49 protein-coding genes (2 of these 49 running past the window's edge) are annotated in these 55522 nt (G+C 72.5%); 27 read left to right on the forward strand and 22 right to left on the reverse strand.

The features are described from left to right. Positions 1-423 carry the beginning of a LysR substrate-binding domain-containing protein gene (locus tag JMJ55_RS14545; protein WP_202826282.1) on the reverse strand. 498 nt of this gene lie to the left of the window's left edge, so 423 of the gene's 921 nt are visible here — the first part of the coding sequence; it begins with the start codon at positions 421-423; its stop codon lies beyond the left edge, outside the window. A gap of 41 nt (positions 424-464) precedes the next feature. On the opposite strand from JMJ55_RS14545, the gene JMJ55_RS14550 reads away from it, so the two are divergent. The 6 genes from JMJ55_RS14550 to argH are packed head-to-tail and all read left to right on the forward strand — an operon-like array spanning position 465 to position 6750. Beyond that, on the forward strand, positions 465-1697 hold the full coding sequence (locus JMJ55_RS14550) for a threonine synthase (RefSeq protein WP_202826283.1): 1233 nt from the start codon (positions 465-467) through the stop codon (positions 1695-1697). Next, on the forward strand, positions 1694-3040 hold the full coding sequence (locus tag JMJ55_RS14555; RefSeq protein ID WP_202826284.1) for an NAD(P)/FAD-dependent oxidoreductase: 1347 nt from the start codon (positions 1694-1696) through the stop codon (positions 3038-3040). The genes JMJ55_RS14550 and JMJ55_RS14555 overlap by 4 nt, the downstream gene beginning before the upstream one ends. Before the next feature lie 12 nt (positions 3041-3052). Continuing rightward, positions 3053-3868: a transporter substrate-binding domain-containing protein gene (locus JMJ55_RS14560; RefSeq protein ID WP_202826285.1), complete on the forward strand. Its 816-nt coding sequence runs from the start codon at positions 3053-3055 to the stop codon at positions 3866-3868. 3 nt (positions 3869-3871) lie between these two features. Beyond that, positions 3872-4534 (forward strand): amino acid ABC transporter permease, encoded by a 663-nt coding sequence (locus JMJ55_RS14565; RefSeq protein ID WP_202826286.1) that lies wholly within the window; start codon positions 3872-3874, stop codon positions 4532-4534. Next, the gene (locus tag JMJ55_RS14570) at positions 4531-5229 is read left to right on the forward strand and encodes an amino acid ABC transporter permease (protein WP_202826287.1); all 699 of its coding nucleotides are present in this window, start codon (positions 4531-4533) and stop codon (positions 5227-5229) included. The genes JMJ55_RS14565 and JMJ55_RS14570 overlap by 4 nt, the downstream gene beginning before the upstream one ends. A gap of 12 nt (positions 5230-5241) precedes the next feature. After that, positions 5242-6750, forward strand: a complete 1509-nt coding sequence (argH, locus tag JMJ55_RS14575) for an argininosuccinate lyase (RefSeq protein ID WP_202826288.1) — start codon at positions 5242-5244, stop codon at positions 6748-6750. 9 nt (positions 6751-6759) lie between these two features. Here the strand turns inward: argH and glmS are convergent, their stop codons facing one another. Beyond that, positions 6760-8583 carry a glutamine--fructose-6-phosphate transaminase (isomerizing) gene (glmS, locus tag JMJ55_RS14580; protein ID WP_202826289.1) on the reverse strand — a complete coding sequence of 608 codons (1824 nt, stop codon included), beginning with the start codon at positions 8581-8583 and terminating at the stop codon, positions 6760-6762. A 2-nt stretch (positions 8584-8585) separates the two neighbouring features. Then, positions 8586-9890, reverse strand: coding sequence for a bifunctional UDP-N-acetylglucosamine diphosphorylase/glucosamine-1-phosphate N-acetyltransferase GlmU (gene glmU, locus JMJ55_RS14585; protein WP_202826290.1), 1305 nt, complete (start codon positions 9888-9890; stop codon positions 8586-8588). Positions 9891-9981: 91 nt separating this feature from the next. Between glmU and gph the strand changes: the two genes are divergently transcribed. Further along, complete coding sequence (gene gph, locus JMJ55_RS14590) at positions 9982-10650, forward strand: phosphoglycolate phosphatase (protein WP_202826291.1); 669 nt, start codon at positions 9982-9984, stop codon at positions 10648-10650. Here the strand turns inward: gph and JMJ55_RS14595 are convergent. Both JMJ55_RS14595 and JMJ55_RS14600 read right to left on the reverse strand, forming a co-directional pair. Continuing rightward, positions 10618-11418, reverse strand: coding sequence for a DUF3108 domain-containing protein (locus JMJ55_RS14595; RefSeq protein WP_202826292.1), 801 nt, complete (start codon positions 11416-11418; stop codon positions 10618-10620). The genes gph and JMJ55_RS14595 overlap by 33 nt on opposite strands. 46 nt (positions 11419-11464) lie before the next feature. Further along, entirely contained in the window at positions 11465-12793 is a 1329-nt protein-coding gene (locus JMJ55_RS14600) for an LLM class flavin-dependent oxidoreductase (protein ID WP_202826293.1), read from the reverse strand. 77 nt (positions 12794-12870) lie between these two features. On the opposite strand from JMJ55_RS14600, the gene JMJ55_RS14605 reads away from it, so the two are divergent. After that, a complete protein-coding gene (locus JMJ55_RS14605; protein ID WP_202826294.1) occupies positions 12871-13497 on the forward strand; it encodes a glutathione S-transferase family protein in 627 nt (208 codons plus the stop codon). A 39-nt stretch (positions 13498-13536) separates the two neighbouring features. Here the strand turns inward: JMJ55_RS14605 and JMJ55_RS14610 are convergent, their stop codons facing one another. Then, positions 13537-14664 carry a patatin-like phospholipase family protein gene (locus tag JMJ55_RS14610; protein WP_202826295.1) on the reverse strand — a complete coding sequence of 376 codons (1128 nt, stop codon included), beginning with the start codon at positions 14662-14664 and terminating at the stop codon, positions 13537-13539. 113 nt (positions 14665-14777) lie between these two features. On the opposite strand from JMJ55_RS14610, the gene gtdA reads away from it, so the two are divergent. From gtdA to JMJ55_RS14635, 5 genes are all read left to right on the forward strand, one after another. Next, on the forward strand, positions 14778-15839 hold the full coding sequence (gtdA, locus tag JMJ55_RS14615) for a gentisate 1,2-dioxygenase (protein WP_202826296.1): 1062 nt from the start codon (positions 14778-14780) through the stop codon (positions 15837-15839). A gap of 52 nt (positions 15840-15891) precedes the next feature. Continuing rightward, positions 15892-16272: a hypothetical protein gene (locus JMJ55_RS14620; RefSeq protein ID WP_202826297.1), complete on the forward strand. Its 381-nt coding sequence runs from the start codon at positions 15892-15894 to the stop codon at positions 16270-16272. A gap of 75 nt (positions 16273-16347) precedes the next feature. Then, positions 16348-17505: a hypothetical protein gene (locus JMJ55_RS14625; RefSeq protein WP_202826298.1), complete on the forward strand. Its 1158-nt coding sequence runs from the start codon at positions 16348-16350 to the stop codon at positions 17503-17505. Beyond that, on the forward strand, positions 17502-18062 hold the full coding sequence (locus tag JMJ55_RS14630; protein WP_202826299.1) for a hypothetical protein: 561 nt from the start codon (positions 17502-17504) through the stop codon (positions 18060-18062). Before JMJ55_RS14625 ends, JMJ55_RS14630 begins: the two co-directional genes overlap by 4 nt. Then, a complete protein-coding gene (locus tag JMJ55_RS14635; protein ID WP_202826300.1) occupies positions 18059-18976 on the forward strand; it encodes a peptidoglycan-binding protein in 918 nt (305 codons plus the stop codon). The genes JMJ55_RS14630 and JMJ55_RS14635 overlap by 4 nt, the downstream gene beginning before the upstream one ends. Before the next feature lie 122 nt (positions 18977-19098). Here the strand turns inward: JMJ55_RS14635 and JMJ55_RS14640 are convergent, their stop codons facing one another. Next, positions 19099-20112, reverse strand: a complete 1014-nt coding sequence (locus JMJ55_RS14640) for an NAD(P)/FAD-dependent oxidoreductase (protein WP_202826301.1) — start codon at positions 20110-20112, stop codon at positions 19099-19101. Between the two features lie 54 nt (positions 20113-20166). On the opposite strand from JMJ55_RS14640, the gene tsaE reads away from it, so the two are divergent. The 7 genes from tsaE (at position 20167) to JMJ55_RS14675 (ending at position 30450) form a co-directional block, all read left to right on the forward strand. Further along, entirely contained in the window at positions 20167-20622 is a 456-nt protein-coding gene (gene tsaE / locus JMJ55_RS14645) for a tRNA (adenosine(37)-N6)-threonylcarbamoyltransferase complex ATPase subunit type 1 TsaE (RefSeq protein WP_202826302.1), read from the forward strand. Then, positions 20619-21599 carry an aminoglycoside phosphotransferase family protein gene (locus tag JMJ55_RS14650; protein ID WP_202826303.1) on the forward strand — a complete coding sequence of 327 codons (981 nt, stop codon included), beginning with the start codon at positions 20619-20621 and terminating at the stop codon, positions 21597-21599. The genes tsaE and JMJ55_RS14650 overlap by 4 nt, the downstream gene beginning before the upstream one ends. Continuing rightward, the gene (locus tag JMJ55_RS14655; protein WP_236033713.1) at positions 21596-22324 is read left to right on the forward strand and encodes a nucleotidyltransferase family protein; all 729 of its coding nucleotides are present in this window, start codon (positions 21596-21598) and stop codon (positions 22322-22324) included. The genes JMJ55_RS14650 and JMJ55_RS14655 overlap by 4 nt, the downstream gene beginning before the upstream one ends. Positions 22325-22327: 3 nt before the next feature. Beyond that, positions 22328-25411 carry a double-strand break repair protein AddB gene (gene addB, locus JMJ55_RS14660; protein WP_202826304.1) on the forward strand — a complete coding sequence of 1028 codons (3084 nt, stop codon included), beginning with the start codon at positions 22328-22330 and terminating at the stop codon, positions 25409-25411. Next, complete coding sequence (gene addA, locus JMJ55_RS14665; protein ID WP_202826305.1) at positions 25408-28926, forward strand: double-strand break repair helicase AddA; 3519 nt, start codon at positions 25408-25410, stop codon at positions 28924-28926. The genes addB and addA overlap by 4 nt, the downstream gene beginning before the upstream one ends. A 100-nt stretch (positions 28927-29026) precedes the next feature. Continuing rightward, positions 29027-29356 (forward strand): thioredoxin TrxA, encoded by a 330-nt coding sequence (trxA, locus tag JMJ55_RS14670; RefSeq protein WP_202826306.1) that lies wholly within the window; start codon positions 29027-29029, stop codon positions 29354-29356. A 71-nt stretch (positions 29357-29427) separates the two neighbouring features. Next, positions 29428-30450 carry a PQQ-dependent sugar dehydrogenase gene (locus tag JMJ55_RS14675; protein WP_328702652.1) on the forward strand — a complete coding sequence of 341 codons (1023 nt, stop codon included), beginning with the start codon at positions 29428-29430 and terminating at the stop codon, positions 30448-30450. 54 nt (positions 30451-30504) lie between these two features. On the opposite strand, the gene JMJ55_RS14680 is transcribed toward JMJ55_RS14675, so the two are convergent. Both JMJ55_RS14680 and JMJ55_RS14685 read right to left on the reverse strand, forming a co-directional pair. Beyond that, entirely contained in the window at positions 30505-31296 is a 792-nt protein-coding gene (locus JMJ55_RS14680) for a Bax inhibitor-1/YccA family protein (protein WP_202826307.1), read from the reverse strand. 199 nt (positions 31297-31495) lie between these two features. Beyond that, a complete protein-coding gene (locus tag JMJ55_RS14685; protein WP_202826308.1) occupies positions 31496-33997 on the reverse strand; it encodes an ABC transporter permease in 2502 nt (833 codons plus the stop codon). Between the two features lie 89 nt (positions 33998-34086). Between JMJ55_RS14685 and JMJ55_RS14690 the strand changes: the two genes are divergently transcribed. Beyond that, the gene (locus JMJ55_RS14690; protein ID WP_202826309.1) at positions 34087-34827 is read left to right on the forward strand and encodes a TerC family protein; all 741 of its coding nucleotides are present in this window, start codon (positions 34087-34089) and stop codon (positions 34825-34827) included. Here JMJ55_RS14690 and JMJ55_RS14695 read toward each other — a convergent pair. Then, entirely contained in the window at positions 34796-35581 is a 786-nt protein-coding gene (locus JMJ55_RS14695; protein WP_202826310.1) for an SDR family NAD(P)-dependent oxidoreductase, read from the reverse strand. The genes JMJ55_RS14690 and JMJ55_RS14695 overlap by 32 nt on opposite strands. Positions 35582-35612: 31 nt before the next feature. On the opposite strand from JMJ55_RS14695, the gene JMJ55_RS14700 reads away from it, so the two are divergent. From JMJ55_RS14700 to JMJ55_RS14710, 3 genes are read left to right on the forward strand one after another with little or no spacing between them, the layout of a single operon-like run. Beyond that, positions 35613-36512, forward strand: a complete 900-nt coding sequence (locus JMJ55_RS14700; RefSeq protein ID WP_236033714.1) for a YicC/YloC family endoribonuclease — start codon at positions 35613-35615, stop codon at positions 36510-36512. Beyond that, positions 36509-37129, forward strand: a complete 621-nt coding sequence (gene gmk, locus JMJ55_RS14705) for a guanylate kinase (protein ID WP_202826311.1) — start codon at positions 36509-36511, stop codon at positions 37127-37129. The genes JMJ55_RS14700 and gmk overlap by 4 nt, the downstream gene beginning before the upstream one ends. 1 nt (position 37130) lies before the next feature. Next, positions 37131-38054 (forward strand): AEC family transporter, encoded by a 924-nt coding sequence (locus JMJ55_RS14710; RefSeq protein WP_202826312.1) that lies wholly within the window; start codon positions 37131-37133, stop codon positions 38052-38054. A 10-nt stretch (positions 38055-38064) separates the two neighbouring features. Here JMJ55_RS14710 and JMJ55_RS14715 read toward each other — a convergent pair whose 3' ends face one another. The 9 genes from JMJ55_RS14715 to JMJ55_RS14755 form a co-directional block, all read right to left on the reverse strand. Beyond that, complete coding sequence (locus tag JMJ55_RS14715; RefSeq protein ID WP_202826313.1) at positions 38065-39276, reverse strand: alpha/beta hydrolase family protein; 1212 nt, start codon at positions 39274-39276, stop codon at positions 38065-38067. Positions 39277-39340: 64 nt separating this feature from the next. Next, complete coding sequence (gene rsmA, locus JMJ55_RS14720) at positions 39341-40165, reverse strand: 16S rRNA (adenine(1518)-N(6)/adenine(1519)-N(6))-dimethyltransferase RsmA (protein WP_202826448.1); 825 nt, start codon at positions 40163-40165, stop codon at positions 39341-39343. Continuing rightward, positions 40162-41457: a peptidylprolyl isomerase gene (locus JMJ55_RS14725; protein WP_202826314.1), complete on the reverse strand. Its 1296-nt coding sequence runs from the start codon at positions 41455-41457 to the stop codon at positions 40162-40164. Before JMJ55_RS14725 ends, rsmA begins: the two co-directional genes overlap by 4 nt. Before the next feature lie 32 nt (positions 41458-41489). Then, complete coding sequence (locus tag JMJ55_RS14730) at positions 41490-42065, reverse strand: biliverdin-producing heme oxygenase (RefSeq protein WP_202826315.1); 576 nt, start codon at positions 42063-42065, stop codon at positions 41490-41492. A gap of 10 nt (positions 42066-42075) precedes the next feature. Further along, a complete protein-coding gene (locus JMJ55_RS14735; protein WP_202826316.1) occupies positions 42076-42891 on the reverse strand; it encodes a phosphate/phosphite/phosphonate ABC transporter substrate-binding protein in 816 nt (271 codons plus the stop codon). A 31-nt stretch (positions 42892-42922) separates the two neighbouring features. Then, complete coding sequence (locus tag JMJ55_RS14740; protein ID WP_202826317.1) at positions 42923-43879, reverse strand: Bug family tripartite tricarboxylate transporter substrate binding protein; 957 nt, start codon at positions 43877-43879, stop codon at positions 42923-42925. Then, positions 43879-44376: a DUF934 domain-containing protein gene (locus tag JMJ55_RS14745; protein ID WP_202826318.1), complete on the reverse strand. Its 498-nt coding sequence runs from the start codon at positions 44374-44376 to the stop codon at positions 43879-43881. Before JMJ55_RS14745 ends, JMJ55_RS14740 begins: the two co-directional genes overlap by 1 nt. Next, positions 44363-46030 carry a nitrite/sulfite reductase gene (locus JMJ55_RS14750; protein ID WP_202826319.1) on the reverse strand — a complete coding sequence of 556 codons (1668 nt, stop codon included), beginning with the start codon at positions 46028-46030 and terminating at the stop codon, positions 44363-44365. The genes JMJ55_RS14745 and JMJ55_RS14750 overlap by 14 nt, the downstream gene beginning before the upstream one ends. Positions 46031-46032: 2 nt before the next feature. Continuing rightward, positions 46033-46332 carry a DUF2849 domain-containing protein gene (locus tag JMJ55_RS14755; protein ID WP_202826320.1) on the reverse strand — a complete coding sequence of 100 codons (300 nt, stop codon included), beginning with the start codon at positions 46330-46332 and terminating at the stop codon, positions 46033-46035. Between the two features lie 164 nt (positions 46333-46496). Between JMJ55_RS14755 and JMJ55_RS14760 the strand changes: the two genes are divergently transcribed. From JMJ55_RS14760 to JMJ55_RS14770, 3 genes are all read left to right on the forward strand, one after another. Beyond that, positions 46497-47621: a YbfB/YjiJ family MFS transporter gene (locus tag JMJ55_RS14760; RefSeq protein WP_202826321.1), complete on the forward strand. Its 1125-nt coding sequence runs from the start codon at positions 46497-46499 to the stop codon at positions 47619-47621. Positions 47622-47656: 35 nt separating this feature from the next. Beyond that, positions 47657-49642 (forward strand): DUF4139 domain-containing protein, encoded by a 1986-nt coding sequence (locus JMJ55_RS14765; protein ID WP_202826322.1) that lies wholly within the window; start codon positions 47657-47659, stop codon positions 49640-49642. A 319-nt stretch (positions 49643-49961) separates the two neighbouring features. Next, entirely contained in the window at positions 49962-50909 is a 948-nt protein-coding gene (locus tag JMJ55_RS14770) for a crotonase/enoyl-CoA hydratase family protein (RefSeq protein ID WP_328702654.1), read from the forward strand. 6 nt (positions 50910-50915) lie between these two features. Here the strand turns inward: JMJ55_RS14770 and JMJ55_RS14775 are convergent, their stop codons facing one another. The 3 genes in view from JMJ55_RS14775 to JMJ55_RS14785 are tightly spaced (each overlapping or abutting the next) and all read right to left on the reverse strand, a layout consistent with a single transcriptional unit that may run on beyond the window. Then, positions 50916-53366, reverse strand: coding sequence for a hybrid sensor histidine kinase/response regulator (locus JMJ55_RS14775; RefSeq protein WP_202826323.1), 2451 nt, complete (start codon positions 53364-53366; stop codon positions 50916-50918). Beyond that, the gene (locus JMJ55_RS14780; RefSeq protein WP_202826324.1) at positions 53363-54157 is read right to left on the reverse strand and encodes a response regulator; all 795 of its coding nucleotides are present in this window, start codon (positions 54155-54157) and stop codon (positions 53363-53365) included. Before JMJ55_RS14780 ends, JMJ55_RS14775 begins: the two co-directional genes overlap by 4 nt. Next, a protein-coding gene (locus JMJ55_RS14785; protein WP_202826325.1) for an HWE histidine kinase domain-containing protein crosses the window boundary here: on the reverse strand, positions 54145-55522 show its 3' portion. Its footprint extends 17 nt past the window's final position; the window shows 1378 of its 1395 coding nt (coding positions 18-1395); its start codon lies beyond the right edge, outside the window; it ends in the stop codon at positions 54145-54147. The genes JMJ55_RS14780 and JMJ55_RS14785 overlap by 13 nt, the downstream gene beginning before the upstream one ends.

Raw genomic sequence — 55522 nt, forward strand, 5'->3', positions numbered from 1 at the left:
GCAGCGCTGCGTCGCCACCCATTCATAGATCGTGCTGGAGGGCCGGACCTGGAGCGAGACGGTGGCCTCGGGGAATTCCCGCAGGAAGCGCCGCAGGGTGCGCGGGAGCAGCCCGCTCGACAGCGCGGTGAGGCAGGCGACGCGCAGCCGGCCGCTGCCGAAATTGCGGATATCCTCGGCGGCGATGCGCAGCCGGTCGAGGCCGATGAAGGCGCGGTCCACCTCCCGCAGGAAGGCGGCGCCCTCGGGCGTCAGCCGCGCCGCGCCCTGGCCGCGCAGGAACAGGGCGAAGCCGAGCGAGGCTTCCAGCCGGGCGATGCTGCGCGTCAGCGAGGGCTGGCCGATGCCGAGCGCCCGGGCAGCGCGGGAAAAGCCGCCATGCCGCGCGATGGCGCGGAAGACCTCGATCTGCTTCAGCTCCATGCCCCATGCCTCCCAGGCATCGATATCGCTCGGGGAGGCATTTGACGGCATCGGTTGCCGCAGCCGTCAATACGGGGATGGTGCAAGCTCCCGCCCCCTCGCCGCTGCGGAACCCGAGGCTGATCGGCTTCCGGTCGCTGGCGGGCGGCGTGGTGCTGCCGGTGGGCGACTATCCGGAAGGCTGCCCCGAGGCCCGCGCTGCCGGCCGACCGACCAGCCTGGCCGCGGTCTATGCGGACCTGCCGCGCGCGCTGCCCCCCGCCGGCAGCCGCATGGCCGGCGCCGCGGACTGGCTGCCCTATTGCCGCTGGGCCGGACTCGGTGAGGGCGGCACGCCGCTGATCGCCCTGCCCCCGCCGCATGGCGTCGGCGCCTATGCGGTGAAGGCGGAATGGCTGAACCCGACCGGCAGCCACAAGGACCGGATGTCGCCGCTGGTGGTGGCCCGCGCGGTCGAAACCGGCGCGGCGGGCATCGCCTGCGCCTCCTCCGGCAATGCCGGGATCTCGCTGGCGGCCTATGCGGCGCGGGCCGGGCTGCCCTGCCGCGTCATTGTCACCCGGGCCGTGCCGGAGGCGGTGCGGCGAGCCCTGCTGGCGCATGGCGCCGAGGTATCGGGCACCGCCGACAGCCCCGCCCGCTGGCGGCTTCTCGCCCGGCTGGCGCGCGAGGGTTGGTATCCGGCGACCAATTACGCCCTGCCCGCCGCCGGCAGCAGCCCCTGGGGCGTGGAGGGCTTCCGCAGCCTCGCCCTGGAACTGGCGGCCGAGGCGCCGGAGGGCGGCTGGGACGCGCTGCTGGTGCCGACCGCCCGCGGCGACCTGATCTCGGGCCTCCGTCTCGGCTTCGAGGGGCTGCGGGAGGCCGGTCTCTGGCCGCATGCCGGGCCGCGGCTGGTGGTGGTGGAGCCCTTCCCGCGCCTCTCCGCCGTGCTGACGGGCCGGGCGCGGATCAGCGACGACTTCCCCGGCCGCACCGCCCAGGCCTCCACCGCCGGGAATACCGCGACCGACCAGGCGCTGCGGGCGGTGCGCGAGAGCGGCGGCACCGCCATCGCCGTGCCGGATGAGGCGGCGACGGCGGCCCAGGCGGCGCTGGCCCGGCAGGGCATCTTCCTCGAACTCTGCGCCGCCGCCGCCCATGCGGCCATGGCGTCGCTGCGGGAGGCCGGGCTGCTGCGGCCGGGCGAGCGTGTCGCCATGATCGGCACCGCCGCCGGCACGCGCGACCCCGCCCCGCCCCCCGTGCCGCCGCTGGAGATCATCGAGGCATGAACCCCTTCCACCCCGATTTCCGCGCCGATCCCTATTGGTGGGACGCCGCCCCGCCCGAGACGACGGAGGCCGAGCCGCTCCCGGCCGAGGTGGAATTCCTGATCGTCGGCAGCGGCTTCGCCGGGCTCTCGGCGGCGCTGGAGGCGGCGCGGGCCGGCGTGGCGGTGGCGGTGCTGGATGGCGGGCCGCTCGGCGGCGGCGCCTCCTCCCGCTCCGGCGGCATGGTCAGCTCCGGCCAGAAGCTGGTGCTGACCGAGGCGCTGCGCGGCCTGCCCGCCGAGAAGACCCAGGCGGCGCTGGAGGACAGCAAGGCCACCTTCGAATTCCTGAAGGACCTGGTGCGGCGCGAGGGGTTGGATGCCGACCTCCAGCTCACCGGCCGCTTCTTCGGCGCCTTCACCCCGGCGCATCTGGCGACGCTCCATCGCAATGCCGAGACGCTGCGGGCGAAGACCGGCGTCACCATCCGCATCCTCTCGCGTGCGGAGCAGCGGGCGGAGGTCGGCAGCGACTATTTCCATGGCGGCTTCGTCGTCGAGGATTATGGCGGCGTCCATCCGGCCAAGCTGAACCAGGCGCTGCGCGGGGCGGCACGCGCGGCGGGTGCGGCGCTGCACAGCCATGCCCGCGTGCTCGGCACCACGCGCCGCGGCGATGGCCGGCACGAGGTCCGCACCAGCCGCGGCACGGTGCTGGCCGGGCATGTGCTGTTCGCCACCAATGGCTATACCGATGCCGCCAGCCCCTGGCTGCACCGCCGCATCATCCCGGTGATGAGCTACCAGATCGCCACCGAGCCGCTGCCGCGCGCGCTGATGGACCAACTCATCCCGCATCGCCGCATGGTCACCGACAGCCGCAAGGAGCTGACCTATACGCGGCCCTCGCCGGATGGCACCCGCATCCTGTTTGGCTGCCGGCCGCGCGCCTTGCAGGCAGAACCGGAAACCCTGGCGCTGCGCCTGCGCGACCGCATGCTGCGCATCTGGCCGGAACTGGCCGACTATCGCATCACCCATGCCTGGGGCGGCTTCGTCGGCATGACGGCCGATCGCCTGCCCCATATCGCCGAGCATGAGGGCGTGATGCATGCGGTCGGCTGCAACGGCAATGGCGTGGCGCTGATGACCTTCCTCGGCTGGCATGCGACGCAGCTCGTGCTCGGGCGGACCAACCGCCGGGCATTCTTCGCCGACATCCCCTTCCCGGCCCTGCCGCTGCCGCCGGCGGCCAATCCGGTGATCGTGCCGGTGATGAGCGCGGCCTACCATCTCCGCGATTTTGCCGCGAACCCGGCGGAGGTCGCGGCCGAGCGGCTCGGCCGGCCGCGCCCCCGGTCCTGAAGGAGAATGCCGATGACCCTGCTTCGCCGATGCCTCCTCGCCCTTGCGGTGACGGTGGCCCTGCCCGCCGCGGCGCAACCCCTGCCGGAGGCGATCCGCGCCGCCGGCGTGCTGCGCGCCGGGGTGCGCTGCGACCAGCCGCCCTATGGCTTCCGCGGCCCGGATGGCGGCTATGCCGGGGTCGAGGTGGAGATGGCCCGCCAGATGGCCGCCTGGGCCTTCGGCAGCGCCGACAAGATCGAGCTGAGCTGCGTCACCGCCGAGAACCGCATCCCGCAGCTCCAGGCCAAGCGGGTCGACCTGCTGATCGCAACCCTCGGCGTCACGCCGGAACGGGCGCGGGTGGTGGATTTCTCGGAACCCTATCGCTGGGGCGGGTCCGACCTGCTGGTGCGGAAGGACAGCCCGATCCGCGCGCTGGACGATGTCCGCAGCCGCACCGTCATCATGCTGCGCGGCACGACCCAGGCGGCCTGGTTCGACGCCAATATGCCGGGGCTGAACAGCCTCCGCCTCAACACCGCGGCGGATGCGCTGACCGCGCTGCTGCAGGGCCGTGGCGAGGCCTATGCGCATGATGCGGCGACGCTGGTCGTGATCGCGGCGCGCGACCCCTCGCTGCGACTGGTGGGCGAGCCTTTCGCCGTCTCCGACGCCGCCGTCGGAATCCGTAAGAACGAGGCCGAGTGGCTGGCCTGGGTGAACGCGGCGCTGGCCCGGATGAAGGCCGAGAACCTCTATGCCGGCTGGCTGGAGAAATGGGTCCCGGCGGAGACCCGGCCCTTCTACGCCTCGGCCTTCAACGACCCGCGTCCGGCCGCGCGCTGACCGATGGAATTCGACCTCGGCTATCTCCTGCAGCAGCTTCCGGCGCTCCGCGCAGGGCTGCTGCTGACGGTCGAGGCGAGCGGGATCGCGATCCTGCTCTCGCTGGCACTCGGCCTGCTCGGCGCCAGCCTCCGCGTGCTGCGGGTGCCGGTGCTGTCGCAGGCCGTCGCCTTCTATGTCGAGTTCATCCGCAACACGCCGCTGCTGGTGCAGCTTTTCTTCGTCTTCTTCGGCCTGCCGGTGATCGGCGTGACGCTCTCGCTCTTCTGGTCCGGCGTGCTGGCGCTGGTGCTCTGGGCCGGGGCCTTCCAGGTGGAGAATATCCGCGGCGGGCTGCTGGCCGTCTCGCCCGGTCTGCGTGAGGCAGCGCGGGCGCTCGGCCTCGGCCGGGCGCAATACCTGCTGCTGGTCGGCCTGCCGCTCGCGGTGCGGATCGGCCTGCCGGCGATGCTGAACACCGGGGTCTCGCTCATCAAGAACAGCGCCTATCTCTCGGCGATCGGGGTGCAGGAATTCTCCGGCGTCGCCTTCGACCGCATCGCTTCCGATTTCCGCGCCTTCGAGATGCTGGCGGTGCTGCTGGTCGGCTACCTGGCGGTCGTGCTGAGCCTCTCGGCCGGGGTGCGGCTGCTCGAACACCGGTTGCAGGCGCCCTTCCGCCGATGAGCCTCATCCTCGAAAACCTGCCGCTCTTCTTCATCGGCCTCAAATCGACGCTGCTGCTGGCCGCAGTGACGCTCGCCGCCGCGACCCTGATCGGCGTGTTCTTCGGCACGCTCGGCAGCCTGAAGCCGCGCTGGCTGCGGGCGCTGGTCGCGCTCTATGTCGAGACCTTCCGCGACATCCCGCTGATCGTCACCATCTTCGCCATCTTCTTCGGCGCGCCCTTCCTCGGGATGCCGCTGGAACCCTTCCCGGCCGTCGCCCTCGGCCTCTCGCTCTGGGGCGGGGCCAATGCGGCGGAGATCGTGCGCGGCGGCATCGCCTCCGTCGCCTCGGGCCAGGCGGAGGCAGCGACGGCGCTCGGCCTCCGGCTCTGGCAGATCTATCTGCTGGTGCTCTGGCCGCAGGCGCTGCGGGCGGTGCTGCCGGCCTATACGGGGCTGCTCGCGCTCATCATCCAGTCCACCTCGCTCGGCGCGCTGGTGGGCGTCACGGAATTCCTCAAGGCCGGCGGCCTCGTCATCGAACGCAGCACGGTGATGCTCGGCATCAACCCGGCCTTCGAGATCTACAGCTTCGTGCTGCTCGTCTACTTCCTGCTCTGCTCCATCCTCACCACGCTCTCCCGTCGGCTGGAACGCCGGCTGGCCTCGTCCGGGCAGCGCCCGGTCGCCGCCCGGGATGCGCTGCAACTCTAGAGGCTTCTCGACATGTCGCAGTCCAAGGTCAGCCGCCGCCTCACCCAGGGCATGGCGCCCGAATTGCTGGAACATATCTACCGCCCGCGCCTGGCCGGAGAACTGGTGGCGGCCTTCCCCTATTTCGCGGCGCTGAACGGCGCGCATCTGGTGATGCTGGCCAAGCAGGGAATTTTGACTCCGGCCACCGCCAGCCGCATTGCGGCGGCGCTGCGCCGGATGGAAGCCGAAGGCCCCGGCGCGATCGAGCCCGATCCGGCGCTGGAGGATGCCTATTTCAACATCGAGGCCCGGCTGATCGCGCTGACCGATGCCGATACCGGTGGGCGGCTGCATATCGGGCGCAGCCGCAATGACCTTTCGGCTTCGCTCGACCGGCTGCGGGCGCGCGACACGCTGCTCGACCTGCTGGAGGCGGCGAACTCGCTCCGCCGCATCCTGCTGGAACGCGGCGCCGGCTTCGCCGAGGTGGTGATGCCCGGCTACACGCATCTCCAGCCGGCGCAGCCCATCACCTTCGGCTTCTACCTGGCCGGCCTCGCCTCGGCGCTCGCGCGCGATGCCGGGCGGCTGCTGGATGGCTGGAAGCGCCTCAACCTCTCGCCCATGGGCGCGGCGGCGCTGGCCACCACCGGCTTCCCGATCGACCGTGCGCTGACCGCCCGGCTGCTCGGCTTCGACGGCGTGCTGGAACACGGGCTCGACTGCGTCGCTAGCCGCGACTTCGCGGTGGAGCTGACGGCGGCGGCGGCACAGCTGGCGCTGACCCTCAGCCGCTTCGCCCAGGACATGTTCGTCTCGGTCACCCATGAATTCGCCGCCGTGGAATTCCCCGACAGCGTCTGCGGCACCTCCTCCATCATGCCGCAGAAGAAGAACCCGGTGGTGCTGGAGCATCTGAAGGCGAAGGCGGCGCATGTGGTGGCGGCCTTCGCCTCGGCCGGCGGCTGCATCCGCGGCAGCCATTTCACCAACACGCTGGATGCGCATCGGGAAGGCCTGGCGATGGTCTGGCCGGGGCTGCTGGAGGCGCGGCGGGCGCTGGCCCTGGCCGGCATCGCCGCCGCCACGGTGGAGCCGAACGCGCCGCTGCTGCTGGCGCGCGCCCGGGCCAACCACTCCACCGCGACCGACCTCGCCGACCTCCTGGTGCGGCGTGGGGGCATGGATTTCCGTACCGCGCACCATGTCGCCGGCGCGGTGGTGCGGGCGCTGATGGATCGCGGCCTCGGCGCGCATGAGGCAAGTCTCGAGATCGTCGATGCCGCCTCGCAGCAGGAGGCTGGCCGCGCCTCCGGCCTCAGCGCGGAGGAGGTGGCGGAGGCGATGGATCCCGTCCGCTCGGTCGCCTCGCGCAGCATCCCCGGCGGGCCCGCCCCGGCCGAGGTCCGGCGCATGGTTGCGGCCATGACCACAGCGCTGGAGGGGGACGAGGCGCAGGCCCGCGCCTGGCGCGCCGCCCTGCAGGCAGCGACCGAGGAGCGGAGCCGGGCGCTGGCGGAGCTGGCCGGCGGGGGCTGAGCCCCCGCCCTACTCGACAGTCACGCTCTTCGCCAGGTTGCGCGGCTGGTCCACATCGGTGCCCTTCAGCACCGCGACATGATAGGCCAGCAGCTGCACCGGGATGGCGTAGAGGATCGGCGCGGCGAAGTCGCCCGCATGCGGCATCTCGATCACCCGCTCGGCGAAGCGGGAGAGCGGGCCGGCGCCTTCCGCATCGGTGAAGGCCATGATGCGGCCGCCGCGCGCCGCCGCCTCCTGCAGGTTGCTCGCCGTCTTTTCGAAGAGCGGCCCGCTGGGGCAGAGGGCGATGACCGGCACCTCGCGGTCGATCAGCGCGATCGGCCCATGCTTCATCTCGCCGGCGGCATAGCCCTCGGCATGGATGTAGCTGATCTCCTTCAGCTTCAGCGCGCCTTCGAGGGCGATGGGGTAGAGGCTGCCGCGGCCGAGGAAGAGCACGTCGCGCGCCTTCGCCACCTCGGCGGCGAGGGTCTTGATCTGCTCGTCCCGCTCCAGGATGGCGGCGGCATGGCCGGGCACTTCCAGCAGCGCCTGGGTCAGCCGCCCCTCATCGAGCGTCGAGAGCTCCCGCCGCGCCCGGCCGAAGCCGATGGCGAGGCAGGCGAGCACTGCGAGCTGGGCGGTGAAGGCCTTGGTTGAGGCGACGCCGATCTCCGGCCCCGCCACGGTCAGCAGCGCCCCGTCGCTCTCCCGCGCCATGGAGCTTTCGGGCACGTTCACCACCGAGAGCACCTTCTGCCCCGCCTCCCGCAGCAGGCGCAGCGCGGCCATGTTGTCCGCCGTCTCGCCCGACTGGCTGACCAGGATGGCAGCGCCGCCTTCCGGCAGCGGCGGATCGCGGTAGCGGAACTCGCTGGCGACATCGGCATCCACCGGCAGCCGCGCCAGCTGCTCGATCCAGTAGCGGCCGACCATGCCGGCGAGGAAGGCGCTGCCGCAGGCGGAGATGGTCAGGCGCGGCACGCGGACCGGGTCGAAGGGCAGGCGCGGCAGCCGCACCTCCAGCGTCTTCGGATCGAGGTATTGGCGCAGCGTGTCGCCGAGCACCGCCGGATGCTCGTGCAGCTCCTTCTCCATGAAGTGGCGGTAATTGCCCTTGCCGACCACGGCGCCGGAGACGGCGGTCTGCACGATGGCGCGCTCCACCGGCTGGTGGCGGGCATCGAAGAAGCGGGCACCCTCGCCATCCACCACCGCCCAGTCGCCTTCCTCGAGATAGGCGATGCGGCGGGTCAGCGGCGCGAGGGCCAGCGCGTCGGAGCCGACGAACATCTCGCCCTCGCCGAAGCCGATGGCCAGCGGCGCGCCCTGCCGGGCGCAGAGCAGCAGCCGCGGATGGCCGGCGAAGATGGCGGCGAGCGCGAAGGCGCCATGGACGCGCTTCAAGGCCGCGGCGAAGGCGGCCTCGGGCGCGCGGCCCTGATGCAGGAAGTCGTCCACCAGGCGGACGAAGGTCTCGGTATCCGTCTCGGTCTCGAAGACGGCGCCCTTGGCCTCCAGCTCGGCGCGCAGCTCGGCATGGTTCTCGATGATGCCGTTATGGACGACGCTGACGCGGGCGGTGCTGTGCGGATGGGCATTGCGCTCGGTCGGCGCGCCATGCGTCGCCCAGCGGGTATGGCCGATGCCGGTGGTGCCGGGCAGCGGGTCGCGCTCCAGCACGCCGGCGAGATTGCCGAGCTTCCCCTCGGCGCGGCGGCGCTCGATATGGCCATTCACCAGCGTGGCGATGCCGGCGCTGTCATAGCCGCGATATTCGAGGCGGCGCAGGGCTTCCAGCAACAGCGGTGCCGCAGAGGCCTTGCCGATGACGCCGACGATTCCGCACATGGCTAGCGCCCCTTCTTGCCTTTGAACCCACGCCCCGGCTTCACCGCCTGCCGGCCGCGGGCGATGCCCATGGCGTCGTCCGGCACGTCCTCGGTGATGACGCTGCCGGCGGCGACCAGCGCACGGTCGCCGATGCGGACGGGCGCGACGAGCGCGGTGTCGCTGCCGATGAAAGCGCCGGCACCGATCTCGGTGCGGTGCTTGTTCACGCCATCATAATTGCAGGTGATGGTACCGGCACCGATATTGCTGCCGGAGCCTACCGTCACATCGCCGAGATAGCTGAGATGGTTCGCCTTGGCGCCCGGGCCAAGCAGCGCCGCCTTCAGCTCGACGAAATTGCCGACATGCGCGCCCTCCCCTACCTCGGTCCCCGGCCGCAGGCGCGCATAGGGGCCGATGATCGCGCCGCGCCGCACATGGCAGGATTCGAGGTGGCTGAAGGCGCGGATCTCGACGCCATCCTCGACCGCGACGCCGGGACCGAAGACGACCTGCGGCCCGACCGTCACGTCCTGGCCCAGCCGCGTATCCCAGGAGAAGAAAACCGTCTCCGGCGCCACCAGCGTCGCCCCGCCCTCCATGGCGGCGGCGCGGAGGCGGGATTGCATCTGCGCTTCCAGCCCCGCCAGCTCGGCGCGGCTATTGGCACCGGCGAGGTCGGCCTCGGCGGCTTCCTCTGCGACCACGCGCCGCCCCTCGGCGACGGCCAGGCCGACCACGTCGGGAAGGTAGTATTCCCCCTTGGCATTCTCGGCCCGCACCGCCGCCAGCCAGCGGAACAGCTCGGCGGCGGGCGCGCAAACGACGCCGGCATTGCAGAGCGGGATGGCCCGTTCCGCCGCATCCGCATCGGCCCATTCGACCACGCGCAGCACATCGCCCGCGGCATCGGTCACGACGCGGCCATAGCGGGCCGGGTCGGCGGGCCGCATGGCGAGCAGCGCCAGCCCCGCCTCCCCCCGCCGGGCCAGCAGACGGGCAAGGGTCGCGGTCGGGATCAGCGGGTTGTCGGCATAGAGCACGGCGACATCGCCGGGATAGTCGGCCAGCAGCGGCGCGGCCTGGGCGGCGGCATGGCCGGTGCCGAGGCGTTCGGCCTGCACCACGGTCGCATGCGGCCGGGCGGCCGCTTCCAGCGCCGGCATGTCGGGCCCCACCACCACCACGATGCGGTCGAAGACCGGCTCGCAGGCGGCGATCAGGTGGTTGAGCATCGGCCGGCCGGCGATGGGGTGCAGCGCCTTGGGCAGCGCGCTCCGCATGCGGGTGCCGAGGCCGGCGGCGAGGATGATGGCAGCGGGCATGTCTCGGGGTAGTCCGGGCCGGGGGCCGCCGGCAAGCCCCGCGATGTCAAGATGGATTGCCGGATATGACCGGGCGGGCGAGGGTGGCGGCATGACCGAACCCGTTGCCCTCTTCGACCTCGATGGCACCCTGGTGGACAGCGCGCCCGATATCCATGCCGCGCTGGACCGGCTGATGGCCCGGCTCGGCCGGCCCGGCTTCGCCCGGGCGGAGGTGATCGGGATGATCGGCGACGGCGTCCGGGTGCTGGTGGAACGCGCCCTGGCGGCCCGCGGCCTCCCCTTCGACCCGGCGGCGCTGGAGAGCTTCAGCGCCGACTACACCGTCCGGGCGGCGGAGGCGACCGCCCTCTTCCCCGGCATCGCCGAGACGCTGGCGGGGCTGGAGGCAGCGGGCTGGCGGCTGGCGGTCTGCACCAACAAGCCGGCGGCGGCGACGGCGGCGCTGCTCGGCGCGCTGGGCCTCTCGGGGCGCTTCGCGGCGGTGGGCGGGGGCGACAGCTTCCCTGTCCGCAAGCCCGATCCCGGCCATCTCCTCGGCACGCTGGCGGCGGCGGGGGGCGGGACGGACCGGGCGGTGATGATCGGCGACCACCGCAACGACATCCTGGCCGCGCGCGGCGCCGGGGTGCCCTCCCTCTTCGCCGGCTGGGGCTATGGGCGGCCGGAGATGGCCGAGGGGGCGGCGGCGGTGATCGACAGCCCGGCGGCGCTGCTGCCGGCGCTGCTAGCGCTGCCCCTGGGCCATGGCCCGGGCTGAAGCGGCCGGCTCGACGGAGACCAGCACGGCGCGGACGGTGCCGAACCAGCGGGTCGGCAGCTCGATGCGGACCGGGAGGGGGCCACGGCCCGGCAGGGGCTGGCCGAGCCAAATATCGGCGGTCTGCGGGCGACGAGCCTCCTCGGGATCCTGGTCGTCGAGGCGGCCGGCCAGCAGGCGGCCCTCGAAGACGCATTTGAGGGCGGGGCCGCCGAAGCCGCCCTCGGCCGGCAGCACGCCCTGGCCGGCGGTCTGGACGGTGTAGTCGGCGCGGCGGCGGCCGTCATAGACCCGCGCCCCGGTATCGCAGCGTCCGGTCCGGGCCACGGTGCGGGTCAGCTTGGCCAGGGCCGAGAGCGCGTCAATGGTGCCTGCCTGGAGGGCGGCGGGGACGGGCTCCCGCTCGCTGTTCGAGGGCTCGATGGCGCGGAGGACGGGCATGCCGGCAGGGGTGTAGTCCATCACCACCACGCGCTGGTCGCCGCGCCAGGTGCCGTTGACGCGGTAGCGGGCAGGCACCGGCTCCGTGCCGCGCCAGGCGCCCTCGGCGGAGGTTACCTGGTCGCCGCGGGCGAAGAAGCCGACCATGCCGTTCATCTGGGTGCGGGTGCGGACCAGGTAGTTCGGGCCGTCGATGTCGAGCAGGGCCTCGACCTTCATCACGGTGAGGCCGGCGGCATGGACCTCGTAGCGGGCGACGAGCGGCTCGGCCCGCGCGGCGGCGGGGAGCAGGGCGAGGCAGGCCGCGGCGGCGAGGCGATGTCCCATAGGGCAGCATATGGGCCGCCGCCGCTCTGCCACAACACGGCGCGGCTCAACCCTCCGGGAAGACCCGGTTACGCGGCCGCGGCAGGCCGAGATGGTCGCGCAGCGTCGTGCCCTCATACTCCCGGCGGAACAGGCCGCGGCGCTGCAGCTCCGGCACCACCCGGTCCACGAATTCGTCGAGGCCGCCGGGCAGCCAGGGAAACATCACGTTGAACCCGTCCGCGCCGCACCCCTCCAGCCAGGCTTCCATCTCATCGGCGATGGTCTGGGGCGTGCCGACCATGGCGAGGCCGGCATAGCCGCCGAGGCGCTGGGCGAGCTGGCGGACGGTGAGGCCCTCGCGCTCGGCGAGCGCGATGGCGCGTTCGCGGCCGCTCTTGCTGGCATTGGTGTCGGGGATGGGCGGCAGCGGGCCGTCCGGATCGAATTGCGAGGCATCGGTGCCGAGGGCGATGGAGAGGGAGGCGATGGCGCTGTCGTAATGCACCAGGCTGTCGAGATGGGCGCGCTTGGCCCGCGCCTCCGCCACCGTCTCGCCCACCACGACGAAGCAGCCGGGGAGGATCTTCAGATGGTCCGGGTCGCGGCCGAGGGCGGGCATCCGCCCCTTGATATCGGCATAGAGGCGCTGGCCATCGGCGAGGGTCCCGGCGCCGGCGAAGACCGCCTCGGCCGTCTCGGCGGCGATCTGCTTCCCTGCCTCCGAGGCGCCGGCCTGGACGATGACCGGCCAGCCCTGCACCGGACGCGCCACGTTGAGCGGGCCGCGGACCTTGAACTCGGGGCCGACATGGTCGAGCGGCTTCACCCGGTCGGGGTCGAAGAAGATGCCGCTCTCGACGTCGCGGATCAGCGCATCGTCGGCCCAGCCATCCCAGAGGCCGGTCACGACCTCGAAGAACTCGCGCGCCCGCTGGTAGCGCTCGCCATGGGCCATATGCTCGTCCTGGCCGAAATTCAGCGCCGCATCGGGGTTGGAGGTGGTGACGAGGTTCCAGCCCGCCCGGCCGCCGCTGATATGGTCGAGCGAGGCGAATTTGCGGGCGATGTGATAGGGCTCGTTATAGGTCGTCGAGGCGGTGGCGATGAGGCCGATGCGCTCCGTCACCGCGGCGAGCGCGGGCAGCAGGGTCAGCGGGTCGAAGCTGCTGACGGTATGGCTGCGCTTCAGCGCCTCGATCGGCATGTTCAGCAGCGCCAGGTGGTCGGCCATGAAGAAGGCGTCGAACCTGCCGCGCTCCAGCGTCTGGATGAAGCGCTTGTAGTGGGCGAAGTTGAAGTTGGCGTCGGGGAAGGCGCCGGGATAGCGCCAGGCGCCGGTATGGATGCTGACCGGGCGCATGAAGGCGCCGAGCTTCAACTGCCGCTGGCTCATCGCGGGGGCCTTTCGCTGTTGCGGATCAGGTGCGAATGGCCAAGCCTGGGCGCAAGGCCGGAGGGGAGCGCAGCGCCATGCTGAAACTGCTGGGCAGATCCAATGCCTATAACGTGCGGAAGGTGCTCTGGCTTCTGGCCGAGCTCGACCTGCCCTTCGCGCAGGAGGATTGGGGCCGTGGCCATCGCCCGACCGCAGACTCGGCGTTCCTGGCGCTGAATCCGCTCGGCACCGTGCCGGTGCTGGTCGATGGGGAGGTGGTGCTGCGGGAATCGCATGTGATCCTCCGCTACCTCGCGGCGCGGGAAGGCGCCGTGCATCTGCTGCCCGAAGCGCCTGCCGCCCGCGCCCGGGTCGAGCAGTGGATGGACTGGGTGGCCTATGACATGACCCTGCCGATGAAGGGCGCCTATCTCGGCGGGGAGCTGGACCTGGCGCCCTGGAACAACTCCTGGTTCGTGGCGCAGGGCCGCGCCGAATATGCGATGCGCATGGGCCAGATCGACGCGGCGCTCGCCGATGGCGGCCCCTTCCTGGCGGGCGAGGATTTCACCCTGGCCGACATTCCGGCGGGCTTCGTCGTGCATCGCTGGTTCTCGATGCGCGGCGTCGAACGGCCGGCGATGCCGGCGCTGGCAGGGTATTACGAGCGGCTCTCGCTGCGCCCCGCCTTCCTCCGGCATGTCAGGAACGGCCTGCCGTAGCAGCCTGCCGGAGCTTGCCGCACGGCACCCGGTCTGGGCCTACTCCGCCTCGCGGTGCAGGTCGTGGGTGACGATGCCGGTCTCCTCCGGCGGCAGTTCCAGCCAATCCCGCCGTGCCAGGGTTCGCACCGTATCCTCATGCCCGCTGGCCCAGTGCTCGCGCATGGTCTCGGGGCCGAATTCGTAGTCCTTGGCCTGCCCCTCATAGGCCCGCGCCTGATAGACCATCTGCAGGATCGCCAGCCGCGGCAGGCGCGCGAGGCTGTCGCGCAGCGCCCGCTCCTCCTCGGTCAGTGCCGCTTCCGGCACCTTGGCCAGCGCCGCCCGCAGGCGAAGCTGCCAGCGCCGGTGCCGCGTATAGGCATCCGTGTTCATCCGGGTGCGGGAGGAGTAGCGGATGTCCTTCTCGCGCCCGAGCACCTCCTCCATGTCGCGCGGCAGGGCGCCGCGGGCGGGGAAGAGATCGACCTGGAAGACCAGCGCGTCGCGCCCATCCGTCTCGTCCTCCAGCAGGTATTGCAGCGGGGTGTTGGAGACGAGGCCTCCATCCCAGTACCAGGCGCCGTCCACCTTCACCATCGGCAGGCCTGGCGGCAGCGCGCCCGAGGCCATGACATGCTCCGGCACCAGATGCTGCTGGGCGCTGTCGAAATAGCGGAAATTGCCGGTCATCACATTCACCGCCCCGACCGCCAGGCGCGGATGCCCGCCCGCCTTCGCCAGCAGCGACCAGTCGACCAGCTCCTCCAGCGTCCGCCGCAGCGGCGCGGTGTCGTAGAAGGCGGTGGCGCCGGCGGCGCCGCGCGGGGCGAGCCAGGGATTGAGCCGGTTCGGCGTGAAGAAGCCGGGCGTGCCGAAGGCCAGCGTCCCCAGCGCGCTGGTGCCGTTGCGCAAGCGCCGCAGGTCGTCGCCCTCCGGCGCGAAGGGCCAGACCGCGCGCTCCGTCACCCTCTCCCAGAAGGCCCGCAGCCGGGGCACCCGGTCCTCGCGCCGGTTGCCGGCGATGATCGCCGCATTGATCGCGCCGATCGAGACGCCGGCCAGCCAATCGGGCTCCAGCCCCGCCTCGTGCAGCGCCTGATAGACGCCGGCCTGATAGGCACCGAGCGCGCCACCGCCTTGCAGGACGAGGGCAATGCGGCCGAAGGGGCAGGGGATGGGGGTCATGGGCTCACTCCGCAGGCGCGCGCCGTAGCTGCACCGAAGCGTGCTGCACTGCAACCATCCTCGCCCCCGCCCGGGCATGCGCCTATCCTCGGCCGCAGCGGAGGAAGCCCGGAATGGACGGCAGCAGGACCCTGGCCCATGACCAGCAGGCGCAGCTCCAGGCGCTCTATGCCGAGATGCGGCCGCACAGCCTCTATCCGCTCTGGGAGGTGCTCTCGGCGCTGGTGACGCCGACGCCGCGCTCGGCGGCACGCCCGCATCGCTGGGCCTATGCCCCGGCGCGCGATTACCTGATGCGCGCCGGCGACCTGATCAGCGCCGAGCAGGCCGAGCGGCGGGTGCTGATCCTGGAAAACCCCGGCCTCGCCGGCAGCTCCGCCATCGTGCCGAGCCTCTATGCCGGCCTCCAACTCATCCTCCCCGGCGAGGTGGCGCCCTGCCATCGCCACGCGCAATGCGCGCTGCGCTTCGTGATGGAGGGCGACGGCGCCTTCACCGCGGTCGATGGCGAACGCGCGGTGATGCGGCCCTTCGACCTGGTGCTCACGCCGAATTGGCAATGGCACGACCATGGCAATGAGGGCGACCGGCCGATGATCTGGCTCGACGGGCTCGATATCCCGACCGTCCGCTTCTACGAGGCGAGCTTCGCCGAGCGCCTGCCGAGCGCCGCCCATCCGGAGACGGTGCCGCCCGGCGACAGCCTCCGCCGCTATGGCCGCAACCTGCGCCCGCTGCGCGGCACCGGGGCCGACCGCCGGCCGGCCCGCCAGCCGCTCTTCCACTACCCCTACACGGAGTGGCGCGAGAGCCTGCTCGCGCTGGCCGCGGCCGAGGCGCCGGACCCGCATCTGGGCCATGCGCTGGAATTCGTGAACCCGGCCGATGGGGGCCCGGTGATGCCGACCATCGCCGCCCATGTCCGGCACCTGCCTTCGGGCTTCGAGACCCGGCCGCGCCGCAGCACCGACGGCACCGTCCTGGTCGTGGTCGAGGGCCACGGCACCGCCCGGATCGAGGGCGTGGAGCATCCGCTGGAGGAACGGGACCTGCTCGTCATCCCCTCCTGGCATGCGCTGGAGCTGCGGGCCGACCGGCCGCTCACGCTCTTCGCCTATTCCGACCGGGCGGCGCAGGAGAAGCTCGGCCTTTGGCGGGAGGAGAGGCTGGGCTGAACCGCCCCCCGCCCCGGGCGTTGCGGTTCCGACAGCAATACGGGGACAGAGAATGTCGAGCAGCAAGCAGGAACGCCCGGACCAGACCCGCGACGCCAATGTGGAAGCGGCAGTCGAGGATACTTTTCCGGCCAGCGACCCGGTCGGCCATACCGCGGCCCAGGGCTCCCGCGCCGTGCCGCCCGAGCAGCTGATGGCCGGCTCCGACGACCATCCGGGGACGGGCGGCGACATGGTGCGCTTCACCGTGCCCTTCCCCAGCCAGGAAAGCGCCAAGCTGGCGCTGGAAACGCTGGTGCGCGAGGGCCCGATTGACCGGCGCGGCGCCGAGATCACCAGCGAGGGCAGCGGTGCCTCGGTCAGCGTCCACGCCCCCCGCGCCGATGCCGAGCGGCTGAAATCCATGCTGGAGAACAGCCCCAAGGCCAGCTGAGCGCCTTAGGAAAATAAGCTTTACGGGGTTATTCATTCCTAATACGTTCCCTTCTGCACCCAGCAGGAGGGACCCGTGCACCACCCCCCGATCCACCCGCAGGCCGCGGCCCTTTTCTTCGAGGAGGCCGCGGCCGCGCCCCCCGCTTGGTCCATCGCCCTGGTCATCGGCGCGCTGGTCCTCTTCGTCATTGGCATGGCGGCGCTCCTTGCTCTGCTCGCCCGCCGGCTCCTGGCCGAGGCCCGTGCCGCCGGTCCCGCCGCCTTCGCCCGGCTGACCGAACTGCCCTGCGGCGTGCCGGATGGCACGATCCGGGCGCTGATCTCCTGCTTCATCGTGATCTTCGGCTTCCTGCTGATCGGGCTGCAGCGCCCGCTCGGCCTGGCCAGCGCCGAGGCCCTGACCGGCTTCATCGGCGCCGTCATCAGCTTCTATTTCGCCACCCGCCAGGGCGAGCAGTCCCGCCAGCCCGCGCCGCCACCCGTCGGAGCGCAGGCAGCACCGCCCCTCCCCCTGCGGGATGCGGTGGAGGCTGCCGGCAGCGCGGTCACGGCGGCCCTCGGCACCAACCATCCGGCCGCGGCGCTGATCGGCGATGCGCTGGCCGCCTTCCGCGCCAGCCCCGCCCTGCTCGGCCTCGGTGGCCCGGCCGGGCTGGTCGCCGCCATCGGCCTCGGCGCCGTCCAGGCCATCGGCCAGGGCGCCGAGCATTTCGCGCGCTGGAAGACCCGTATCCTCGATCGGCCCTATACCGCGGACCTCTTCCCGCCCGGCCCGGTGGATGGCGCGGTGGCGCTGGCGGCGCTCGAAGCCGCGCCGATCCTCGCCCGGATCTTTCTCACGCCGGACCTCCCACCCGCCGCGCGCTTCGCCACCGCCGCCCGCCTCGCCGCCCTGGCGCAGGGCGAGACCGAGGCCGCCCGCGCCGAACTCGCCACCCCCGGCCGCTTCGCCAGCGAGGAGGAATTCGCCGAGGGCCTGCAGCAATTCCGCGGCCGGCTGCTGGATGGTGCGCTCGATGCCGTGGATGCGGCGCCGATCAGCCTCGCCCCGGCCGGGCTCGCCGCCCCGCCCATTCCCCAGGCGGCGCTGCGGGAGGCGCTGGCGGCGCTGCGGCAGGAACCGGCCGGGCGCGACCTGGACAGCCTGGTGCTGCAATTGACCGGCCTCGCCACCAACCCGGAGGGAGCAGCGCCGCTGCTCCGCCGCCTGCTTGCGGCGGCCGCGGCATGAGGGCGGTGCTTGCCCTGATCCTCCTCGCCGGCTGCGCGGTGCAGCGGCTGGAGGCCGACAAGGACCTGCTGGCCCGCGGCGAGACCGCCCGCCTCGCCGCCGAGGCACCGCCCTGCGCCGGGCCCGCCCCGGAATGCCGCCAGGCCCAGGAGATCCGCGCCGCGGCCTGCCGGCGGCAGGGCGACCTGCCCTGCGCCGTCGCCGCCTGGCAGGCGGCGCTGGCCCCGGACAGCCCACGCCGCATCCCGCTCAACCTCGCTGCCGCGGCGCAGGATGCGATCACCGCCGGGGCCGGCGACCCGGCGGCGAATGCCGCCGCCGAGCTGGCCGCCGCCGAGGCGCTGCGCCGCGGCGCGCCGGCCGACCCCGAGGGTTGCGCCCATGCCGGCTCCGCCCGGCTGGCGCTGGCCCTGCTCGAACCGCCCGGCCGCGGCCGCTGCGCCATCCTGGCCGCCCTGCCGCCCGAATGCCGCTCGGCCGCGCCGGCCCCTGGCCGCGCGCTCCAGTCCCGCCAACTCGCCGCCGCCCTTGCCGCCCAGCGCCGGAGCTGCCCATGAGCCCCCGCACCCTCCGCCTCGCCCAGCCGATGATGCGCGGCGAGGATGTGCTCTGGCTGCAGCGCCGGCTGCAATCCGGCCCCTGGCCCGCCCTGGCGGGGCTGATCCGGGTCGCGGATGGGCTGTTCGGCCCGCGCACCGCCGCCGCCGTCGCCGCGCTGCAAAGCCTGCTCGGCCTCGCCCCGGATGGGGTGGTGGGGCCGGCGCTCTGGTCGCGCCTCTGCCCGGAGGCGCCGGCCGCCTTCGACCCGCTTTCGCCGGCGGCGCTGGCCGAACTGGCCCGGCCGCATGCCCGGTTCGGCGGCGGCGTGCTCTGGCGGCTGACCGCGGAGGGCATCCTGCTCGACCGCGGCACGATCGCCGGCGGCAAGGCGGAGGAGGCGATGCTGCGCCGCGTCCTGACCAGCTTCGGCGGGCCGATCCGCGCCGAGGCCCGCCGCCACGCCCTGCCGCTGGAGCTGATCGCCGCCTGCCTCTGCACCGAATCCGGCGGCGACCCGGCCGCCGAGCGGCAGGAGCCCGGCTTCCGCGGCTATGAGGCGACGCCGCACCGCGTCTCCATCGGCTGCATGCAGACCCTGCTCTCGACCGCCCGGGCGGTGCTGCGCCGGCCGGTGGCGCCGGAGGAGCTGCGCCGGCCGGAGACCAGCATCGCCGCCGGTGCCGCCTGCCTGGCCGAGGCGGCGGCGCAGACCCGGCTCGACCCGCCGGTCGTCGCCTGCGCCTACAATGCCGGGTCGGTCCGGGCGGATTTGTCCGAAACCAACCGATGGCGGATGTTGCAGTATCCGGTCGGCACCGGCGCCCATGCCGACCGCTTCTGCGGCTTTTTCAATGTTGCGCTGCGGCTGGTGCGGGCGCAGCCGCATTTGTCCGAAAACGCCCCGAACTTCGCTGCGCTGCTGGGTGGCTAGGCGGTGGCGCCCGCATCGTCCTGCCCAGGCGCCACCTCGTCATGCCCGGGCCTGACCCGGGCATCCCTCCCCGGATGGCCGGGTCGAGCCCGGCCATGACGGAGGGCGGGGGCGGCCTCCCGCTAGCCCGGCACGCCCCGGGTGGTGCTGTATTCGAAGTGCAGCGCCTCCCCGGGGAAGACCCGCGGATGAATGGCATGGGCCGCCATCGCCGCCTCGGAGAAGCCCTGGAGGATCAGCTTCAGCTTCCCCGGATAGGTGGCGATGTCGCCGATCGCATAGACGCCCGGCAGGCTGGTCTCGCAGCTGGCGGGCACGACCGAGACATGGCTGTGGCTGAGGCCGAGGCCCCAGTCGGCGATCGGGCCGAGTTCCATCGAGAGGCCGAAGAAGGCCAGCAGATGGTCCGCCGGCACGGTCTTCTCCTCGCCCTTCAGGGTCGCCAGCACCACGCCGGACAGCCGGGCGCCATCCCCTTCCAGCCCATGCAGCTGGTAGGGGATCGCCATCTCCACCTCGCCCCGCGCGGCGGCGGCTTCCAGCCGCGCGGCGCTTTCCGGGGCGGCGCGGAATTTCGGCCGGCGATGGACGACCACCACCTTCGCCGCGACATCCTTCAGCGAGAGCGCCCAGTCCACCGCCGAGTCGCCGCCGCCCGCGATCACCACCCGCTTGTCGCGGAACTCCTCGCGCCGCGCCACGGCGTAGCGCACGGCGCCCGAGGCCTCGTAGCCCGCAAGCCCCGCCAGCGGCGGGCGGTTCGGCCCGAAGGCCCCGGCCCCGGCCGCGACCACCACCGCCTTGGCCCGCACCTCGTCCCCCGCGCTGGTGCCGAGGAGCCAGGTCTCCCCCTCCGCCACCAACCGCTCCACCCGCCGGGCGAGGAGGTAGACGGGGGTGAAGGGCGCCGCCTGGGCCTCGAGCTGATGGATCAGGGCCGCGCCCTCGATCGCCGGATGGGCGGGGATGTCGTAGATCGGTTTCTCGGGGTAGAGCGCGACGCATTGCCCGCCGATCGAATCCAGCGCGTCGATGACGACGCTCCGCATCCGCAGCATGCCGCACTGGAACACGGCGAAGAGCCCGACCGGGCCCGCGCCGATGATCGCCACATCCGTCTCGATGGCCATGGCCATATCCCCGCAGAGGCCGCGGGTCTTACGGCCAAAGAGACGCTATACCAACCCCCGATGCCCCTGACCGTCGCGCTGCCCGACCCCGAGGCCACCGAGAGGCTGGCCGCCCGCCTGGCCCCCCGCGCCCGGGCCGGCGACGCGATCCTGCTGGAAGGCCCGCTCGGCGCCGGGAAGAGCGCCTTCGCCCGCGCCTTCCTCCGGGCGCTGGCCGGCGACCCGGCGCTGGAAGTGCCCTCGCCCAGCTTCACCCTGGTGCAGAGCTACGAGCTGCCGGGCGGGCTCGAGGCGCATCACTTCGACCTCTACCGGCTCGACGGCCCCACGGACCTCACGGAGCTGGGCTGGGAGGAGGCGCGGCGCGGCCTGGTGCTGGTGGAATGGCCCGACCGGCTCGGCCCGCTGGCGCCGGAGGGGGCGTTGCATCTGCGCCTCGCCCATGCGGATCGTGAGGAGGCGCGCATCGCCACGCTGGACGGATGGCCCGGCCGGCTGCATGGGCTGGCCGGATGAGATTCCCCGAACCCTTCCTCGCCGCCCGTGGCTATGCCACGGCCGCACGCCAGCCGCTGGCCGGCGATGCCGATCTCCGCCGCTATGCCCGCCTGACCGGCGGGCCGCGCCCGGCGCTGCTGATGGACGCGCCCCCGCCGCAGGATGTCCGGCCCTTCCATGCGCTGGCCCGGCACCTGCTCTCGGCCGGCTTCTCGGTGCCGGAGGTGATCGCGGCCGATGAGGCGGCGGGCTTCCTCCTCGTCGAGGATTTCGGCGACGCGACCCATGCCGCGCTCCTCGATGCCGGGGCCGATCCGGGGCCCCTGTATGTGGAGGCGGCGGAGACCCTGGCCGCGCTGCATGCCGCGCCCCTGCCGCCCGGCCTGCCGGCCTGGGATGCCGCGGCCATGACGCGGGCGACGGAGGCGACCTTCCTCGACTGGTGGTGGCCCGCCGCCTTCGGCACGCCGCCCGCAGCCGAGGTCCGGACCGGCCTCGCCGCCGCCCTGGCCGAGATGCTGGCGCCTTTCGCCGGGGCGCGGGGCTTCGTGCACCGCGACTATTTCCCGGCCAATCTGATGCGACTCGAGGCCCGCCAGGGCGTGCGTCGCACCGGCATCCTCGATTTCCAGGACGCCGCCATCGGCCACCCCGCCTATGACATCGTCTCCCTGGTCGAGGATGCGCGGCGGGACGTGGCGCCGGAGGTGCGGCGGGCGGCCCTCGCCGCCTATCTCGCCGCCCGCCCCGGCCTCGATCGCGGCGACTTCCTCGGCGCCATGGCGGCCTGTGGGGCACAGCGGCATCTGCGCGTCGCCGCGCTCTGGGTGCGGCTGGCGCAGCGGGACAACAAGCCGGGCTATCTGATACACGGCCCGCGCTGCTGGGCGCTGCTGGACCGCTCGCTCTCGCAGCCCGCCTGTGCCCCGCTCCGCCAATTCCTCGATACCCATGTGCCGCAGGAGATGCGGCGCAACCCTGTGGAGGCCGCTTGATCACGCTCACCCATGGCATGGTCCTCGCCGCCGGGCTTGGCCTGCGGATGCGGCCGCTCACCGAGACCACCGCGAAGCCGTTGCTGATGCTGGACGGCCGCAGCCTGCTCGACCGTGCCCTCGACCGGCTCGACTCGATCGGCGTCGAGAATGCTGTGGTCAACGCGCACTGGCATGCCGACCAGGTCGCCGCCGCCGTCGCCCGCCGCGACTCGCCGCACATCGCCCTGCAGCGCGAGGATCTGCTGCTGGAGACGGGTGGCGGCGTGACGCGCGCCCTGCCCCGGCTCGGCCCCGACCCCTTCGCGGTGCTGAACGGCGACAGCGTGGTGCTGGATGGCCCGACGCCGGCGCTCGCCCGCATGGCCGCCATCTTCGATCCGGAGCAGATGGACGGGCTGCTGCTGGTCGTCCGCACCGCCCAGGTGGATGGCGAGGTCGGCCGCGGCGACTTCCACCTCGACCCGCTCGGCCGGGTGCGCCGGCCGAAGGAGCTGGAGCTGGCGCCCTATATCTTCTCCGGCGTCCAGATCCTGACCCCCGCCCTGTTCGAGGGCGCGCCCGCCGGGCCCTTCAGCCTCAACCGCCTCTATGACCGCGCCATCGCCGCCGGGCGCCTGTACGCGCTGGTGCATGACGGCATCTGGTTCCACCTCTCGACGCCCGCCGATCTGGAGCGCGCCGAGGCCTCGATGCAGGCGGGGCTGGTGCGGGCCCTGTTCTAGCCGATGGCGCTCTTCCACATCCCGACGCACCTGCCCTTCCTCGACTGCCTCGCGGCCGGGGTGCTGAAGGACGTGCCCGGCGATGCGCCGGAGCGCCTGTCGCGTGTCACCATCCTGCTGCCGACAAGGCGCTCTGCCCGCGCCTTGCGCACCGCCTTTCTCCGCGCCGCCGAGGGGCGGGCGCTGCTGCTGCCGCGGATGCGCGCGCTGGCCGGCCTCTCGACCGAGGATGCGGACGAGCTGGCCCTGCCGAACCTGCTCGACCTGCCGCCCGCCGTCGATCCGCTGCGCCGGCAGGCGGTGCTGACCGGCTTCATCTCCCGCCTGCCGCGCGAACGCGGCGGCCCGGCGACGCCCGACCAGGCTTGGTCGCTGGCCGGCGCCCTCGGCACGCTGCTGGATGAGATCGCGCTGGAGGAGCGCGACCTCGACCTGCTCGCCGAGACGCCGCCCGTCGCCCTGGCCGAGCATTGGCTGGAGCGCCTCGCCAAGCTGGTGCCGGAGACGCATGCGGCGCATTGGCAGATCACCCTCGCCTTCCTGCGCGGCGTCATGGCGCAGTGGCAGCACTGGCTCGAAGGCGAGGGGCTGCTCGATATCGGCATGCGCCGCGCCCAGGCGCTGCGCGCCCAGACCCTCGCCTGGCAGCAGGACCCGCCACGGGACCCGGTGATCGCCGCCGGCATCGGCGTCGGCGGCACCATCCCGGCGGCCGAGGCCCTGCTGCGCGTCATCGCGCATGACCTACCCTACGGAAAGGTCGTGCTGCACGGCATCGACAAGGCTTCGGCCGATGAGCGGGTCTGGGACGCCATCCCCGAGTCCCCGACCCATCCCTATTGCGGCCAGCGCCGGCTGCTCGCGGCGCTGAAGGTCGGTGCCGATCAGGTGGGGCGCTGGCACGGCTGTCCCGAGGAAAACGCCGAACGCGCCGCCCCGCAGCGCCGGCCGGACCTGCTCGGCATGGCGTTGCGCCCCGCCGCCGGCCTGCCCGCCTGGCAGTCCCGCCGGCCGGAGGAATGGCGCCCGGCGCTCGAAGGCCTGACCCTGCTGACCGCGCCCGATGCCCAGGCCGAGGCGACCGCCATCGCGCTGACCCTGCGCGAGGCGCTGGAGGACCCGGCGGCGCGCGTCGCCCTCGTCACCCCCGACCGCGACCTCGCCCGCCGGGTCTCGGCCGAGCTGGCGCGGCACGGCGTCACCGCCGATGACTCCGCCGGTGAGCCGCTGGGCGAGACGCCGACCGGCAGCTTCCTCCGCCTCATCGCCCGCATGGCGGCGGCCGATCTGGCGCCGGTGCCGCTGCTCTCGGTGCTCAAGCACCCGCTTTGCGCCGGCGGCTGGGACCGCACGCGCTGGCTCTCGGCCGTGCGCCGACTGGAACGCGCGGCGCTGCGCGGCCCCCGCCCGGCGCCGGGCTTGGCCGGGCTGCGCGCGGCGGCCCGATCCGGCCTCGCCCGCGAGTCGGAGGCCGAAGCGCTGGCCGAGGTCGATGGCCTGCTCGATGCGCTGGAGGCGGCGCTCGGCCCCTTTACCGGCCTCGGTTCGGCGGTGCGCCCGCCGGCGACTTTGCTCGCCGATCATCTGGCCGCCGCCGAGGCCCTGGCCGCGACGCCGACCCTGCCGGGCGGCCTCCGCCTCTATGCCGGGGAGGAAGGCGAGGCGCTGGCCTCCCACCTCGCCTCGCTGGCGCCGGCCATGGCGCTGCTGCCACCGCTCTCGGCCGAGGCCTGGCCTTCGCTCTTCGATGCCGCCATGGATGGCGCGGCGGCACCGAGCCTGCGCGGCAGCCGGGGCCGCGAGGGCGGGCCGCATCCGCGGGTCGAGATTCTCGGCCTGCTGGAAGCCCGGCTGCTGACCTTCGACCGCGTCGTGCTCGGCGCGCTGGATGAGACGGTCTGGCCCCTGGCGACCGATCCCGGCCCCTGGATGAGCCGGCCGATGCGCCGCGATTTCGGCCTGCCGGAGCCCGAGGCGCGCATCGGCCGCGTCTGCGCGGATTTCCTGCTGACCGCCTGTTCCGCCCCCGAAGCCGTGCTGTCACGCGCCCAGCGCCGCGGCGGCGCTCCGACCCTGCCGGCGCGCTGGCTGACACGGCTGGAAACCTTCCTCGCCGGGCAGGAGGGGTTGCGGCTGGAGCCGAGCCCGGCCATCGCCTGGGCGGCCCGGCTCGACCGCGCCGAGCGCGCCATGCCCTGCGCCCGCCCTGCCCCGCGCCCGCGGCCGGAGCAGCGGCCGGTGCGGCTCTCGGTGACGCAGGTGGAAACGCTGATCGCCGACCCTTACGCCTTCTATGCGCGGCATGTGCTGCGGCTCTATCCGCTCGACCCGCTGGAGGCGGATGCCGGCGTGCTCGACTACGGCAACCTGGTGCATGCGGCGATGGCGGGCTTCGTCCGCCGCCTCTCCGGCCAGCCCTGGCCGGGCGAGGATGCGGCGCGGCAGTGGTGGGAGGATGCGGCCCGCGCCGCGCTGGCCGAATCTTCGCCGCGCCCTGGCCTCGCCGCCTTCTGGTCCCCGCGCCTCGCCCGCATCGGCGATTTCGCCGTGGAGCAGGAGGCGGCGCTGCGCGCCGGCCATGGCCCGATCCGCAGCGAGGTGGAGGTGCGGGGCGAGCTGCCGCTCCGCTTCGGCGGGCGGGAGGTGCGGCTGACGGCCTATGCCGACCGCATCGACATCCTGCCGGGGGGCCTCCGTATCCTCGACTACAAGACCGGCGAGCCGCCGAGCGGCGAGGCGGTGCGGGACGGCCGCAAGCCGCAGCTGACGCTGGAGGCCGCGATCGCCGCGGCCGGCGGCTTTGAGCGCGTGCCGGCCGAGGATGCCGGGGCGCTGCTCTACTGGCGCCTCTCCGGCGGTCCGAAGCCCGGCGAGGAGAAGGCCGCCGCCGAGGACAAGTTGCTGGTGCGCCAGCTGGCCGATGCGGCGCAGACTGCACTGATCGAGCTGGTGGGTGATTTCCTGCTGGGCGACCGGCCCTTCACCGCCCGGCCGCATCCGAAGCGGGCGCCGGCGGGTGGCGATTACGATCACCTCTCGCGCCTCGCCGAATGGGCGGGTGCCGAGGATGCGCGGGGGCCGGCATGAGCGAGAATGCGCGCGCACGGGCCGAGGCGCAGCAGCGCCTGGCCTCCGATCCCGCCGTCTCCGCCTGGGTGGGCGCCTCGGCTGGTTCGGGCAAGACCAAGGTGCTGATCGACCGGGTGCTGCGGCTGCTGCTCGACCCCGATCAGGTGCCGGGCCGCATCCTCTGCCTCACCTTCACCCGCGCCGCGGCGGCGGAGATGCAGGCGCGCCTGCGCCGCCGCCTCGGCGAGTGGACGGTGGCGGAGGAGCCGGTGCTGGCGGCGCAGATCCGCCGCCTTACCGGGATCGATCCCGATTCGCGCGGCATCGACCGGGCGCGGCGGCTGCTGGTCGAGGTGCTGGAGATGCCGGGCGGCATGCGCATCTCGACCATCCACAGCTTCTGCCAAAGCTTGTTGCGCAGCTTCCCGCTGGAAGCCGGGCTGCCGCCGCAATTCGCGGTGCTGGAGGAGCAGGACGCTGCCGCGATGCTGGCCGAAGCACGCGAATCGGTGCTGGCCAATGCGAATGCAGTGGCGCAGGAACTCGCCCTGCTCGCCGGCATCGCCTCGGCCGATACCTTCGCCGATGTGACGCGCGCGTTGCTGCAGGACACGGCGCGGGAGAGGCTGGTGCGCTGCCTCGATGGCTGCAACGGCGTCACCGGGCTCCGGCTGCGCCTGGCCGCGGCACTCGGCGCGCCGGACAGCCTGGACGAGGCGGAAGTGATCGCCGCTGCCTGCACCGTGGAGGAAGCGCCGCTGCGCATGGCGGCGAGCCTGCTGGAGGCGAGCAAGAACGAGAACGACCGCAAGCGCGCGGCCCAGATCGCCGCCTGGATCGGCGCCGAGGCCGAGGCGCGCGCGGCGCGCTTCGACGACTGGCACAAATTCTTCATCACGGACAAAGGCACGGTCCGCGCCGGCACGGGCTTCGCCACCAAAAGCGTCGGTGCGCGGCAGGCCGAGGTGCTGGCGGCGCTGCAGGCCGAGGGCGAGCGGCTGCTGAAGATTGCCGAGCAGCGCGCCGCCTGCCGCCTCGCCGCCGCGACGGGTGCGCTGCTGGCGCTGGCCGCGCCGGTGCTGGACCGCACGCGGGCGCGGCAACGTCAGGCCGGCATGCTCGGCTATGGCGACCTGATCGAGCATGTGCGGCGCATCCTGGAGGATCCCGGCAGCGCCTGGGTGCTCTACAAGCTGGATGGCGGCCTCGACCATGTGCTGCTGGACGAGGCGCAGGACAGCAACCCGGCGCAATGGGGCATCGCCGCCGCACTGACCGGGGAGTTCTTCGCCGGCGCGGGCATCGAGCGCGGCCGGGCCCGCTCGCTCTCCGCGGCGGCGGTGGAGGCAGAGGCGCCGCGCCGGACGGTCTTCGCGGTCGGCGATATCAAGCAGGCGATCTACGGCTTCCAGGGGGCGGATGCCGCCGGCTTCGCCACCTGGCAGCGGCATTACGGCGCGCAGGTCCTGGCGGGCGGCGGCGAGTTCCGCCAGGTGCAGCTCGACGTCTCCTTCCGCTCCACCGCGCCGGTGCTGGCGCTGGTCGATGCCGTCTTCGCCGATGGCGCGGCGCGGCAGGGCGTGGTGCCGGATGGCGAGCGGCTGCTGCACCTGCCCGACCGGCAGGGCCATGCGGGCAGCGTGGAGCTGTGGCCGCTGCTCCGCCCGGCCGAAACGCCGGCGCCGGAGCCCTGGCAGGTGCCGCTGGAGCCGCAGCGCGTGGCGAGCGCCGAGGCGCTGATGGCCGAGGCGCTGGCGGCGCGCATCGACCACATGATCAGGACCGAGCAGCTGCCGGCCCGCGGCCGCGGCGTGCGCGCGGGCGATGTGCTGGTGCTGCTGCGGAAGCAGGCCAATGTGGCGCTGGTGCCGCTGCTGGTGCGCGCGCTGAAGGCGCGGCAGGTGCCGGTCGCGGGCGTCACGCGCGTCAAGCTCGTCGAGCATATCGCGGTGATGGACCTGCTGGCGCTGTGCGACGTGCTGCTGCTGCCGGAGGATGACCTCCAGCTCGCCGCGCTGCTGAAGAGCCCGCTGATCGGCCTCAGCGAGGAGGGGCTGCTGGAGCTGGCGCATGGCCGCCATGGCTCGCTCTGGGGCGCGCTGATGGCGCATCAGGGCGAGGCAGCGGATGGCACGGCGGCGCGGGCGGCCTCCTGGCTGGCGCGGCTCGCCGCGCGGGCCGACCTCGTCACCCCGCATGCGTTGCTGGCCGAGGTGCTGGGCGAGCCCTCGATGGACGGCACGCGGGGCCGGGCGCGGCTGCTGGCCCGCCTCGGGCCGGAGGCAGCCGATGTGCTGGACGAGTTGCTGAACGCCGCGCTGACCTATGAACGGCGGCACCCGCCGAGCCTGCAGGGCTTCCTCCACTGGCTCCGCCAGGGCGGGGCCGAGGTGAAGCGGGAGGCGGAGGCGGCGGGCGATGCGGTGCGCATCATGACCGTCCACAATGCCAAGGGATTGCAGGCCCCGATCGTCATCCTCCCCGATGTCGGCAGCGGCACGGGCAGCGAGGCGATCCGCTGGCTGGAAGGGGATGGCCTCCACCTGCCGCTCTGGGCACCGAACAAGAGCTTCCACGCCCCTGCCTTCCTCGCCGCCAAGGCCGCCGACGAGGCGCGGCGGCAGGAGGAGGAGAACCGGCTGCTCTATGTGGCGCTGACCCGGGCCGAGGACCGGCTGGTGGTCTGCGGCTGGGGCAAGGAACCGGGCGAGTGGTATCTGCACGTCGCCGCCGGCTTCCGCCGCCTGCCGCTGGCCGCCGAGCATCCCTTCGACCATTACCGCTTCGGCGCCCCGTCAGCCTGCGATTTCGGCGACTGCATCGGCTGGCGGCTGGACTGCGCGCAGGAGGAACCGCCGGTGCAGGATGCCGTCGCCGCGGCGGCCGAGGTCGCCGGCCCCCTGCCCGACTGGGCCACCCGCCCCGCCCCGGCCGAGGCGCCGGAGCCGGCACTCAGCCCCTCGGCCCTGCCCGGCGAGCAGGAGACGCCCGCCGCCGCGCCGCATGGCGAGACCGATCCCGGCGGGCGGCGCTTCCGCCGCGGCCGGATCATGCACGCCCTGCTGCAACACCTGCCGGAACGGCCGGAGGCCGAGCGGCGCGAGGCGGCGTCGCGCTTCCTCGCCCGCCCCGGCCATGGGCTGGAGCCGGCGGAGCAGGTGGAGATGCTGGAGGAGGTGCTGGCCCTGCTCTCGGCCCCCGCCATCGCCGCCGCCTTCGGGCCGGACAGCCTCGCCGAGGCGCCGATCGCCGGCCGGCTGGAGGGGCGGCTGGTCAGCGGCCAGGTGGACCGGCTGGTGGTCTCGCCGAAGCGTGTCCTGGTGCTGGACTACAAGACCAACCGCCCGCCGCCGACCCGGCCGGAGGATGTGGCGCCGCTCTATCTCCGGCAGATGGCGGCCTATCGGGCGGTGCTGCGCCAGGCCTTCCCCGGGCGGGCGGTGGATTGCGCCCTGGTCTGGACCTATGGCGCCCGGCTGATGCCGCTTCCCGCGGAGTTGCTCGACGAGCACCTCCCCGCGCCGGTGTCATAGCGGCCCCGCATCGGGGCCGGCCTTGACCAGGGCACCCCGGCCAACGAATTCTGGGGACATGGTGGGGCCGATCCGGCCCCCGGAGCGAGGCGCAAACCCGATGAGCGAACTCACCAAGGCTGTGACCGATGACAGCTTCAAGCAGGATGTGCTGGATGCGTCCGGCCCCGTGCTGGTCGATTTCTGGGCCGAGTGGTGCGGCCCCTGCCGCATGGTCGGCCCGATCCTCGACGATATTGCCAAGGAGTACGAGGGCAAGCTGACCATCGCCAAGGTCAATATCGACGAGAACCCGATGACCCCGAACGAGTATGCGGTGCGGGGCATCCCGACCATGCTGCTCTTCAAGGACGGCAAGCTGCTCGACACCAAGGTCGGCGCCCTGCCGAAGACGGCGCTGAAGGACTGGATCGCGGGCAACCTCGCCTGAGGACCGCCCTCGCCATCCTGGCGGCCCTGCTGCTGGCACCGAGCTCCGGCCGGGCGCAGCAGGGGTTCCAGGTGGCGGAATTCGCCACCGGCCTCGACCATCCCTGGGGCGGCGCCTTCCTGCCCGATGGCCGGCTGCTGCTGACCGAGCGGCCGGGGCGGATGCGGGTGGTAGGGCGCGATGGCGCGCTCTCCGCCCCGCTCACCGGCGTGCCGGCGGTGGAGGCGCGTGGCCAGGGCGGGCTGCTGGACGTGGCGCTCGCCCCGGATTTCGCCACGACGCGCGAGCTCTATCTCTGCCAGGCGGCGTTGGTGCAAGGCGGTGCCCTGACCCGGCTGGTGCGCGCCCGGCTCTCCCCCGATGCGACGGCGCTGGAGGCGGCGACGCCGATCCTCGATGCGACCCCGCCCCAGGCGGAGGGGCGCAACCATTATGGCTGCCGCATCGTCTTCGGCCGGGACGGGGCGATGTATCTCTCGACCGGCGAGCGCTATGTGACCAAGGCGCGGGCGCAGCGGCTGGACGACCTCGGCGGCAAGGTGCTGCGGCTGGCGCGCAACGGCGCGGCACTGGCGGACAATCCCTTCGCCGGCCGGCCCGGCGCGCGGGCCGAGATCTTCACCTATGGCCATCGCAACCCGCAGGGCCTCGCGGTCAATCCCTGGACCGGCAGCCTGTGGGAGGCTGAATTCGGCGCCCGCGGCGGGGATGAGGTGAACATCCTCCGCCCCGGGCGGAATTACGGCTGGCCGGTTGTCACCAAGGGCATCGACTACGACGGCAGCCGGATCGGCGAAGGCGCCGCGCGCCCCGATATGGAGGAGCCGATCCATTTCTGGGTGCCCTCGGTCAGCCCTTCGGGGATCGTCTTCTATACCGGCAATGCCTTCCCGGCCTGGCGCGGCAGCCTGTTCCTCGCGGCGCTCAACCCGCCCGGCCTGGTGCGGCTGACGACGGAGGGCGACCGGGTGACCGGGGAGGAGCGGTTGCTCTGGGGCCGGACGCGGTTCCGGCAGGTGCTGCAAGGGCCGGACGGGCTGGTCTACATCCTGACGGATGAGAGCGTGGGGCGGGTGCTGCAGCTGCGGCCATGAAAAAAGCCCCGGGGATCGCTCCCCGGGGCCCGTGCTCTCGCAGCCTGCGAGGGCTCAGTCGTTGCTCTGGCGCACGCCCATGAACTGCATCATCAGCTGGAACAGGTTGATGAAGTTCAGGTAGAGGCCGAGCGCGTCCATCACGCTGCGCTTGCCGGCCTCGTCCGTGCCCTCGGCATAGGCATACTGGACATAGTCCGACTTGATCCGCTGCGTGTCATAGGCGGTGAGGCCGGTGAAGACCACGACGCCCAGCACGCTGATGGCGAACTGGAGAGCCGTCGAGCCGATGAACATGTTCACCAGCCCGGCGATGATGATGCCGATCAGGCCCATCATCATGAAGCTGCCCATCCGCGTCAGGTCGGCCTTGGTCGTGTAGCCATAGAGGCTGATGCCGGCGAACATGCCCGCGGTCACGAAGAAGGCCCGCGCCACGGAAGCGCCGGTGAAGACCAGGAAGATATGCGCCATGCTGGCGCCCATCACCGCGGCGAAGGCCCAGAACAGCGCCTGCGCGGTGCCCTTGGACAGCCGGTTGATGCCGAAGCTGAGCACCATGACGAAGGCCAGCGGGGCGAACATGGCGACATAGGCCAGGATCGTCGGCTGCACCACCGCGCCGCGCGGCGTCATCACGCGCTGATAGAACAGCGCCTGGAGCTCCGGCACATTGGCGATCATGTAGGCGACGATGCCTGTCAGTACCAGCCCCGAGGCCATCCAGTTATAGACCCGGAGCATGTACGCCCGGAGCCCGGCATCGATGGCGACCGCGTCGGCGGTCGCAACGCGACCCCAGCCAGGCGCACCCGTCGTGGCGCGATAGTCGGGTTGAAGGGCCATAGGTGTCTCGAACCTCCCAAAGGGGGTTATCCCCGTGATGTGGTTATATGGACAGACTGTAACCCGTTTCAACGGGATTCGGGAGCGGTCCGGAGGAGCCGCGAAGCCTTGACCATGCCGGCCCGCACGGGGAGCGGACCGATGGGGATTATATGGTCATAATCTGCCGCCATTCACGTGAAGAAGTGTGATTGCGGCCCTATTCGTTTCGCAGCAGCGGGCCGGGCCGCACCCGCAGCGCCAGCGCGGTGCCGATCTGGCCGCAGAGCAGGGTCAGCAGGGCGCAGCCCAGCACGGTCGCGGCCAGTGTCCCCGGCAACAGCACCCAGCGCGCCTGCATCACCAGCACCACCACCGCCCAGGAGGCGGCGCTGCCGGCCAGCGCGGCGAGGCCGCCCGCCACCAACCCGACCAGCCCGTATTCCACCAGCCAGGCGGCGCGGATCTGGGCCCGCGTCGCGCCGATGGTCTTCAGCACCACCGCATCGCGGACCCGCTGCCGCTGCCCGGCCGCCACCGCCCCGGCCAGCACCAGCCCGCCCGCCAGCAGCGTCACGCCCCCTACCGCCGAAAGCGCGGTGCCGATCCGGCCTAGCAGGGTCGAGACCGCCTCCAGCGCATCGCGCACCCGGATGCCGGTGATGTTGGGAAAGGCATCGGTCAGCCGGCGCAGCACCGCGGCATCCTGGGCCGGGTCGCCGCGGAGGGTGGCGATATGCGTATGCGGCGCCGCCTCCAGCAGGCCGGGCGAGGCGACCATGGCGAAATTCATCCCCAGGCCCCGCCAGTCCACCTGCCGCAGATTGGCGATGGTCAGGTCGATATTGCGGCCGAGGACATTGACCGTGATGACATCGCCGATGCCGACCCCCCAGCCCTTGGCGATGCCCGCCTCGAAGGAGACCAGCGGCTTGCCGCGGTAGTCGGCCGCCCACCACGCGCCGGCCACGACCTGCGTGCCCTCGGGCGGGGTCGGCGCATAGGTCAGGCCGCGATCGCCGCGCAGCGCCCAGGCGGTCTCGGGCGTGGTCTGCCACTGCTCGGCCGGCACGCCCTTCACCGCGACCACGCGGGCGCGGAGGCTCGGCACGCGCTTCACCTCCTCCACCCCCGGCAGGCCGGTGGCCAGCGCATCGAAGCGCGCGGCCTGGTCGGACTGGATGTCGATGAAGAAGAAATTCGGGGCATGCGCCGGCATCTCGCCGGCCAGCTGCAGGCGGAGATTGCCCTCGATCTGGGCGATGGCGGCCAGCGTCGTCAGGCCGATGCCGAGCGAGACGACCAGCAGCGCGGTCGGCGCCCCCGGCCGATGCAGGTTGGCGAGACCGAGCCGCAGCGCCGGGCGCCGCAGATGCGAGAGGCGCCGGGCCAGCGCCGCCAGCGCCCAGGCGCCGCCGCGGAACAGCAGCAGCGCCGCCACGGCCGCGGCGCAGAAGCCGGCGGCGAACAGCCGGTCGCCCGCAGTCGCCACCACCAGCCCGACCAGCGCGGCGGCCGCCAGCGCGTTCAGCGCCAGCACCGGCCAGGCCGGACGCCCGGCGGCAGGCTTCACCGCATCCCGGAACAGCGCCGCGCCCGAGATCCGTGCCGCCCGGCCGAGTGGCCAGAGGGCGAAGGCCAGCGCCGTCAGCAGCCCATAGAGCGCGGCCAGCGCCAGCGGCGCCGGATAGGCGGCGATCCGCGGCGGCACCGGCAGCGCGCCCGAGAGCGCCTGCGCCGCCGCCCAGGTCAGCCCATAGCCGGCCAGCAGGCCGAGCGCGATGCCGGCCGCCGCCAGCGCCAGCACCTGCACCAGATAGGTGAGGAAGATCAGCGAGGCCGGCGCGCCGAGGCAGCGGAAGATGGCGATGGAGCGGGCCCGCGCCTCCAGCCAGCCGCGCACCCCGGTGGCGACGCCGATGCCCCCGACCAGCAGCGCGGTCAGCCCGGCCAGCGTCAGGAAGGAGGCAGCACGGTCGAGGAAGCGGGCCAGCCCCGGCTCCGCCGCATCGGCGGTGCGGATGCGGAAGCCCTCGGCGGCGAAGTCCCGGCGCAGTACCTCGGCGACCGGATGCGGGGCGAGGCCGGGCGGCAGCCGGATGCGCAGATCGTTCTGCAACAGGCTGCCGGGCTGGACCAGCGCGGTCTCCGGCAGGCTCGCCGCGGCGATCATGGCGCGCGGGCCGAACAGCGCCGGGGTCGCCACCTTGTCCGGCTCGGCAGCGACGGTCGCGGCGAAGCGCAGCCGGGCCTCGCCCAGCCGCACCTCGTCGCCAGGGTGGAGGCCGAGCCGTTCCGCCACCAGCGGGTCGAGCGCGACCATCCCGGCCTCCAGCGGGACGGGCGGGTCCAGCCCGAGCCGGCCGATCAGCGGATAGGCGTCATCGACCGATTTCAGCTCGACCAGCATCCGCTCGCCGCTTGGGGCCACCAGCATGGCCCGCATGGTGGTGATGGCGGAGACCTGGGCGCCGCGGGCCGCTGCCCAGTCCCGCAGCACCGGGGGCACCGGCCGGGCGCCGGCGCGGATCTCGATATCGCCGCCCAGGATGCGCGCGCCATCGGCCAGCAGCCCGGCCTGGATGGCCGCGCGTAGCGTCCCGACCGCGGCGATGGCCGCGACCCCGAGCGCGAGGCAGGCCAGGACGATGCGGAGGGACCGGAGGCCGCCGCGCAGCTCCCGTCGCGCCAGGCGGATGCCGAGCGCCAGCTGGCCAGCCATGCCCACGAAATGGGTTCTCCACCGAAATTGGGTTGAGCTTTCGAAGTGGGGCGGCCAAAGGCTGATCCAAGCCCGGGAGAGACCACACAATGGAAAGCGAGCTCATCGTCGCCTTGCTGGCGCTCATCGCCATGGAGGTGGTGCTCGGCATCGACAATCTGGTCTTCATTGCCATCCTGTCGAACCGGCTGGCGCCGGAGCGCCGGGTTTCGGCGCGGCGAATCGGCCTCGGCCTGGCGGTCCTGATGCGATTCGGGATGCTGGCCGGCGCCTCCTGGCTGCTCTCGCTCACCCGGCCGCTTTTTGCCGTGGCTGGGATGGATTTCTCCGGCAAGGACCTGATCCTGCTGGCTGGCGGCCTGTTCCTGATCGGCAAGGCGGTGATCGAGATCCATCACCGGGTCGATCCCGACAGCCAGGAGGCGGCGCATCAGGCGGATGCGCGGGTCGCCAGCTTCTGGCCGACCGTCGTCCAGATCCTGCTGCTCGACATGGTCTTCTCGGTGGACAGCATCCTGGCCGCCGTGGCGCTGACCAGGGAATTCTGGGTGATCGCGGTGGCGATTGTCGTCTCGGTCATCGCCATGCTGTTCTCGATGGATGCGCTCTCCCGCTTCATGGAGCGCAACCCGACGGTGGTGATGCTGGCCCTGGCCTTCCTGGTGATGATCGGAATGGTGCTGGTGGCGGAAGGCTTCGGCGCGCATGTGCCGAAGGGCTTCGTCTATGTTGCTATGGCCTTCGCCGCGGGGGTGGAGGGGCTGAACCTGCTGGCGCGGCGGGCCCGGCGCCGGGTCGCTAGCCCTGCCCCTTCGCGGGAAACCGGTTGAACACCGCCGCCCGCAGCCCGGGCGGCAGGGCGCCCGCCAGCCGCGCCCCGAGATAGAGCGGCAGGGGATAGGCGATCCGGGTGCGGCCGGCGGCGATGCCGGTCAGCGTCCGCCGCGCCGCCTCCTCCGGCGGCATCAGGAAGGGCATGGGGAAGGCGTTGCGGTCGGTCATCGGCGTGCGGACATAGCCGGGGCAGACGGCGTGGAGGCGGATGCCGCGCCGCCTCTCGCTGGCATCCAGCGCCTCCGCCCAGCGCTGCACCGCCGCCTTGCTGGCGCAATAGGCCGGCGCGCCCGGGGCGGCGACGAAGGCGGCCAGCGAGGCGATGACGGCGACCCGGCCGCGCAGCCCGTCCGGCCCCGGCGCCTGCCCGGCCATCGCCTCCAACGCCGGGAGGACGGTGTTCAGCACGCCGGTGACATTGGTCTCGAAGACGCCGCGGGCGACGGAGGCCGGCTCCACCGCCCCGCCGGTCCCGGCCGAGATGCCGGCATTGGCGATGATCAGGTCGAGCCGCCCGGCCCCGCCGATCCAGCCGGCCATGCCGGCCGCATCGCGCACGTCGAACACCCGGGGATGCGCCTCGGCCCCGGCGGCGCGGCAGGCCTCGGCCACCGCCTCCAACCGCGCCGCATCGCGGCCGGAGAGATGCAGCACCGCCCCCGGCCCCGCACAGGCGAGCGCCAGCGCCCGCCCAAGGCCTGAGGAAGCCCCCGTCACCAGCACATGCCGCCACGCCGCCATCGCTTGCATCCCGCCGCGCCGCGCGGGACAAGGCGCGGCGATGGGCACCCTTATGAGCATGACCGGCTTCGCGCGCGAGAGCGGCGCGCTGGCCGATGGAACCGCCTATGCCTGGGAGATCCGCAGCGTGAACGGGCGGGGGCTCGACCTTCGCCTCAGGCTGCCGAACGGGCTGGACGCGCTGGAGCCGGCATTGCGGGAGGCGGCGGCGCGGCGCCTGAAGCGTGGCAACCTCTCCGCCACCCTGACCCTGAAGCGGGAGGAGCGGCCACGCCAGGTCGTCGATGCCGCCGCGCTCGACCAGGTGCTGCGCCTGGCCCAGGACCTCGCGGCGCGGATCGAGGGCGCCGCCCCGCCGCGGGCCGAGACGCTGCTGGCCCTGCCCGGCATATTGCGGACCGAGCAGCCCGAGCCCGACGAGGCGCAGGAGGAAGCCCGCCGCGCCGCCCTGGCCGAGGCCTTCGGCCGCGCCCTCGATGGGCTGGCGGATTCCCGCCGGGCCGAAGGCGGGAAACTCGGAGAAATCCTCACGGGCCTGCTCGATGAGATCGCCGCCCTCCACGCCACCGCCACCGCCGAGGCCGCCGACCAGCCCGAGGCGCAGCGCCGCCGCATGCTGGAGCAGCTCGCGGCCCTGCTCGGCGAGGCCGGGACGGCGCGGGTGCCGGAGGAGCGGCTGGCCCAGGAAGTGGCGTTGCTCGCCCAGAAATCCGATGTGCGCGAGGAGCTGGACCGGCTCTCGGCGCATATCGGGGCGGCGAGGGCCCTGCTGCGCACGGGCGACGGGGTCGGCCGCAAGCTCGACTTCCTCACCCAGGAATTCGTCCGGGAGGCGAACACCCTCTGCTCCAAATCCGCCTCGGTCGCGCTGACCCGGACGGGCCTCGACCTGAAGGCGGCGATCGAGCGGCTCAAGGAACAGGCGGCGAATGTCGAATGACCCGTAAAGGCTGCTGCCTCGTCCTTGCCGCCGCGCCCGGGGGCGGCAAAACCAGCATCTCCCGCGCCCTGCTGGAGCTGGAGCCGGAGCTGACGCTTTCGGTCAGCGCCACCACGCGCGCGCCGCGGCCGGGGGAGCAGGAGGGGGTCCACTACTACTTCCGCAGCGCGGAGCAATTCGCCACCGGCGTCGGGGCCGGGGAATTCCTGGAACATGCCAGCTTCCTCGGCCGGTCCTATGGCACGCCGCGCGCGCCGGTGGAGGCGGCACTGGCGGTGGGCCGGGACGTGCTGTTCGACATCGAATGGCAGGGCCATCGGCAGCTGAAGGCCTCGATGCCGGAGGATGTGGTCGGCATCTTCCTCCTCCCCCCGAGCCTCGCCGAGCTGGAGCGCCGCCTGCGCGGCCGCGGCCAGGACCCGGAGGAGGAGATCGCCCGCCGCATGGCCGCCTCGCGCGAGGAAATGCGGCACTGGGACGAGTTCGACCATGTGCTGGTGAATGACGACTTCGCCGCGACGGTGGCGGCTGCGCGCGCCATCCTGCATGCCGCGCGCACGCGCCGCAGCCGCCTGCCCTGGCTGCCGGGTTTCGTCGCCGGGCTGCTCGGCGGGTAGGATGGGGGCGGTCCTCGAGGTCGTCGGGCCGGTCTTCCTCATCATCGGCCTCGGCTGGGCGATGGCGCGGCGGCGCTTCCTGGACGAGTCCGGCTTCGGTGCGCTGAACCGCTTCGTCTTCACCTTCTGCGCACCCTCGCTGCTTTTCCTCGGCGGGACGAACGGGGCGAGCGGCGGTGGGCGGGCGGCGCTCGCCTTCTTCCTCGGCACGGCGGTGCTCTATGCGGCGGCGCTGGTGCTGGCGCGGCGGAGGATGCCGCTCGGGCCGGCCGGGATGCTCGCGCTCGATGCCACCTTCGGCAATACGGTGATGATGGGCATCCCGCTCATCCTCGCGGCCTTCGGCCAGGGCGCGCTGGCGATGCTGCTGGCGATCCTGGCGCTGCATTCCATGCTGCTGCTGGGCACCGCGACGGTCGTCGCCGAGATCGGGCTGCATGCGCGGGCGCCCTGGCGGCGGGTGCTGCGGGCGACGGTGCTGGGCGTCGGGCGGAACCCGATCGTCATGGCGGTGCTGGCGGCGATGATCTGGCGGCTGGTCGGCCTCCCGCCGCCGCCCGGCGTGGTGCGGCAGACGCTCTCGCTGCTCGGCGGCGCGGCGCCGCCGGTGGCGCTGTTCTGCCTCGGCGGCAGCCTCGCCCGCTTCGACATCGCCACCGCCTGGCGGGAGACGGTGGTGGCGGTGGTGCTGAAGCTGCTCGCCATGCCGGCCCTGGTCTGGCTGGTGGCGCTGGCGATGGACCTCTCGCGGCTGGAGACCGCCGTCGCGGTGGTGACGGCGGCGCTGCCGACCGGGGCCAATGCCTTCCTGCTGGCGGAGCGCTACCAGATCGGCGCGGCGCGCTCGGGGGCGACGGTGCTGGCGAGCACGCTGATCTCCGTCGCCACCCTGGCGGCGCTGCTGGCCTGGTTCGGGATCGGGTAGAACCCGCGCCTCAGGGCGCGTCGAACCACGTTTTCCACTCGACCACCGCGCGGGCGAAGGTGCCGCGATGGGAGGTGGCGCCGGTCGAGACCGCCTCGACTCGCGGATTGCCGGCGCCGATGGCCCGCTGATAGGTCATCGCCAGCTGGCCGAGCCCGGTGGTGATCGCCTCGTCGCTCTCGCCATAGTAGTTGCGCACCGGCGTGCGGATGAGCCAGCGATAGGCCTCGGTCTGCGCCACCAGCCGGCCATAGGCCGAGGCCGCGAAGAATTGCGGATCGAAATACTCGGCGCGGAGCAGCTTGCGCAGATCGGTCGGCACCTCGGCCGCATTGAAGGGCTGCCGCTCATAGGCCCGGCGCGCGAGGTCGTAATACTCGTCATTGATGAGCGAGCGCGCGAGGCCCGGCACGCCGTAGTAATTCTCGAAGGCGAAGGCCGAGAGGATGAAGAGCGAGTTCACCCAGGCCGCATCGTTCGGCCGGGGGAAGCTGAGGAAGCCGTTCAGCGCGACGAAGACATCGACCGGTGCGCTCGCCGTGGCGGCGGCCTGCACCGCGACGCCGGCGCTTTCCAGCTTCTGGAGGAAGGCCATGGTCACGAAGCCGCCCTGCGACCAGCCGGCCAGGAAAAGCTTCGTGCTGGTCAGCTTCAGATGCGCGAGCACGGCGCGGCTGGCCATCAGCATGTCATAGGTGACCTGCTGGTGGCTGGCCTTGACCATATAGCCTTCCGGCTCCTCGGAGAGGCCGAGGCCGAAATAATCGGCGCCGATCAGGATGGAGCCCTGCCCGGCGAATTGCGCGATCATCAGCTGGGTCTCGGGCGATTGCGCGGCGAAGGAGGGCACCTCCTGCCGGCCATAGACCGTCCCATGCTGGTAGGAGACCATCGGGAAGCCCGTCTCGGCGGTGTCCGGGACGGCGAGCAGGCCGGTGGCGGTGGTCGGCCGGTTGCCGCGCTCCGGGATGACCGAGGCATAGGTGACGCGATAAAGGCGCACCGCATTGCGGGCCGCGCTGTAGGTCACCGGGATGCCGGCAAATTCGGGCGTCGAGACCGTCAGGATCCGGTTCAGCCGGTCGGTGTCCCAGCGCTCGAGGAACTCGTATTGCACGCCCGAGGCGACCTGGATTCGCCCACCCTCCTGCGCAAGGGCCGGCGCAACGGCGATGAGCAGCAGGGCGGCCATCGCCACGCTGCGCCTGAGGATCGGCATCATGAATCGTCCCGGTCAGATCGAGCGTGAAACTAGGCGAATTCACGCTGTCGGGATACGGCCCAGGTCAACCTCGCGACAGCAGCGCCCGCGCCAGCCGGTCGAATTCGGCGATGCTCAGCGTCTCCGCCCGCCGGTCCCCGGCGATGCCGCCGGCGGCCAGCAGTCCTTCGGCATCGCCGAGCGATTTCAGCGCCCCGCGCAGCATCTTGCGGCGCTGGCCGAAGGCGGCGGCGGTCAGGCGTTCCATGGCGCGGAACAGCGCCTCGCCCGGATCCTCGGGATGCGGCGTGAAGCCGACCACGGCGGACCAGATCTTGGGCGGGGGGCTGAAGGCGCCGGGCGGCAGGCGCAGCAGCATCTCGCAGCGGCAGCGCCACTGGGCCAGCACGCCGAGCCGGCCATAGGCCTCGGTATCCGGGGCGGCACAGATGCGCTCGGCGACTTCCTGCTGGAACATCAGCGCCATGCCGGCGAGATCGGCGGCGCGGCGCAGCCAGCCGACCAGCAGCGGCGTCGCCACGTTATAGGGCAGGTTGGCGATGACGACGCGCGGCGCCGGCAGCAGTCTGCCGACATCGACCGTCAGCGCATCGGCCTCGATCACCCGCAGCCGGCCAGGAAAGGCCGCTTCCAGCTCGGCCAGCGCCGCGACCGCGCGGCGGTCGAGCTCGACGGCCGTGACCGTCTCGGCCGGGCCGGCGAGCAGGGCGCGGGTCAGCCCGCCGGGGCCGGGGCCCACTTCCAGCACATGCCGGCCCGTCAGGTCCCCGGCCAGCCCGGCGATGCGGCGGCACAGCCCCTCATCCAGCAGGAAATGCTGGCCGAGCGACTTCCGCGCATCCAGCCCGTGGCGGGCGATGGTCTCCCGGAGGGAGGGAAGCGCCGTCAGCTCCGCATCTCGATCACGGCGCGCCGGCGCAGGTCGCGCTGGAGCTGGCGGGAGAGCAGCTCCACCCGGTCGCGCAGGAGCTGCTGCTGCGCCTGTTCCGGCGTCAGCTCGGCCAGGTTCTTCTGCTCCCTCGTGCAGACCATCATCACCAGCACGCCGTCCTGGGTGATGATCGGCTGGGAGGCCTTGCCGGGGGAAAGGCTGGCGAGCATGGCGCGGAGCGGCGGCGGCGTCACCGTCTCCAGCCGGATCGTGCCGGGATCGGCGGATTGGTTGTTGCCGCCGCTGCGGGCCGCGGCCTCCATCGCCTCGCAGCTTCGGGCGCTGGTCGCCAGGCGCTGGGCCTTGTCCACTTGGTCGCGTTGCTGCTGCGTCGGGTTGTTCGGGTCGAGCGCGCTGGAGAAGGGGAAATAGGCCTGGCGAACGCTGAGCAGGGTGGCGATGTCGCGGCCGCTCTCACGCTTCTGGCGCAGCGCGACGATCTGGAAGCCGCCCGGAACCTTGATGGCGTTGCTGATGGCGCCGGGCGGCATTCGATCCAGGATCTCGGCGACGGCCGGGTCCACCTCTTCCTTCCGCACCCAGCCGAGATCGCCGCCCTGGAGGGCGGTCTGGGCCTGGCTGAACTGGGTCGCTGCCACCGGGAAGGGCGTGCCGGCGCGGAGCTGACGGATCACCTCATCGACGAAGCGGCGGGTATCAGCCTCGTTCCGCGGGTCGTCCAGCGGGACGAAGATCTCGGAGACCAGGAATTCCGTCTGGCCGACCCGCTGCTGGGCATTGCGGATCGTCTCCTTCACTTCCGCATCCGAAGGCAGGGCGCTGGGGCCGAGCTGCTGGCGCAGCAGCCGCGACCAGCCGATCTGGGTGCGGATCTGGTCATAGAGGACGCGCGGCTGGATGCCGATCTGGTTGAGCTGGGCCCGCAGCGCGCCGGCGGGGAGGTTGTTCCGCTGCTCCAGCTCCCGCACCGCATCGGCCACTTCGGCATCGGTGACCGGCAGGCGGCGGCGCTGCACCTCCTGCAGGCGCAGGCGCTCATCGATCAGCAGGCGCGTCACCTGCGGGGTCAGGCGGTCCAGCACCTCCGGCGCCACCGCGATGCCGGCATTGAGGGCGAAGAGCCGGGCGCGGCCGACGATATCGGCGCGGCTGACCACCTCCCCGTTCACCACGGCGACGATGCGGTTGGCCTGTGCCGCGGCCTGGGATTGCGGCGGTAGCTGCGCCTGCGCCGGCACGACCAGCAGGGTGGCGAGGAGCAGGGCGAGCGGGAGGGCGGGGCGCGGCATGGCGGTTCTGTAGCCGGGCCGTGGCCGCGACGCTAGCACTCTGGCGTGCCGAACCAAGCCTCGAAGGCGGCGAAGGTGCCTTTGGCCCCGGCCACCATGCCGCCGAGGCCGCCCGGCTCCGCCCCACCGGCCTCGATCGCGGCGCAGCAGGCCGCCCACATCGCCCCATGCGCTGCCCCATGGCCGAGCAGGAAGGCCCGGCCGGCGCTGCCGCCGGCGGGCAGCAGATGATCGAGGCTGCGGGCCAGCTGCCGGCCGCCAAGGGTCGAGCCCTCCGTCACATAGAGAGCGCCGAGCGCCCGGGCGGCGGTGCCGAGATCCGGGACCGGAGCCGCCGGCGCCTCGGCCGCGGCGCCGAAATGGGCCAGATCCTGCCGCAGCAGGCCGGAGCGGCGCCGCTGCGCCAGATCGATGCCATAGGCGCCGAGCGGGGGCGCCGCCTCCAGCGCCGCCTCGATCGCGGCATGGAAGCCGAGCAGGCGGCGCAGCAGCCGGATATAGGCCGGGGCGTCGATCCGTCCCTCGGCCAGGGCGCGGAAGGGGGCGAGGCCGTGCAGCCGCTCATGCGCGGCGGCGGTCGCCTCCCGGAGGGCGTGGCGAGTAGACATCGGGCGGGTCTCAGGCCAGCGCCGGATAGCCGAGCGCGGCCGCCTCCCGCCCGTAGTCGAGCTGGATGGCATAGCGGGCGGGATCGGGCGGCAGGATATCGGCGATCATCAGCCCGGCCCGCGCCTCGGACCATTCGGGGGCGCGGCCGACCGCGGCCAGGGCCTCCCGCAGCAGCGCGACCTCCGCCTCGGGCGTCGCAGCGGCGGTGACGAAGGGGATGGCCGGGCTGGGCGGGGTATAGGCCAGCGGGCGGGTGAGGTCGCCGAGCCCCGGGCGGTGGCGGCGGAAGAAGGCATTGGTGACGCAATCGACGCAGGTCGCCTCCGCCTCGCCCCGCGCCACCCGTTCGAGATTGGCCGGCTGGCTATGCGTCTCCTCGACCGAACCGAGGAAGGGGCGGCCGCCGGCGAGATCGGCCAGGGCCCGGCGCGGCAGGTTCATGCCGGAATTCGAATGGACGCTGTTGAAGACGAAGCGGCTGCCGCGCAGGTCGCCGAGGCTCTGGAAACGGGAGTCGCGGTGGACGACGAAGACGCCGGCATGGTCCGCCCCCTCGCAGCCCTCTGCCGCATAGACAGGGACCGCGAGATGGCGGGCCTGGCCGGCATAGATGGTCTGCAGGGGGTAGCCGCAGACCTGGGTGACAAGGGTGTCGGGCTCGATGCGCTCCGGCACCGGGGCGCGGGTGAAGTCCGGCGCCTCCGGCAGATCATCGAGGCCACGCCGGGCGAGCTCGGTCCGCAGCGCCACCCAGAAGGCGGCGTTTACCGGCCGCATCTCCGGCAGGTTGTACATCGGCAGGCTGACACGGCGCGGGGCAGTCATGCCGGCAGGATGCGCCAGGCCCGGCCGGGGCTCAATCCGGCTGGATCCGGGCGCGGCGGATGGTCTCGGCCCAGCGATCGGCATCGGCATGGATCAGCCGGCCGAGCGCCTCCGGCGACTCGTTCACCGGCTCCAGGCCGAGGGCAGCGAGGCGCTCGGCGACCTCGGGCTTTGCCAGGACCTGGCCGATGGCGGCGTTGAGCCGGGCGATGGTGCCGGGATCGGTGCCGCGGGGGGCGACGATGCCGTGCCAGCCCACTGCCTCGGCGCCGGTCATGCCGGCCTCGGCCAGGGTCGGGACCTCGGGCAGGCCCTTGGTGCGCTCGGCCGAGGAGACGAAAATGCCGCGCATCCGGCCGGCGCGGACATGGTCGGTGACGGCGCCGATATTGATCATCACCCCCTGCAGGCTGCCGCCCAGCAGGTCGTTCACCGCCAGCGCGCCGCCGCGATAGGGCACATGGGTCCAGCGCACCTCGGCTGCCACCTGGATCTGCTCACCCAGCAGGTGGGCGAGGCTGCCATTGCCCGGCGTGCCGACCGCGACCGGGCCGCGGCGGGTGGCGGCGAGGAAATCCTCGAGGCTCTGGGCGCTGCTATCGGCGCGGACGACCAGGATCTGCGGCACCCGGACGGCGCGCGCCACCGGGGCGAAGCCATCGACCGGATCGAATCCGAGATGCGGGAAGAGCGTGCGGTTGATCGAGAGGCTGTCGGAGCCGGCGAGCAGCGTATAGCCGTCCGGCTTTGCGCGGGATGCCGCCTCATAACCGATATTGCTGCCGGCGCCGGGCAGGTTCTCGACCACCACCGTCTGGCCGAGCACGTCGGTCAGGTGGCGGGCCAGCAGCCGGGCGACGATGTCCTGGCTGCCACCGGCGGCGACCGGCACGATGATGCGGATGCTGCGCTCGGCCGGCCAGGTCTGGGCGAAGGCAGGGCGGGCGAGGCTGGCGGCGGCGAGGGCGAGAAGGCTGCGGCGGTGCATCAGGCGAGTTCCAGCTTGCGGCGGAGCAGGGAGAGCGGGCGGTCCGCGCTCTGTGCCGCCTGGTAGGCGATGCGGATGGTGTCGCGGGACCGGGTCCAGGTGGCGGGATCGGTGCTCTCCGGCACCTCCACCGTGGTCACGCCGCAGCGGAGCAGCATCGCATACTGGTCGGGCAGGACATGGCCGGTGGCGCGGATCTCGCCGGTGAAGCCGTGATGCTCGCGCAGTGCCCTGATCTGGGTGAAGGCGCGGCCATCCTTCGATTTCGGCAGGCAGACCGCCACCAGGGCCAGCCGGTCGAGGAAGGGGGCAACCTCCTCCGGCTGCGTCTCGGGCGACAGGGCGACGCCGAGCGGCGCGTTGCGGCCGGCGAGAGCGTCAGCCTCGGCACGCAGGCGCGCGAGGCTGACGATCGCCGGGCCCTCGGGCAGCGGCGCCTCGTCCTCGATGCTGGTCCAGTCATCGGGCCGAAGGCGGCCATCCTCAAGCAGGGGCATAGAGGGCTTCCTTGAAGGGCGCGGCGCCGAGGCGGCGATAGGTGTCGATGAAGCGCTCGCCCGCGGTCCGGTGCGCGACATAGGTGGCGATGAGGGTTTCGACCGCATCCACGATCGTGTCGTAGGAGAAGGCGGGGCCGATCAGCTCGCCGATGGAAGCGTCGTTGGTCGCCGAGCCGCCGAGGGTGATCTGGTAGACCTCCTCGCCGCGCTTATCGACGCCGAGGATGCCGATATGCGCCACATGGTGATGGCCGCAGGCATTGATGCAGCCGGAGATGTTGATGAAGCACTCGCCGATGGCGTGCTGCCGGTCGAGATCGGCGAAGCGCTCGCTGATCTGCTGGGCGATGGGGATGCTGCGGGCCGTCGCCAGCGCGCAGTAATCCATGCCCGGGCAGGCGATGATGTCGCTGATCAGGCCGATATTCGGCGTGGCGAGACCAGCGGCGCGGAGGCCCTGCCACAGCGTGAACAGGTCTTCCTGCCGAACATGCGGCAGGACCAGGTTCTGCACATGGGTGACGCGGATCTCGCCGAAGGAATGCCGCTCGGCGAGGTCGGCGACGGCTTCCATCTGGTCGGCGCTGGCATCGCCCGGGATGCCGCCAATCGGCTTCAGCGAGATGGTGACGGAGGCATAGCCTGGCTGCTTATGGGCGCGGATGCTGGCCGCGGCCCAGGCACGGAATTCCCGGTCCTCCGGCAACGGCTGATCCTGCAGCGCGGCGAAGGGCGGCGGGGCGAAATGCGCCCCGATGGCGGCGACGATCTCGGGGTCGAGCCGGTACTTGTCGCGCGGCATGCGCTCATATTCGCGCTCGACCATCTGCGTGAACTCGGCGCCGAGGTCGCGGACCAGGATCTTGATGCGCGCCTTGTAGATGTTGTCGCGCTGGCCGAGCGCGTTATAGACGCGCAGCACCGCTTCCATATAGGCGAGGAACTCGGCCTCCGGCACCCAATCGCGCAGCTTGCGGGCGATGATCGGCGTGCGGCCGAGGCCGCCGCCGGCATAGACCTCGAAGCCGACCTCGCCGCGCGCATTGCGCTTGGCCAGCACGCCGACATCATGGACCTGCGCCGCGACGCGATCATGCGGGCTGCCGGTGATGGCGATCTTGAACTTGCGCGGCAGCCAAGTGAATTCCGGATGCAGCGTGGACCATTGCCGCAGGATCTCGGCATAGACGCGCGGGTCCACCACCTCATCCGGCGAAGCGCCGGCATACTCGTCGGTGGTGGTGTTGCGGATGCAATTGCCACTGGTCTGGATGGCATGCATGTCCACCTCGGCCAGCGCTTCCAGCATCGCCGGCACATCCTCCAGCCGGGTCCAGTTGAACTGGATGTTCTGGCGGGTGGTGAAATGGCCGAAGCCGCGGTCCCAGCGGCGCGCGATCCTGCCGAGCTGGCGGAGCTGGGCGCTGTTCAGCAGCCCATAGGGAATGGCGATCCGCAGCATATAGGCATGGAGCTGGAGATAGAGGCCGTTCATCAGCCGCAGCGGTTTGAACTCGTCCTCGGTCAGCTCGCCCTTGAGGCGCCGTTCCACCTGGCCGCGGAATTCCGCGATCCGCTCCTGGAGGAACTCGCGATCGATCTCGTCATAGCGATAGGTGCGGGCATGGGGCGGATAGGTCAGGGCATTCATGCTCAGGCAGCCTCCGCCGCGACGCTCGGGCCGGAGACGCGCAGCCTTTCGCGGAACTTCAAGGGGGTGGGGCCGGGGCCGACCTCCACCGCATAGACGCCGACCACCTGCTGCTGCCGCTCGGCCTGCTGCGCCTCGGCGAGGCCGGTCTCGGCCGCCTCCGGCGCGAAGGGGGTGACCGCGGCGATGCGGTCCTGCCAGATGCCCTCGGCGCCGAACCAGACCACGCGGCCATCGCGCAGCCGGTTGGCGGTGAAGACCACGGGGGCGGTGGCGGGCCTCGCTTTCGCCTTGGTGCTCATAAAACGGTCCTGCCGGCGTTGATTATGGGTGATTTAACGACCGATACCCCGATCAACAAGGGGACAACCCCGATACCGGCGATGCTATTTTTGCATTAAACGATCGTGTTTCGTATTTCCTTGGCGGGGCTGGCGGGCGGCGGCGCAACGGCTAGGCTGCCCCGGTGCAGCCTTTCCTTCGTCCTGCCCTCGCCGGCGCCGCCGCCACCGCCTCCGGCAACGGCTTGGCGCGCTTCGCCTATGTGCCGCTCTTCCCGGCCATGGTCACCGCCGGCTGGGTGGATGGCGGGCAGGCCGGCACGCTCGGGGCGGCAGCGCTGCTCGGCTACCTGATCGGCACCCTGGCCGGGCGCCCGGTGGCGCGGCGGCTGGGGGTGCCGGGGCTGCTCGATGCCGGGATGGGTCTGGTCGTGCTCTCGCTCGCGGCCTGCGCCTGGAATGGCGGCTTCGGCTGGCTGCTGGCCTGGCGCGGCATGGCGGGGATCGCCGGCGGGCTGCTGATGGCGCTGGCCGGGCCGGCGACCCAGGCAGCCGTCGCGCCGACCCGGCGCGGGGCGGCGGGCGGCGTGGTCATCGCCGGCGTCGGGATCGGCATCGCCACCGGCGCGGTCGCGGTGCCGGCGCTGCTGCCAGGCGGGCTGTCGGCGACCTGGCTCGGCCTCGCCCTGCTGGTCGCGCTGCTCTGGGCCTTCGCCCATCCGCGCTGGCCGCGCATGGCCCCGGTCGGGCTGACGGGCGACCCGCCACCGCGATCCCTGCTGCTGCTGGCGACCTATGGGCTGCATGGGGCGGGAATGGTGCCGCCCATGGTTTATCTGGCGGATCTGGCAGCGCGCGGCCGGGGGCTCGGCATCGGCATCGGGGCGCTGATCTGGCTGGTGTTCGGCCTCTCGGGCGTGCTGGGCGGCGTGTTCTCGGGCCGGGTCGTGGACAGGATCGGCGGACGGCCGGCGCTGCGGCTCTGGCTCGGCGTGCAGGCGCTGGCGCTGGCCCTCGCCCTCCCGCCCTGGCCGGTGCTGGTCCTGCCGGCCGCAGCGGCGGCGGGCTTCGCCGCGGTGGGGGTGACCGCCGTGACCCTGACCGTCAGCCGGGAGCTGGCCGGGGCGGCGGCGACCGGCCTCTGGGTCCGCTGCACCGCGGGCTTCGCGGTGATGCAGACCCTAGTCGGCTTCGCCCTGGCCGCGGTCTTCGCCGCGACCGGGGAGAGCCATCTGGCGGTCTTCGCCGCCGGGCTCGGCTTCTCCCTCGCCGCGCTCGCCGGGGCCGTGGCGCTGGCCCGGATGCGGTAGGATCGCCCTGCCACCGAGGGAGAAACCAACCCGCCATGCGCCGCGCCCTGCTGCTTGCCGCCTGCCTTGCCCTGCCCGCCCCCTCCCCCGGTGCCGAGGAGCTGCCGGTGCGGGCCGTCACCCTCTCGAATGCCGGGCTGGCCGAAATCCTGCGCGGTGGGCGGCTGGAGCCGGAGGCGGGGATCAGCTTTCGTGTTCCATTCGAGGATGTGGACGACGTGCTCCGCACCCTGGTCCTCCGGGACCCCTCCGGCACGGTGGAAGGGCTGCGCCTGCCCGCCCAGGACCTGGAGACGGAAGCCTTTCGCGGCCTGCCCCTGCGCCCGGCGGATTTCGAGAACCGCGTCAGCCTGCTGCGCGCGCTGCGCGGCCAGCCCGTCGAGGCCGGCGGCAGCAGCGGCCGGCTGACCGATGCCGAGGAGGCAGAGGCCGGGCTGCGCATCACCCTGCTGACGCCGGGGGGGCTGCGCCTGCTGGTCCTGCGCGAGGGCGAGGAGGTGCGGCTCGCCGACCCCGCGCTCGCCGCCCGCCTGGCCCGCGCGGCGGAGGCGCTGGCCGCCGCCCGCAGCGCCGAGGAACGGCTGCTGGAGATCAGCCTGCGGGCGCCGGCGGCGCGGGAGGTGAGCCTTGCGACCGTCACCGGCGCGCCGCTCTGGAAACCCTCTTGGCGGCTGCTGCTGCCGGAGGCGGCGGGCGAGGCACGGCTGCAGGGCTGGGCGGTGGTGGAGAACCGCTCGGGGACGGATTGGAACGGGGTGCGGCTCTCGCTCGTCTCGGGCAATCCGGCGGCCTATCGCCAGGCGCTCTACACGCCGATCCGGGTGGAGCGGCCGGAGCTGCCGGTCCGGGCGGCGGAACAGGTGCGGGTCACGGCGGATACCGGCCCCCGCCCGGCGCCGCCCCCGCCCCTGCCGGCCCCGGCCGCCGCCGCGGCGCCGATGCTGCGATCCTTTCGGGCGGATGCGGAGGCGGCGCCGGCCCCGGTTGCGGCGCTGCCGGCCGCCAGGGTGGCGAGCACGGCCGGGCGGGTCGCCTTCACCCTGCCCTCCCCGGTCTCGGTCCGGCAGGGGGAGACGGCGAACCTGCCCTTCCTCGATGCCGCGCTGCCGGCGGAGCGGGTCTGGTGGGTGCAGGACCTCCAGGCGCGGAACCCGCTGAACGCGGTGCGGCTGCGCAATGCCAGCGGCCATACCCTGCCGGATGGGCTGGCGGCGGTCTTCGATGCCGGTGGCGCCTATCTCGGCGATGCCGAGCTGCGGGCGGTCTCGCCCGAGGAGCAGCGGCTGCTCGCCTTCGCCCGCGACCGGGATGTGCTGCTCTCCTCCTCCTCCAGCCGACGGGACCGGCCGGTGCGGGCCGAGCTGCGGCGCGGTGCCATCCTGGTCCTGACGGCGATCCAGCGGGAGGAGACGGCGCTGGCGGTCGATCCGCGCGGCGGCCGCGGCCGGCTGGTGGTGGACCTGCCGCGGCGGCCCGGCGCGACGCCGCAATTCTCCGTCGCGGCCGAGGGCGATTTCGGCCTGCGGCATGAGGCGATGCTGGAGGGTGCGCCGGTGACGCTGCGCTTCGCCTGGGAGCGCGAGCTGCGGCAGGAGGTGCCGATCCTCGATTCCGGCCTCGGCGACCCGATGCTGCTGCGCTGGCGGGACCTGGATGTGGAGGCGAATCTGCGCCGCCTGCCGGGCGGGTCGGACGGGCTGGAGCGGCTGCGGGCGCTGCTGGAGGCCTTGCCGGCGGACGCGCCCGGCCGGGGCGCGGTGGAGGCGCTGGCCGCCGGGCTCGGCGAGGCGCGGCGGCGGCTGGATGCGGCAAGCGCCGCCATCCGCCAGGCCGCGACGGCGGAGGCGGCGCTCGGCCGGGCCCGGGCGGCGGCCGAGGACCGCACCGGTGCCGAGCGCGAGGAGGCACGGCGCCGGCTGAACGCGGCGAGCCTCGCCGCCGAGAGGACTGGGACGGCGGCGGATGCGGCCTGGGAGGCCTGGCAGCGGCAGGTGGCGGAGTTGCTGGGGCGCACGGGCTGAGGGCGCACGCGGCAGCCGGCCCGGCGATCCGGCTGGCCGGCTTGCCCGCACTGTCATCCTCGGCGCCACCGAACACGCCGATCCTCCCTCGAGACCGGCAGGATCGGGACACCGCGGCGAAAGGCCTGCATCGCGCACAGGTAGTGATCGGCTCCTCTCAGGAGCCAAAAACGGACCTTTATAAGGATTGTCGGTAGTGTTCTGGCAGGCAATTAGAAACCTGAGATAGAATTTCGTTGTATAACGTATACGTGATCGCCTAGGCTGCAGTCCTGCGGCGGGTCGGTGGCCCGCCGCCCAGCTACTGCAGGAGCGACCTGTGACCTTCGTCCGAGCGCCGCTTGTTTCCGATCTCGAAACCCAAAGCCTGTCCCGCCCCTCCCCGGCGCGGATCGGTGGCCTGGATGCGGCCGAGGCGCAGATCGCCGCCACCACCTACGAGACGCTCGATGTGAAGCTGGATGCGGCGCGGCGCCTGTTCTGGTGCCATCTGCGACCGCTCGAGCGCCCCTGCTTCAGCCCGGAGCTGCTGCGCGATGTCGCCGCAATGCAGCGATCCATCCCGCAGATGTTCCATCGCGACCTGCCGGCTGAGGAATCGCTGCGCTACTTCGTCTGCGCCTCGGCCATTCCCGGGATCTTCAACCTGGGCGGGGATCTCGGCCTGTTCGGCTCGCTGATCAAGCAGGGCGATCTGGCCGGGCTGACCCGCTATGGCTATGCAGCTGTCGAGGCGATCCACCGCAACCATGTGGCTTTCGACCTGCCGGTCGTGACCATCGCCCTGGTGCAGGGCGATGCGCTGGGCGGCGGTTTCGAATGCGCCCTGGCGCATGACCTCATCATCGCCGAACGCAGCGCGAAATTCGGCCTGCCGGAGGTGCTGTTCAACCTCTTCCCCGGCATGGGCGCCTACAGCTTCCTCTCCCGTCGGCTGGGCCGCCAGGCGGCGGAGAAATTCATCTTCAGCGGCCGCATCCACACCGCGCAGGAACTGCACGAGATCGGCCTGGTCGATGTGCTCGCGGAGGATGGCGAGGGCGAGGCGGCGCTGCTGGACTATGTCGATCGCAACGCCCGCTGGCACAATTCGCGCCAGGCGACCTACCGCGCCCGCCGGCGGGTCGATCCGGTGGAGCTGCGCGAGTTGCGCGATGTCGTCGAGGTCTGGGCCGAGGCGGCGATCCGCCTGACCGATCAGGACCTCCGCCGGATGAGCCGGCTGACCGGCGCGCAGGACCGGCGCATGTCCGCCACCGCCGCCTGACCCAATCTACATCCGCTCGCTGGCCCGCCTGACCCGGGCCAGCTCGACCGCCAACAGGGCCAGCTGGCGTGGCCCGCCGCTGGCGAGGTCGCCCGGGCTGGTCGCCTCGGCCGTGCCGGACAATTCGAAGATGCCGAGCGCGCCGATATTCGCGGCGCTGCTGCGGAGCGCATGCGCAGCGGTGCGGAATTGCTGCACATCGCCGCGCTGGACGGCCAGCCTCAGCCGCTCCATCTCCCGCTCCGCGTCTTCCAGGAAATCCCGGGTCAGCCCTGTGGCGAAGTCGCGGCCGCCGAGGGCTTCGAGCGCCGTCACGACCTTGGGGTCCAGGGCCTCCGTCGGGCCTGTGGTGGACACCGGTGGAGGTAGTGCAGCAGGCGGCGGCGGCACGGACTGCTTTCCATAGGCCGCGACGGCTTCGAGCAGCTGGGCCGGCTCGATCGGCTTGACCAGGCAGGCATCCATGCCCGCCTCCCGGCTGTTGCGAGCCGCCTCCGGCCCCGCATCCGCGGTGACGCCGATGATCGGGACATGGGGCCGGCCGAGCGCGGTGAAGCGATAGAGCTTGGTGGCGGCGATGCCATCCAGTCCCGGCATGTTCACATCCATCAGCACCAGGTCGAATTTGGCCGTCTCCAGCGCATCCAGCGCCGCCTCGCCATCCTCGACCAGCGTGACGCTATGCCCGGCCCGTTCGAGGATCTTCTGCATCACCGCGCGGTTCACCCGGTTGTCGTCGGCGACGAGGATGCGGCGCAGCGTGACGGCCTCCGCCGGCTGGGCCATAGCCTCTCCGGCCTCCTGCACCTGGGCCCCTGCATAGGACAGGGCACGGATCAGCGCCGGCGCGGGCGGGTCCGCCGGCAGGAGCATCAGCGCCTGCCGCCGCAGGCCGAGCCCCGGCAGCCCGTCCGGCATGCCGTCGCCGAGGGCGATCAGCGGCAGCTCGGCTAATGCTTCGGCGGATGGCGGGCTGGCGGCCAGCGCCATCAAGCGGCGAGCGGGGATGCAGGCCAGGAGATGCAGCGGCGGGGCCGTGACACCATCCGCCGGGTCCCAAAGCCCCGCCATTCCGGCCTCCGTCACCGCATGGATTGCAGCCTGGGCCCCGGCCGCCTGCAGCCTGCCGGCCAGTCTGCCGGCCGCACCCCCGGCCCGGGACACCACCAGCACGCCGAGCCCGCCCAGTGCCTCGGCCACCTCCGACTCCGGCTCGACCGGCATCTCGGCGGTGAACCAGAACAGGCTCCCCTCGCCCGGGCTGCTCTCCACGCCGATCTCGCCGTCCAGCAGCTCCACCAGCCCCTTGCAGATCGCCAGCCCGAGGCCGGTGCCGCCGAAGCGGTTGACGATGGTCTCGTCCGCCTGGGTGAAGCGCTGGAAGATGCGGGCCCGGGCCTCGGCGCTGATGCCGATGCCGGTATCGCTGACCTCGCAGCGCAGCCGCAGGCAGCCGGGCCGCACGACCTCCGCATCGACGGCGATGGTGACCGCGCCGCGTTCGGTGAATTTCACCGCATTGCCGGCGAGGTTCAGCAGGATGTCGCGGAGATGGGACCGGTCCGAGGTGATGCGCACCGGCGTGCGCGCGGTGACATGCAGGGCCAGGCGCAGCCCCTTCTGCCGGGCCTGGGCCAGCAGCAGGGCGCGCACCTCCTGCAGCAGCGCCGGCAGGGCGAAGCTTTCCGGCCGCGTGGTGGCCCGGCCGGCCTCGATGCGGGAGAAGTCGAGGATGCCGTTGATCAGCGACAGCAGGGACTTCGCCGCGGTGTCGATGGTCCGCGCCATCTCCTGCTGCTCATGGTCGAGTCGCGTGTCGCGCAGCAGCCCGCCCATGCCGATGATGGCGTTCAGCGGCGTGCGCAGCTCATGGCTCACGCTGGTCAGGAACTGGCTCTTCGCCTCATTCGCCTGCTCGGCCAGCCGCCTGGCCTGGGACAGCTTGCGGATCAGCACCATGGCATAGAGGGCGAGCACGCCCGGCGCGACCAGCAGGCCCACCGACAGATGCAGGTTGCCGCGCCAGAATGGCGTGGTCAGCACGACCCAGCCGAAGCCGAGGAAGAAGACTGCCATGGCGGCGAGCAGCCAAGGGATGCCGAAGCGCACCCCATTGCCGAGCACGACCCAGAGATAGACCGCGAAGAAGGGCGCCGCGATCTCGCCGCCGATATGCAGGAACCAGGTGAGGAAGCCCATATCGAGCAGCAGGGCGAAGCTGCGCCGCGGCGTGTTGGGGCCGGGGCGCCAGCGGATATGCAGGAAGACGCCGAGGCTGATGAGGGTCCACCAGCCGAGATTGGGCAGCGCCTCTCCGGCGATCGGCGCCCCAGCGGTGCAGAAATAGAGAAGGAACACGAGGGCGAAGACGAGGCGGTTGAAGCTCATCTCCTGCTCGGTGCCGACCTGCCCGCGCAGCCTGGCGAGATCGGAAGGGGCCGATTGCCCGCCGCTCATGACGGGCTGCCGGCCTCCTCCGGCAGTTCGATGGACGCCGTGACGACGGCGACGATTTTTCCTGCCTGGTCGCGCAGCGGATGCCTCGTGGTCAGCAGCCGGCGCCGGATGCCGTCAGCGTCCGTCCGCTTTTCCTCGCTGGGCGGCGGCGCCTCGCCTGTCTCGAAGAGCTGCCGGTCCCCATTCCAGGCGGCGGTGCCGCGTTCGGCGCCGAGCAGCATCGGCGCGGTCTGGCCCAGAAGCTCGGGAACCTGCCGGCCCAGGGCCGAGGCGAAGGCGGCATTGGCAAAGAGGTAGCGGCCGGTCGGATCGGTGACGCTGATCCGGGCGGGCAGTGCATCGAGGATGCTGCCGGCGGAGACCGGGCCGGCTTCCTGTGCCGGCTCGGCCGGGGCGTCGGAGGCAGCGCCCAGGCTCCGGCCCAGCGCCAGCAGGTTCCGGGCCCTGGTCACGAATTCGAAGTGGTCGATCGGGCTTTGCAGGAAATCCGTCGCCCCGGCATCGAGCGCCTGCAGGCGGTAGCTGCGATTGTCATGCGCGGTGACGACGAGGACGGGCGTCTGCGCCATCCGCGGCAGGCTGCGCAGGCGCCGGGTGAAGGTGGCGCCATCCATGCCCGGCATCTTGAAATCGGTGATGACCAGGTCGGCGCGATTGTACTGGAGCCATTCCAGCGCATCGAGCGGATCAGCGAAGACCTCCGCGACGACCCCGTCCTCGACCATGGTCGCCAGCCGCGAATAGATGCTCCGGTTGGTCGGGCTGTCGTCCAGGATGACTATGGTTGCCATTCGGCCTCCGTGGTCGGAGATGCGGCATCCGAAGCCGCCATCGCCCCCCGGGCCAGCGTCCGCCGCAGCGGCAGGGTGATGGTGCAGACAAGTCCTGCGGTCCTGAAGGCGAAGGCGACCGTGCCGCCGAGCTGATCCTGGATGGTCGCCCGGATCATGCGGGTGCCGAACCCCTCGGTGCTGGGCGGTTCCGCGATTTCCGGCCCGCCGGTCTCGGTCCAGTGCAGCGTCAGCTGGTCCGCCTCGGGGTCGACTGACCAGGCAATCCTCAACGCACCGCCAGGCCGGGACAGGCTGCCATAGCGGGCAGCATTGGTGGCCAGCTCGTGCAGGGTCATCGACAGGGGCTGGGCGGCCACCGCGGCGACGGTCAGGGCAGGCCCGTCATAGATCACCGCCTGCGCGCCCGCGCTGCCGAGGAAGGGCGCGAGCTCGCCTTTCATGATCGCCGTGAGATCGGCGCCGGTCCACCGCGCCTTGGACAGCAGCGTCTGCGCGCGGGCCAGGGCGGACACCCGCCCGGCGATGGCGCGCCCGAAGGCTTCGGGCGTATCCGCCTTGGTCAGCCGAAGGACTGCCTGCACCACCGCCAGTGCGTTCTTGGCGCGGTGATCCACCTCCCGCATCAGCAGTTCCTGGCGGGCCTCCGCCTCCTTGCGGACGGTGATGTCCATGTGGATGCCGAGGATGAGGCCGAGCCTTCCCGCCGGCGAGGGCATCCGCCGGCCGCGGCCGATCAGCCAGAGGGTCTCCCAGGCATTCTCGCGGGCGGGGCGCAGCAGGCGGAATTCGACCTCGTATTCGCCGGTGGTCAGGGCCCGCCGGGCCGCCTCGCGCACCTTGATCCGATCCTCGGCATGGACGCAGGCGAGGAAGGCGTCCATCGGGCGGGCGGCATCCGCCCCCGTCTCGGCCGGCCTTCCATATTGTTCGGGCGACCAGCGGAAGGAATCCGCCTCCGGGTCCCATTCCCAGGTGCCGACCCCGGCCACCTCCTGCGCGATGAGGAGGCGCGCTTCCTGATCGCGCAGCGCATCCTCGGCCGATTTCAGCGCGGATGCGTCGGCATGCATTTCGACGACGCTGCGAGGCTCTCCGCTGGAGGGGTCGCACCGCAGGATCCAATGCGCGGCGACGACCAGGGAGTCGCCCGCCCGGCAGCGATGCCGAAGCTCGCCCCGCCACTCGCCGGTCCGCATCAGTGTGTCCTGGGCGGTCCGCAGCCCTCCCAGCGGGAAGCGGGTGGCCAGAAGCTCCTGCGCCTGCCGCCCCAGCGCCTGTTCGGCGCTGTAGCCGAACAGGGCGGCGCATCCCGTTGACCAATGCAGGATGGTGCCGTCCAGGGCGCGGATCAGGACGGCCCCC

This window comes from Belnapia mucosa (assembly GCF_016775475.1).
Lineage (GTDB): Bacteria > Pseudomonadota > Alphaproteobacteria > Acetobacterales > Acetobacteraceae > Belnapia > Belnapia mucosa.

What these genes read in the sequence shown, in the direction of transcription:
- JMJ55_RS14555 (WP_202826284.1), top strand. Translation starts at nt 1,694, where the DNA reads ATGAACCCCTTCCACCCCGATTTCCGCGCCGATCCCTATTGGTGGGAC.
- JMJ55_RS14560 (WP_202826285.1), top strand. Translation starts at nt 3,053, where the DNA reads ATGACCCTGCTTCGCCGATGCCTCCTCGCCCTTGCGGTGACGGTGGCC.
- JMJ55_RS14565 (WP_202826286.1), top strand. Translation starts at nt 3,872, where the DNA reads ATGGAATTCGACCTCGGCTATCTCCTGCAGCAGCTTCCGGCGCTCCGC.
- JMJ55_RS14570 (WP_202826287.1), top strand. Translation starts at nt 4,531, where the DNA reads ATGAGCCTCATCCTCGAAAACCTGCCGCTCTTCTTCATCGGCCTCAAA.
- argH (WP_202826288.1), top strand. Translation starts at nt 5,242, where the DNA reads ATGTCGCAGTCCAAGGTCAGCCGCCGCCTCACCCAGGGCATGGCGCCC.
- glmS (WP_202826289.1), bottom strand. Translation starts at nt 8,583, where the DNA reads ATGTGCGGAATCGTCGGCGTCATCGGCAAGGCCTCTGCGGCACCGCTG.
- glmU (WP_202826290.1), bottom strand. Translation starts at nt 9,890, where the DNA reads ATGCCCGCTGCCATCATCCTCGCCGCCGGCCTCGGCACCCGCATGCGG.
- gph (WP_202826291.1), top strand. Translation starts at nt 9,982, where the DNA reads ATGACCGAACCCGTTGCCCTCTTCGACCTCGATGGCACCCTGGTGGAC.
- JMJ55_RS14595 (WP_202826292.1), bottom strand. Translation starts at nt 11,418, where the DNA reads ATGGGACATCGCCTCGCCGCCGCGGCCTGCCTCGCCCTGCTCCCCGCC.
- JMJ55_RS14600 (WP_202826293.1), bottom strand. Translation starts at nt 12,793, where the DNA reads ATGAGCCAGCGGCAGTTGAAGCTCGGCGCCTTCATGCGCCCGGTCAGC.
- JMJ55_RS14605 (WP_202826294.1), top strand. Translation starts at nt 12,871, where the DNA reads ATGCTGAAACTGCTGGGCAGATCCAATGCCTATAACGTGCGGAAGGTG.
- JMJ55_RS14610 (WP_202826295.1), bottom strand. Translation starts at nt 14,664, where the DNA reads ATGACCCCCATCCCCTGCCCCTTCGGCCGCATTGCCCTCGTCCTGCAA.
- gtdA (WP_202826296.1), top strand. Translation starts at nt 14,778, where the DNA reads ATGGACGGCAGCAGGACCCTGGCCCATGACCAGCAGGCGCAGCTCCAG.
- JMJ55_RS14620 (WP_202826297.1), top strand. Translation starts at nt 15,892, where the DNA reads ATGTCGAGCAGCAAGCAGGAACGCCCGGACCAGACCCGCGACGCCAAT.
- JMJ55_RS14630 (WP_202826299.1), top strand. Translation starts at nt 17,502, where the DNA reads ATGAGGGCGGTGCTTGCCCTGATCCTCCTCGCCGGCTGCGCGGTGCAG.
- JMJ55_RS14635 (WP_202826300.1), top strand. Translation starts at nt 18,059, where the DNA reads ATGAGCCCCCGCACCCTCCGCCTCGCCCAGCCGATGATGCGCGGCGAG.
- JMJ55_RS14640 (WP_202826301.1), bottom strand. Translation starts at nt 20,112, where the DNA reads ATGGCCATGGCCATCGAGACGGATGTGGCGATCATCGGCGCGGGCCCG.
- tsaE (WP_202826302.1), top strand. Translation starts at nt 20,167, where the DNA reads ATGCCCCTGACCGTCGCGCTGCCCGACCCCGAGGCCACCGAGAGGCTG.
- JMJ55_RS14650 (WP_202826303.1), top strand. Translation starts at nt 20,619, where the DNA reads ATGAGATTCCCCGAACCCTTCCTCGCCGCCCGTGGCTATGCCACGGCC.
- addB (WP_202826304.1), top strand. Translation starts at nt 22,328, where the DNA reads ATGGCGCTCTTCCACATCCCGACGCACCTGCCCTTCCTCGACTGCCTC.
- addA (WP_202826305.1), top strand. Translation starts at nt 25,408, where the DNA reads ATGAGCGAGAATGCGCGCGCACGGGCCGAGGCGCAGCAGCGCCTGGCC.
- trxA (WP_202826306.1), top strand. Translation starts at nt 29,027, where the DNA reads ATGAGCGAACTCACCAAGGCTGTGACCGATGACAGCTTCAAGCAGGAT.
- JMJ55_RS14680 (WP_202826307.1), bottom strand. Translation starts at nt 31,296, where the DNA reads ATGGCCCTTCAACCCGACTATCGCGCCACGACGGGTGCGCCTGGCTGG.
- JMJ55_RS14685 (WP_202826308.1), bottom strand. Translation starts at nt 33,997, where the DNA reads ATGGCTGGCCAGCTGGCGCTCGGCATCCGCCTGGCGCGACGGGAGCTG.
- JMJ55_RS14690 (WP_202826309.1), top strand. Translation starts at nt 34,087, where the DNA reads ATGGAAAGCGAGCTCATCGTCGCCTTGCTGGCGCTCATCGCCATGGAG.
- JMJ55_RS14695 (WP_202826310.1), bottom strand. Translation starts at nt 35,581, where the DNA reads ATGCAAGCGATGGCGGCGTGGCGGCATGTGCTGGTGACGGGGGCTTCC.
- JMJ55_RS14700 (WP_236033714.1), top strand. Translation starts at nt 35,613, where the DNA reads ATGGGCACCCTTATGAGCATGACCGGCTTCGCGCGCGAGAGCGGCGCG.
- gmk (WP_202826311.1), top strand. Translation starts at nt 36,509, where the DNA reads ATGACCCGTAAAGGCTGCTGCCTCGTCCTTGCCGCCGCGCCCGGGGGC.
- JMJ55_RS14710 (WP_202826312.1), top strand. Translation starts at nt 37,131, where the DNA reads ATGGGGGCGGTCCTCGAGGTCGTCGGGCCGGTCTTCCTCATCATCGGC.
- JMJ55_RS14715 (WP_202826313.1), bottom strand. Translation starts at nt 39,276, where the DNA reads ATGATGCCGATCCTCAGGCGCAGCGTGGCGATGGCCGCCCTGCTGCTC.
- JMJ55_RS14725 (WP_202826314.1), bottom strand. Translation starts at nt 41,457, where the DNA reads ATGCCGCGCCCCGCCCTCCCGCTCGCCCTGCTCCTCGCCACCCTGCTG.
- JMJ55_RS14730 (WP_202826315.1), bottom strand. Translation starts at nt 42,065, where the DNA reads ATGTCTACTCGCCACGCCCTCCGGGAGGCGACCGCCGCCGCGCATGAG.
- JMJ55_RS14735 (WP_202826316.1), bottom strand. Translation starts at nt 42,891, where the DNA reads ATGACTGCCCCGCGCCGTGTCAGCCTGCCGATGTACAACCTGCCGGAG.
- JMJ55_RS14740 (WP_202826317.1), bottom strand. Translation starts at nt 43,879, where the DNA reads ATGCACCGCCGCAGCCTTCTCGCCCTCGCCGCCGCCAGCCTCGCCCGC.
- JMJ55_RS14745 (WP_202826318.1), bottom strand. Translation starts at nt 44,376, where the DNA reads ATGCCCCTGCTTGAGGATGGCCGCCTTCGGCCCGATGACTGGACCAGC.
- JMJ55_RS14750 (WP_202826319.1), bottom strand. Translation starts at nt 46,030, where the DNA reads ATGAATGCCCTGACCTATCCGCCCCATGCCCGCACCTATCGCTATGAC.
- JMJ55_RS14755 (WP_202826320.1), bottom strand. Translation starts at nt 46,332, where the DNA reads ATGAGCACCAAGGCGAAAGCGAGGCCCGCCACCGCCCCCGTGGTCTTC.
- JMJ55_RS14765 (WP_202826322.1), top strand. Translation starts at nt 47,657, where the DNA reads ATGCGCCGCGCCCTGCTGCTTGCCGCCTGCCTTGCCCTGCCCGCCCCC.
- JMJ55_RS14775 (WP_202826323.1), bottom strand. Translation starts at nt 53,366, where the DNA reads ATGAGCGGCGGGCAATCGGCCCCTTCCGATCTCGCCAGGCTGCGCGGG.
- JMJ55_RS14780 (WP_202826324.1), bottom strand. Translation starts at nt 54,157, where the DNA reads ATGGCAACCATAGTCATCCTGGACGACAGCCCGACCAACCGGAGCATC.